This is a genomic window from Paenibacillus etheri (genome assembly GCF_001012825.1).
GTDB classification, from domain to species: domain Bacteria; phylum Bacillota; class Bacilli; order Paenibacillales; family Paenibacillaceae; genus Paenibacillus_AQ; species Paenibacillus_AQ etheri.
Genome location: NZ_LCZJ02000019.1, coordinates 115,343 through 173,013, shown reverse-complemented (window position 1 = coordinate 173,013; position 57,671 = coordinate 115,343). Strand labels below are relative to the sequence as shown.

Sequence of the window (57,671 nt, the reverse complement as noted above, 5' to 3'; positions counted from 1 at the left end):
GTATCCTATCGTACGTACTGCTAGCAAATTCTCACCGATTGTTCCATTGATTCTCGGAAATATCTGCGTTGCTTTTAGTCTTCTCTTAGTAGGTTTAGCAGACGGTGTAGCCCTTCTTATGTTCAGTGTGGTTCTGTTTACGATAGGGGAAGTTCTGCTCTTTACGATGATGGATATGTTAATTGATCGGATCGCGAAGCCAGAAATGAAGGGTACCTACTTTGGAACGATTGGCTTTAACAATTTGGGAAGTGTAATCGCGCCTATCTTTGGCGGTGTATTGCTAGATCATTATGGAGCTCAGAATGGCCTTACGATCTTCCTGCCACTCGCTTTAACCACGGCTATAGGTCTTCCTTTTCTAATCGTAGCGCATAAGAGGCTTACTGCCAGAGAGAAGTTATCTCTTGGCGTAGATACTAATGCATAAATGGCTAATTCATTAAATCTATGGGGCATTTTGGCGCAATCTGATTAAAGTTAACATATTAATTATTATGTAAACTATCCGAATAAATTAACCTATTCACGTGAAGAGCGGGGCCGTTTCATTGCAGAACTTGCAATCGAGACGGTCCCTTTTTCATAAAAGATTATGCTAAATATATATTCCCTGTAGCAAATTTACCTGTTCTTTCACATATTGTCTCAATTTCAAAGGTTCCACAATCTCGGCTTGTCCAAGTATCCCCCATACATTCGTACATGCACTATCATAGCTATACATATTTACAGTAAGAGTTATTAGATCTCCTTCCTCTACCCTATTCATGATCTCCACCCCGTGTAGGAAAGCCTCTCTACTCTTTTCCGTTCTAATCAATACCGGGTAGATCTCTTCCTCTTTACAAGCTTGCTTAAATTCCCTCTCCTGCTGCTTCCAGTGCCTTTCTAATGAAAAGTTCTGAGGGATAGCATACTCTTCGTCTATGAGCTGTGTAGAGGCGATTCGCTCACATTTAAACGTGCGGATTTGCTCAGCTTCTTCACAGTAGGCAATAAGATACCACTCTTCCTTTTTCACAACTAGACCATAGGGCTGTAATTTCCTAGTCGAAATGACTCCGTTAATCTTGTGGTACTCAATCCATAGTTTATGAGATCGCCAAACGGCAGTTCGAATCGATTCCAGACAAGGAATCTCTAAGCGTTCTGTCCACCAAGGCGTATCATCAAAATAAAAACGTCTTTGAGCCTTCTCGATATCCGTCTTATAGGAAGCGGGTAATGTTTTTTCTAATTTTAGCAGGGTTGTCTTTAGCTTTAATCCGGAATGAGTATGACTACCAGTAGTGATCCCCATTCCCGTTAGATATAGATTGATTACATCTTCCCCATGAAGCTGATTTAGGTGAACTGTGTAACCCTCCATTAAGGAGATGCCACCATTCGGTCCCGGCGTGGATAACAGAGGTATTCCTGCTTCAGCTAATACATCAATGTCTCTATAGATAGAACGTACGGAAGTTTCCAAGGCTTGAGCTAGGTCATTGGCCTTCATCTTTCCTCTTGATTCCACTAATAATAAAATTGCAATCAAACGATGCAAGCGCATGGGGAGCCTCCAAGTTTTTCATTTTTTATAGTATACATCATAATTCTTGCCAAGCTGTTGTCAACAATAGAAGGTTATGATTAGTTCATTACATTAAAGGAGCTGATACACATGAATATAGGCGTATTGGGAACTGGGTTCGGAGCTTATCATGCGCAGTTATGGACGACCATGGATCGCGTAGACAAAGTAATTATCTTTGGTCGGAACGAGGCTAAGCTGCAGGAGCTAAAACAATCTTTAGGCGTTGAGATAACAACTAATATTGACGATATTATGCTTGATTCCACCATCGATGTGATTGATATCTGCTTGCCCTCTTTTTTACATAGGCAGTATGCTGTCGACGCGCTTAAGAATGGAAAACATGTATTCTGTGAGACACCGGTTTGCTACAACTTAGAAGATGCTCTGGCGATGAAGGAAGCTGAACAATTGTATGATTCACGAGTTCTCGTCAACCAGTTTATTAAATTCGATCCTGCGTACAAATATCTATATGAAGCGACCCATAATAAGAAATACGGAAAGCTCTTATCTCTTACCTTAAAAAGAGAAACGCCTCCCTTATGGGGTGACCTCGGTCTACACGCCATCGCTACAAATCTGATGATTCACGAATTGGATTTTGTGACTTGGATGCTGGGGCCTATGGAGCCGCACTCGGTTTGGGGAACTGATGGTGGTAAAAGTACTCAAGCCTTAGTTCGTACAATTTTTCAACAACCTAATGTATCAGCAGAGATCGTTGTTTCTTCACAAATGCCGGTTTCTTATCCTTTTACGGTAGGTTATGAGGCTTATTTTGAACAAGGCAAGCTCGTCTATCAAGAAAGTGACAACATGAATGGATCTGTCGAAAGCTCAATAATTGAATACACCTCTTCAGGTAAACAAGAAGTTTTGTTAGATCCAGCTAATCCCTATGAAAAAAGTATGGAGCATGCACTTCAATGCTTAGAGGATGGTAGTTCATCAATAATCGAGTTAGATCATGCCATACAAGCTATAAAACTAGCTATTATAATTGAAAAAAAGCTTGTATAAATGGATCAAGAGCTGTTAAATCCTTTTTCAAGGGGTTAAATTGTAGGGGAAGGCGATGTATATAATTTATGTATAGTGGCTGGGGTGAGTATTGGATTTTGATTTATCTGTTGTGAATTTTTCATATGATGAAATTACATAAAAATGTGAGAATATGGTCCTTTATTATAAGCTATCCTTAGTTCTTGTTCATTAATAGCTGTTATTTCACTAGGATGCTGGAGAGGTTACAATGAAATTAGGTAGATTAATCAGCGGATAAACTAATCGTCCGGTGGCAATTCTCAACAGTGGTAATCCCCCTAGCAAATATTGTGGGGCTAGCCCCACTCACTGAACTTATGAAAATTGTTATTAGATATTCGGAATTGGTTAACATAATCATAATTATGTTAACCAATTCAAAAAATCCATTTTTCCGCCCTCTCTCACCGCTTCTTCAACGCAAGTGCAAAACGCTCTATTGCCTCTTGGGATAATCCATTTACACTCTTATTTTTCCCTTTTACCACTCGCAGAACCAATCGGTCTAATACAGTCATCTTCTCTTCATAAATCTCATCTCCGAACACTTCTTTTGTAATTGATTGGTTATACAGCTTCTCTGGAAAAGAAGATTTCAATTCCTGTGTGGCTTCCTCCCCCTTCGCTCCTGCACAAATAAACAATCCAACGCGCTTTTTATCTAGTTCATTTATATATTTTGAAGTAAACGCCGTCATTTGCTTCTGTATTTTCCCATAATAAATAGATCCACCTAAGATAACCGTATCATATCGTTCTAAGGTCGGCTCTTTGGCAAGCATTAAATTGACTACCTCAGTCTCATCGCCCAACTGATTTTTTAATAAATAAGCAGCTTTCTCCGTACATCCATATTTAGAAGTATAAATAATAATAGTCTTCATTCTAATCCCTCCTACGTTCTGATCTTCCTACTGTGTTAAAGGTTCACGTACATTCCTAGTTGCTATTGAAATCATCGAATCCAAATAACAAGAAATCAGTGCTTCCACCTGTTCTTCAGGCAAATCCTTTTCCACAATCAAACGCATAATTAAACCGAACGCAGCGCTCCATATCACTTGAGCAGTGAGCTCTAGCGAAGATTCCTTACGGAGTTCTTTCGATTCAAACCTAGATAGACATTGGCAGAGCATACCAATCGCTTTACGCTCCTGAGCAGCTCCCTTGAATAGAACAGCTGTGTAACTAAGGACAGCCGGTGTATCGTTCAACATTACATTACGGTACTCTACACTTGTGGAAAGAGTCATCCTGATCCATTGCTCAAGCGATTGTCTTAAAAGCGTCTCTGGTGGCAGTTCATGCTCTACCTTTCGTTGTACGGACTGAAGCCCGGCAACCATATCTGTATATTTCTGTTGCAAATATCTCACTACAATTTCATCTTTCCCCTGAAAATAATGATAAATAATTCCCGGAGAATACTCGATTTTCTCTGCAATTTTGCGTATGGACAGTTTTTCAATACCGTCTTTTGTAATCAACAAAGCCGCAGCCTCTAATATTTTCCTCTTCATTTCCTCACGTTCGAGCATTTGCCGTTGTTCTCTAGTCATCTTGACGTCTCCTTATAATTTGAACATCGTTTAATCATTGAACACTGTAAATATATTTTGTTATAAAATTATTTTCTATATAGTAAGTCACATGCAAATCCCCCAATCTTTAATGTCATATCCGGGCATAAAAAATCCGCCAGTTCATATAGACTGGCGGAACCCTTATTCATGAAGTTAAAGGATTACAGACAAAGAGTTTTAGTGATGATTACCAACAGGATAAACAAAACTAAAATAGCTCCTGTGGAAGTAAATCCACCATATCCCCCTGCGAATTCGCCCATTTTAACTCCTCCTTTGTAATTGAGTACATCATAAGATATGCTAAATCCCACTCTGTGCTTGGGTATAATGAACAAAAATAACCCAACAATCCCATTGTGGTTGTTGGGTTATTCGCATATTGTTAACATAACATTAATTATGTAAACATATTTCGTGGTAATCTTAACTACCGTAAGATAACCATTACTTTTTGATGACTACAATATCGTTATTTCTCGTTCAAATATTAATCCTATTAATATTTAATGTGTTAAAGTACTGGCTCGGATTGCCTTGTGGCGGATTAAAGCGCTCCTGAACTGCTCCCTTTGTGTAATCCCCAATCACTTTATGCCAGAAATTACGAGCAGGCGTATTTGCGCGAACTTGTGAAACCTTCCAATCGCCTGGGTACATATCAAACAATTTATGTGCTGCCCAGGTCCCCACTCCACTACGCCGGTATTTTTGCATCACAAAAAACTCAGTCATGTAAAATTGCCCCTCGGGATTACGCAGCAACCGTTCTACCAAAGCAAATCCAGCAATATGCTCGTCCACCTTGAACAAATACGCAAATTTATTGTCCCCACTACTCCAAAATGATTCTAATCCCGGATAAGCTGGGTATACGCCATCTTGGTCTACATCAATCTCCAAATAACGAGTGAAATCATATAAATAGTACTGCATTAGTTTGCTTATCGTCTGTTTCCGCTCTCTGGGAACCAGCTCCATTCCAAGTTCCATTTGGTGCACCTCTGCCATTTATGTTTACTTCACATCATATAACTTAGTGACTTCAGGAGCAAGTTCATCACTTGTAATTAGCTTTGATCAAAGCCCATAGGAGCACAAAACATGATAAGATAGAAGGAAGAAATTATATGCAAACTATGGAAAAGGTGAATCACATGAGCGTTCAAAAGAACGATGACCGTAAAAAATTAGATCTAAAGCTACCTCTCATGCCTTGGTTCGTTCAGCAGTTTATTGACTATAAGCGTCCTGATCTATCCCCATCCACCCTGCTGGAGTATATTCGGGATTATGAATCCTTTTTTGGTTGGCTACGTGCGGAAGGTCTCTCACAGGCCAGCTCCAATACAGAGATTACTCTGTTAGAATTAGAAACCCTGCATATGGATAGTATTGTTGGATACCGCCTGCATCTTACTACCCGGGCCGAGGGAACAAATACTCGTGTAACGGTGTCCCGTAAACTGTCCGCCTTGCGTTCCTTATTTCATTATTTGAGCCAAATTGCTGAGGACGAGAACTTCTATCCATTGCTTAAGCGAAATATTATGGCTAAGGTTGAAGTTAAACGAACACATAAGCCTAAGGATACTGCTGCGAAATTAAAGGGCAAGATTCTAGAAGATGAGGAATTGCTGGAATTTGTGGGGTACATTTTCGAAGGATATGGACGGGATGTTGAAGGAAACAAACAGGCCTTTTATTCCTTTCAATTAAATCGCGAACGCGATGCCTGTATTGCTAGCTTAATTCTAAATTCTGGTCTTCGTGTGTCCGAAGTAGTTAATCTAAACGTGGATGATCTGGATGTTAACAACAAGCTAATCTATGTCACCCGAAAAGGAAACAATGATGAAACCTTCAAAACTCCTGTTTATTTTCGAGAACAAGCTAAAGATGATTTAGCTCTTTATTTAAGCCTACGTCAATCCCGTTATAAAACGCCAAAGAGGGAAAAAGCATTGTTTATCGCTTTGCCCAATGGACGACAAGAAGGCAAACGAATGACCAAAAGAGCCATACAAGAAATGATTATTAAATACGCAAAACGCTTTGGTAAGCCCTATCTAACGGTACATAAGCTTCGCCACTCATTTGCAACAGACTATTATCTGCAAAACGATATTTATAAAACCAAAGAACAACTCGGGCATGCTTCCACCGAAACAACCGAGATCTATGCTCATCTCACGGACAAAACGATGTCCGAGGCGATTGAACGCCGTTTGGATAGTTAATTTTTTGCGAAAAGCCGGCCATTCCCCATCCGATACTTATGGAAAAGGTGTGGCCGGCTCTCTTTTTACATGGTTTAGAAAAGACTGATCAGATTAGCATTATGTTGAATTATTGGCTCTTCTATTGTGAATTTTTCATATGTTGAAATGTTATAAATAATATCGTTGATGTAATAGTTAATTAGCTATTTCCATCCTATTGTTAATGTAAAAAGTTCATTTCACTTTAATCCTATCCGCATATTTCTCCCGGAAGCTTAATAATAGTCACCTTAGCTCCCGCAGATAAGCCCCGTTCCTCTGGTGGAACAACAATCAGACAATCGCTATCCTTGATCGTGACCATCACGGAAGATTCGTCAATAGCTGCTGGAAAGGCATATAGGCTGCCGTCACGGATCTCTAATCGCGCTCGAACAAATCGGGTAAAGTCATTCACTCTGTTATAATCTGCACCGAGTGTAGCGCTCCATTCTGGTAAGAAAGGCTGTGACGCACACTGCATTAATCTGATAACCGGACGTGCGAACAATTGAAAACCAACGAAACAAGCACCTGGATTACCTGATAGAGCTAACAGCAGCTTACCACCTCTAACAGCAGCAGTGGTTACACTCCCCGGACGCATTGTCACTTTATTAAATAACATATCTCCACTCTGTTCACGTACCAAATCGCCCATGATATCATAATCTCCTACCGATACTCCACCTGTTGTGATTACAAAATCATAAGTGTCCAGCGCCATTTGTACTTTACTTCGAGCCAGCTCCAGATCGTCCACAATAGATCCCAGCATCACTGGCTCCCCACCTGCCTCTTTGACTAAAGCTTCTAGCATAGGTGAGTTGCTGTTTCGAATTTTGCCAGGCTGTAGTGGTTCATGTACCTCTAGCAGCTCTGTTCCTGTCGCAAAGACAGCGACCTTAGGCCGACGATAGACTTTCACGGTATGTATGCCAAACGCTGCCAGAACAGCTATATCTCCCGCAGAGATTAATCGTCCCGCTGGTAGCACTAGCTCACCAGGGCTTAACTCCAGCCCCATCGGTGTGATATTAGACTTAGCTTCCTGCTTCTTTAGAATACCAACGTAAGTCTTTCCTTCCTCCTCACGTGTCTCCGTTACTTCCAGCATAACTACAGTATCTGCCCCAGACGGCACTTGTGCTCCAGTCATTATCCTTGCTGCTGTTCCCGAAGTTATATCTACCGATGCCACAGCGCCACATGGAATATTGTCCACCATCTCTAACCATACGAATTGTCCATTTACACAGTGTTTGGTATCTGCTGCGATAATTGCATATCCATCCATGCTAGAACGGTTAAACGCGGGAAAAGGATGCGGAGCAATCACTTCCTCGGCCAAATAACGACCACAGCAATCATTCAATGAGATCTCCTGTGGCTCTAGCGGATTAGCATATTTTATGATTTTGGCTTGTGCCTCTTTTACTTGAAGCGCTTTGCGCTGAAATTTATGGTCCTTCATAGATGCCTCCGCTCTAAATCGTCATTTTTTTTGTAATTGGTACTATTTTAACATGAGACCTCATGAAGTGAAATTATAAGCACACAGGTTAAGACGTGGGCTAGATCGAACTATAAAAAAACAGTCACAGTGTACCGACGTCATGTCAGTGCCTTGTGACTGTTTTAGTGCGTATCGGAACGAGAAGCTTTGTTCATTAGGTTTCCTTGTCGGCTGAAGGGCCGTAAAAGCCTGGCACGGGAATATTAAGAAGCCGTAAGTATACTCCAAGCTGTGCTCGGTGGTGAACCATGTGACTTAATCCAAAGGTACGGAACGCAATCGCCCGTGGTTCGCGGAGGATGATATGGTCGCCGTGGCGCAAAGTCCAAGCCTCTCCTAACATATTCTCATCGCATTCGCCGATTAGTTTGTCTAGCTTCCCCACGTTCGCGTCGAATTCCTCGAGAAGGTCGGCGCGTTTTTCCAGCGCATCCCGCCGAAGCGGGACGGTCGAAATATCGAATTCCGGGTACTGAAATATCGCGATTTGCCAATTCAATAGATTGATCAGATGTGTTGCCAACCCGCCAAGCGTCATCGATTTCTCGTGCGGTCTCCATGCCATATGCTCCTCGGGTAAGCGTTCCAGAATGCGGCGCGTAGAGGCTAGTTCATTCGCTACGTCGCCGATGATCAGTTGTTTAACCATAAGCTTCTCTCCTCCCTTATGTGTCTAACATACTATAAATTCCAGTCGTTAGAAACCGTCCGTTGGACTAGTCCCTCCTCGGATTTCGGGAATCCAGTATACGGCGTAGTTCATTAAGCAGTTGCACAAAAAACTTTCATGAGCCATCGGCTCACATCCCAGAATGAAAATGTTATTCGCTCGTTGCCATCTATGTCTTAATCCAGCTATTTCTGTCTATTCTATGAATAGAGGGACAGAAGAAACACGAGGTCTTTAATGGTGGTATAACCCCGTACAAAAAACCGTCTACGGCTGGTCATGAGTACAACCCATTGTCGCCATCTTCGGATGAGCACGTGTAAAAAAATCCTTACTTTCTCAGCAGCCTACTCTGTCCCTCCACACTTTTTGGTTGGAGGGTTATTTTCATGGAAGCAATTTTAGAACACTGTTGTGGACTCGATGTCCACCGAGATACGGTCGTAGCTTGTCTCTTAACTGGTAATCTCCAAGATCGTCCCCACAAAGAAATTCGCACCTTTTCAACAATGTCCAAGGGCTTACATGAGCTTGGGGCCTGGCTTCAAACTGCTTCTTGCACTCACGTGGCTATGGAAAGCACGGGAGTTTATTGAAAACCTGTTTACCATGTACTCGAGGAATCTTGCGAGATCAGATTGGCCAACGCTCAACGTATCAAGAATGTTCCTGGACGCGGAATGGATCGCCAAACTCCTTCGTTCGGGTCTTATCGAGGGTAGTTTTGTTCCGCCTCAAGACATTCGAGAACTTCGAGATCTCACGCGTCATCGGAAGAAGTTGGTTCATCATATAACCGCGGAAAAAAATCGCATCCAGAAAGTTCTTGAATCCGCTGGCATCAAACTCGCTTCCGTGATCTCCGACGTGTTTGGCGTGACGGGACGTACCTTGCTTCGCCAACTTATAGACAACGGCAGACTGGATGAGGAATCCGTTCGTTCCCTCGTCAAGGGACAAATCAAAAATAAGGTTCCCCAACTCATGGATGCACTGCAAGGCAAACTTTCCTCTTCATCGCTTTCTTTTGGCTCAATCCTGGCAACATCTCACTCATCTTGAGTATTCCATTCAAGAATTCGATGAAGCCATAGACTCGCATTTAGCACCCTATCGTGTCGAGATCGATATTCTTCGAACTCTTCCTGGCGTAGATGTGACTGCTGCTTCTGCGATTTTAGCCGAGATTGGTGCAGACATGCTTCAGTTTCATTCCGAGCGCCATCTGGCTTCTTGGGCCGGCTTATCCCCAGGCAATTACGAAAGTGCTGAAAAAAAAAGTCCTCACGCATTCTCCACGGCAATCCCCACCTAAAATCCATCCTTGCCGAGTCCGCGTGGGCAGCATCCCGAACGAAAAAAACATATTTAGCTTCCAGGTATTGGAAGTTAGCTGCCCGTCGAGGTAAGAAAAAAGCCCTGATTGCAACGGCACACAAGATGCTCACCATGATTTATCACATGCTCCTTCGTCAGCAGCCTTATGTAGAACTTGGCGTAGATTACTTGGATCATCTGAATCAGCACGTTAGAGCTAGACGATTAGTCAAACAATTAGCATCTTTGGGCTACAATGTGCAACTTGACTCGGAGCCTGAAGTCTCTTAATCTTGTCGGCAGGTTTATAAAAACTTTTTTTTAACAAGTCCCGGGCATCCTATTGCCTTTTTCCATCCTCTCTCCATACTCTTGTTCGTCTGCATCTTTACATTTACGTAAAAAAAAGATGCGATCACAAGATCACATCTCCTACAATTCATTTCTAGGATGCTCTAATTACCTTCACATCACCAGGAATTACTTTTTCTCCTTCATAAAGCATGAACCGTCCATGTTGCCATTCCACACGCAGAAGTCGAGAATCATCTGACTGATATTGCCATACATGCTGCTCTCCACCATTCATAAAAGGGGTTTGGCCAGCAACAGCAACATATCCTTCATACTCTTCCTCCAGAAAAAATGTATAATTATCCAGTTCAAGTGTTGTTGGTACTTCAGCAGGATTATCTAAGCGCCCATCGATAGGTTTATACAAGCCATACTGTAGCTGTTCCCGCTCCTCAATATGCAAATAGGCAATTTGACTACCATCTCTTAATGTGAGTACTACCGCATTTCGCCCACGATTATGGGTCCTACCGGTTACCTCGTAGGTAACGAGTGATACTTCACAGATGTCTCCGGAAGACAAATTAAGCATACTTTTCTGAACTTCCTGAGGCACTGGTTTGGAGAAAAGATTACCTATACGTTTCCATATACTCAACTTGATCGTTCCCCCTACATAAATGCAGAAATAATTAAAGCTCCCGTAATTTGCAGTGAGCCTGATAATAAGCCGTACCCGATTTTGCCAAGCTGTGTCCCATGATCCAGATCCAGATTCCCCCATTTAGCTAAGAGAAGACGGACCGTTCTTTCTAATAAAAGCAAAAGAAAAAAAGATACAATCGAGATCAGCAAAGCATCTGGCAAACTGTTAGAAGCAGCTATCGATGACGATAAAATGAATGCCTGTGCCAATAGCTTCATTACAAAACGTGTAGTCACTGCCATATTTCCAGCCTTTAACTCTTCTAGATCATTGTATCGAGTGAAAAGTGAATCTACGAACATCAGCACAAACAGTAACACCGCGCCGCTCACCGTCCACACGACCATGGACACCAGGATATGGAAATCCATTCTATAGCCCCCGCTTATTCATTTTGCATGCCTGTCATAAGCATAGATAAAGCGAAGTGGAAACGATATTCCTGTCTCCCCTTCGCCTGTGAACATCAGCCGTGAAACGGCTAAGATCAAATGTTATTGCTTCTCGTATTGTTTCATCAGAGCAGCCAATTCATCTTCCACTGCTTGATCTTTGTTTAGCTTCTCGAATTCATCATCAAGTGATTTATTGCCCGAGCTCATCTCGTTGCTAGCTTCTGCTTGAGCTTCTGCTTGCAGCATTTTGTCTTCCATACGTTTCAGGCCAGCAGATGCGGAATCGGAGCTGAAACCGCTCATTGCCTTATTAATCTCAGTTTGAGCTTTGGCTGCATTATAACGAGCAACCAAGGTTTCGCGTTTGTTCTTCATTTGAGTAAGTTGTTTACGCATTTCGTCAAGTTTCCCACGAAGATTATCCGCAGATGCTTTATTCTGGTCGAAGCTAGCTTTGTATTCTACCAGTTTAGCTTCAGCAGACTTCTTCTCTTCCAGAGCACGGCGAGCGAGGTCAACATTACCAGCTTGAGCTGCAGCATGTGCCTGTTGCGTACGTTTGTTAACAAGCGCTTCCTGCTCTTCATACAGCTGTTTGAATTTCTTCTCAATAGCGATTTGAGCCGCTACCGCTTTTTCTGCATCTTCCAAATCTTCAGTCATATCACGAATGTACTGATCCGTCATTTTAATCGGGTCTTCTGCTTTGTCAATAATCGCATTCACGTTAGACATCGTTAAATCGCGCAATCTTTTAAATATAGACATGGTTTCATTCCTCCAAAAGATGATTTAAAAACTCACTTGATATCTTTTACGCAGAATTTCCAATCCCGTTTCAAATTTGTTGCACTAAATATTGATTTACTTTATTATTTACGATTTCTATGACCTCTTTAATGCCTTCTTTCGTAAGATCATCGTAATGAATGCCCATAACAACTGTAACAGTCCTATTTAGAGCCTCGGCTACCCTGACCGCAATATCTTCACTTATCGTATGCTCTTTATGATGAGGAACCGCAGAGGTTTGCACTTCCACCCGCTCTCCATTTAGATACGCAGTACTTGCCGCTCCAATATGTCGAACACCTCCACTTATTAAGAGTAAGAGATCACGTCCAACAGTTGTCGCCGTCAGCTCAATATCATCAGGGTTAATTTTGTTAGAAGTCAATAGTATCTCCTCACTACTCCACTTTATATAATGCCACGTATTTCATCCAAGGATTGAATATTTTCTTGCACCATGAATTGCTCAAGCTCTTCAACAAGCTGACTGCCTGCTCTTAAATTCATGAAATTGTAGGTTCCCACCTGGATTACCGAAGCACCTGCCATAATAAATTCAATAATATCAGTAGCTGTGGTAATGCCCCCCATTCCAATCACAGGAATAGATATATTCTGGGCAACTTGATGCACCATGCGCAATGCAACTGGCTTAATCGCTGGTCCGGATAGTCCGGCATACAAGTTATTAAATACATTACTTCTACGTCGTACGTCAATTTTCATACCGGAAATGGTGTTAATCAGCGAGACGGCATCTACTCCCTCTTCTTCACACATTTGCGCCATTTCAACGATATTCTCAGCACCTGGTGACAGCTTTACTGCAAGTGGTAGCTTAGTGGCATTTCTAACAGCCTGTACTACTTTTTGGGCTTCAGAAGTCTTGATCCCAAATGCGATTCCGCCCTCTTTTACATTAGGACAGGAAATATTCAATTCAATCATATCTACAGCGAGTTTACCCAAGCTTGATCTAAGATCTGCATCACGCTGGATCATTTCTGCACCAAGAACGTAATCCTCAAGGGTACCGCCCCCAAGATTCACCAAACGAGCGGTATCAAGCGTTTCCCAATAAGGGCATTCTTTTTCCAAAAACGCGGCTACACCTGGATTCTCCAATCCTACACTATTTAGCATACCAGAGGCTGTCTCGTAAACTCGAGTGCCAGGATTACCTGCTTTTGGATGTAGGGTGAGCCCTTTACCTGAGATTCCACCTAACAATGATACATCATACAGCTTTCCGTATTCACGACCAAAGCCAAAAGTGCCTGAAGCCATTACAATCGGATTCTTAAAATGAACGCCTGCAATCGTTGTGCTCATCTTAGTCATGGAAAATCACCTCCTCCGAAAGAAACACAGGGCCGTCTGCACAGGCCTTTCGCTGACCATCACGACAAGAAACACTGCAGACAAGACAAGCACCAATGCCGCAAGCCATTCGGTTCTCTAGAGAGAGGTAAACTTTTGTTTTGCTGCCTGACTCTTGAGCCGCTATGCCTCTAAGCTGTGCAGCTTTAAGCATTGGGTGCGGGCCGCAGACAAAAACATGATCATATTGACCAAAATCTGCACGATCCAAAATAAATCCGCCTACATCTACTGTAAGCTCGTCAGCCAAAGGGCGAAAGGCTTCTGTCCGGTAAGCTTCTCGGCTAAACCCTAAATAGATATCAGAACCAGGCAACTGCTTTGCACAATAATATAGCGGCGCTATTCCGATCCCACCACCAATAAGTGCAACCTTTCCCTCAACCAGCGGGAATCCCGTACCAAAGGGTCCTTCAAGCTCCACTGAATCACCAGGAGTCAACCGTGAAAATATCTCAGTGCCTTCCCCCACTACATGATATAAAAATTCAATACTATCTTCGTTTACTTCATGTATACTTAACGGTCTGGAAAGGATCGGATAAGCATCCCATGCCCGTAACATGTAGAATTGACCCATTTTACCGCCACTATTCGTTTCAACCTTAAGGTGGTACACTCCGTCAGTTAGCCGCTCGTTACTTAAAACCATCCCCACGTTATCAAGCTCCTTCAAATTTAATCTTTATTAAGATTGCCTTAGAAGGAACTTAAAATCTGTGACAAACTTCACATTCACAGCGAACTATCCTTTTTTCCAGATCCCACGTTCATAAGGTTTGGGTACGTTACGCACGCCTCCAAGCGCTTCTTCCGCATGTAAAGCCCAATAGGGATCGCTTAACATCCCACGGCCAACGGCTACTAGTTCTGCCCGTTCTTCTGCGACGATGGACTGTGCTTCAGTAAAGGATTCAAGCCGCCCCACTGCAATTATAGGCACCTGTAATCCACTGCGGATAAACTCAGCCAGATCCACTTGATAAGCAGGTCCTGCTTTAGCACCTCCATTTGAACCTATAGGACCTTCCCCACCGGAAGAAACATGGAACATATCTACTCCAGCATTCTTATACCGTCGGCAAATATCTAGGGCATAATTAGCATCATATCCACCCTCTACATATTCCTTTGCAGATATTCTCATAATCAATGGCATGTCCACAGGAACCACTTCTCGGACTGCTTTAACTACCTGCTCTCCGAACAACGAAGGATCTTGTCCATATTCATCAGCTCTGATATTCGTCAATGGTGAATGAAACTGGTGAATTAAATAACCATGTGCACCATGAATTTCGACCGTATCAAATCCTGCCTCCACAGCTCTGCGCGCCCCTTCACGGAAGGCCTCAATTAATTCTGAAATCCCTTCCTTAGAAAGAGCCTGTGGCGTTTTCGAATTAGCATCAAAAGGAATTGCTGATGGAGCCACTGGCGGCTCTGCATCCACTGCTTTCCGTCCAGCATGTCCTAATTGAATAGCGATTTTTGATCCATACGCATGTACACCATCCGTGATTCTACGATAAGCTTCAATTTGCGAATCACTCCAGATTCCAATATCTCGATTAGTGATTCTACCCTCTGGATGTACGCCAGTCATTTCCACAATAATAAATCCTGTACCGCCTATAGCACGGCTTACATAATGAACATAATGCCAATCATTAGGGTTGCCATCCTCTTTATCCACCGAATACTGGCACATAGGTGGCATGACAATACGATTCTTCAGCGATAACCCCTTCAATTCATACGGTGCAAACAAATCAGTCATCCCTGTCTCCATCCTTCCGTAATCTATAATTGGCTCGGGAATCCCCCGTTCTATTAGTATACACGCATTAGTTTCCTCAAGAAATCCTAACTAAAACTGTATTGTTAACAGCATAAATCTACCCATCTATGGAGATAACAATTAAGAATATGGCGGTGATCAGGTAGTAAAGGAGGCAGATGGGGATGTATTTTCAACGGAGAGGTCAGAAACTGCTAGTAATATTAGGAACAATCATAACTATGCTATTCCCAACCTATTCTTCAGAGGTTGCGTCAGCGCCTGTACAGAGTCAGAAGACTCCGCAAGATCTAACCCTAAGTGTACCCGCTTCAGACGAAGATACGGCAATTTCAGCAGGTGGCGCTGCTACAAATAGTTCGACACTTAACAATAATAAGAACGCTAAAGGTCTGACATTAAGTCAGCTATTACACAAATACCCAGAGACTTTTAAGACTAGTGGACCTCGGAATAAAGTCATAGCTCTTACTTTTGATGATGTTCCTGACCCAAGATTTACCCCCCAATTGCTTAACATCCTGAAAAAACACAATGTCAAAGCTACCTTCTTTGTAGTGGGAAGCAGAGCAAAAAAACATCCGGATTTGGTGAAAAGAATGATTAGAGAAGGACATGCGATTGGAAATCACTCGTATAACCATCCTCAATTTGTGAAGCTGGAGATGAATGATTTTCGATTACAAATCATTAAGACCGAAAATATTATACAAACCTTGGCCGGATATAAACCCCGTCTAATTCGCCCACCCTATGGGGATATCAGTGAACAGCAGCTAAAATGGGCGAAAAGCCATGGATATACGCTCGTGAATTGGAATGTGGACTCATTGGACTGGAAGGGACTTTCCAAAAACCAAGTTAGAAATAACATTCTAGCCCATATTGGAAGAGGCGCGATTATTCTTCAACATGGTGGTGGCGGTCCAGGTAGTCATCTACAAGGAACGATTCAGGCTTTACCTGAAGTGATCACTATTATGTGCAAGCGGGGCTATACATTCGTTACCGTTCCTCAATTACTACAAGTATCCAAAAGTAAATAAAATATCCCCACAAATATATATTTTCTGATATTAAAAAACGGAGGTAGCCGCTAAGGACTCCCTCCGTTTCCTGTTTAACCTTATTTTGGAACTTTTCATATCTCTTAGGTATCTTTATATCTCTCTTTATTTTTATCTATCTATTTAACAATGTATAATTGAACATATTGATAACCAAATGATGATACAAAGCTTTGGCTACCAGGGATAAAGATATCGATACGATTGCCCTTTATAGCACCGCCAACATCCGTTGCCGTAGCTAAGAAAGCCTCTTTAGGCAGTCCATCATGTGAATGACCTGTGACCAATACTTTGGTACCAAGAGGAATCACATTCGGATCAACAGCAATAGTACCTAGCTTGAGTGGATTTCCCAAATAATCTACTGCACCCCATCCACCGTTCTCACTGCTGGCAGAAGAATAAGCTGAAGCTTTGACTTGAATCGTTTTGTCATAATTAAAGGACTTACCCCATGCTTCAACTGTTTTGGACTCTGAGCTTACATTCAGACTTGGTGTAATCACTGGTGATTTGTCAGTAGTAGTTACGGACTCAGCCTGCATTTTACTAGGGATTGTAATTTCAAGACCTTCGTAAATATTAAGTGATGCAACGTTTGGATTTGCTTTCATTAATTCATTCATACCTACATTGTATTGCTTGGCTAGAGTATAAAAAGTGTTGCCATCCTTAGCGATATGAACGCTGTCTGCATGAGCAGGAACGGCATGCAATAATGCACTAATTCCCATAATTGCAGCAAGGGCTTTAATTGTTCTAAATTTGTTCTTCATAATTGCCTCCTCATTAGATGGGCGTGAACGGTATGACTTCCGTATACGCTCGTGTAAATTTTAAGTACTTATGTACATCCATTGTGTGATGTCTTGGTGTGTTGAAGTCTTTTGTAAAACTGACAGGACTTAATATATCACAATTTTGTAACCAGTGCTTATGTAATTGTTACCATTATGAAATATCAAGTTTCAATATTGTCATTTTTGTGGATGTTGGTTAACATATTTTTCATTATGTTAACTACCTTAAAGGATTCTTGCACCATTTTTTTAAATTATCATATAAAATTCCTGAAGATTTTACATAGCGTTAACATTTCATGCTTTATCCAATAGTAGAATGATAGAATATGATAAATAGATTAGATATAGACAACGAATCATATTTGGAGGTCTCATGAATACAGAAGAAAATAAAAATAACCAAAGCAGTCCAGCCACTGCTTACCTCAATAGAGATTTGAGCTGGATCGAATTTAACAGACGCGTGCTGAAAGAAGCACAAGATCCTGATAATCCGCTAATGGAACGTGCTAGATTCCTGGCTATCGTCTCAAGCAATCTTGATGAATTCATAAGCGTTCGCGTGGCAGGAATTCAAGATCAAATCCGGGCAGGCTATACAAAAAAAGATTTCACTGGCTACACCCCTTCCGGGCTATACAAACGTCTTATCAAGCGAGTGACCAAAATCGTTGCAGATCAATACCGGATTTTCCGTGATATTTCACGGAGTTTGCATAAAGAAGGTATCGTTTTTGTGGATTATGAGGATCTCACTCATGCACAGGAACAGTCCATAGAACAATATTACCGGGATATCATCTATCCTGTACTTACGCCAATGGCTGTAGATCAGAGTCGTCCGTTTCCGCTCGTTCATAGCCAATTTATCTATTTAGCAGTAGTTCTTACTCGTAAGAACGGCCTTGAAGAAGAGCCTTTTTTTGCTATTCTGCAAATTCCGTCTAATCTGCCTAGATGTATCCCGCTACCACACCGATCCAACAGTAAGAAACGGCAGTTCGTCTTTATAGAGGATGTTATCCGTCATCACATACAAACTTTATTTAGCGGTTACGAGCCCGTTGCCGTTAGTGAATTTCGTTTGACCCGCAACTCTGATCTCACGATCGACGAAGAAGGGGCCGAGGATCTTCTAGAAGAGATTGAAAAGGAGCTGCGTAAGCGTCGTCGCGGTGTTCCAGCAAGACTTGAAGTACAAAAAGGAATTCATCCGTATGCCTTGGAACAGCTGCAAGCTGAGTTTGAACTGGAAGATTTCGTATTCGAAATTGAAGGCCCGCTTGATCTAAGTTTCCTTCGTAATTTCGCTGGCAGTATTAAAGGCTTTGGTTACTTGAACTATCCAAGCATTGAGCCCGTCTATCCTGCTGAATTTGAAGAAAACGAGGATTTCTTTGAAGTATTGCGTGAACGGGATGTCCTGGTCTACCACCCTTACGAATCCTTTGATGCAATGACTGACTTTATCATTCAAGCCTCTGAGGACGAACAAGTAATGGCCATTAAGATGACTTTATACCGGGTTAGCGGAAACTCTCTACTGATCACCGCACTGGCTAATGCTGCTGAATCCGGAAAACAGGTAACGGTGGTTGTTGAATTAAAAGCCAGATTTGATGAGGAACGTAACATCGCTTGGGCTCGCCAACTTGAAAAATCCGGATGTCATGTCGTTTATGGTCTAGTTGGACTCAAAACACATGCCAAAGTTACCCTGATTGTCCGTCAGGAAGGTCATGAATTACGTCGCTATGTGCATGTAGGCACAGGAAACTACAATGACAGTACAGCCAAAGTCTATACGGATCTCAGTTTATTTACCGCTCAAAGCGACATCGGACTTGATGCTTCTGAGCTGTTTAATCAAATGACTGGCTATTCCGCTGACTTTGACTGGAATTCCTTCATTGTAGCTCCAACGAACATGAGCCTTTCCTTACAAAAGCTGATGAAGCGTGAAGCGGAGCATGCTGAAGCAGGCAGACCTGCACGTATCATTGCCAAGATGAATTCTCTCTCTAATCAGCAAGTCATTGACGATTTATATGGTGCCGCACAGGCCGGTGTATCTATCGATTTAATCGTTCGGGGGGTTTGTTGTCTTCGTCCGGGGATTGAAGGCTTAAGCGAAAACATTACGGTTCGCAGTATTGTCGACCGCTTTTTGGAGCATTCAAGAATTTACTATTTTGAAAATGGTGGGAAGCCTGAAGTGTATTTGTCCAGTGCAGACTGGATGACTAGAAACTTAACCCGCCGGATAGAGCTGATGTGTCCAGTCAGAGACAGCAATATTCGGAGACAGATTGTTAAGATTCTTGAACTTTCCCTTAAAGATAATGTGAAGGCCAGCTTCTTACAGCCTAATGGATATTACGAGCAACCAGACGACAAAAAGGCCCCTTTCCGGAGCCAGTTCGCAGCAATGGATGTTACACGTTGGAAGGGAACCCGAGTTTTACCTTCACCGCCCAAGCATTCTTGAATGCTTTTATGGCGTTCTCAATGTCCTCTAGACCAATCAGAAGTGCTGAAGCGCCCTCTAGGTCCAGATTAAGGATATTGCCGTGCAAATTAGCTTTCAAGCCGCTTATAATCCCGATCTCGGTGCTATCCAGTGCAATGCTTAGCTGAACAAGCGATCCGAGCTTATGAATCCACTCTTCGTCGGAAGGCAGTAAGATGTCCTTATACATCTGGGACAATTTCTGCTTCCGGCTTTTTGTGCTGTACGAGGCAATCATCGCGCATAGGATAAGCTGGCGGTGTGTTAGTCCACGAATCGGTGAATTCATCAGCCAATACAGGGTATGTCGTTTGGATTGATAATAGTTAATGTTTGAACCCGTTCGATGTAGCATTATGGATACGTAAATCAACATCTCATGTTCAGCTTTATTCTCCTCATCCTTGAACGCGTCAAACAGACCTAGCGCAAGCTTATTGATATGATCTAAATACCGTTTGGAGGTACGAATATCAAACCGGATGATCGTATTTAAACTGTATTCAAGCGCACTGTCACGTACCGGTTGCTCCGGTTTCAGTAAATCATGAAGCATACCTTCCCTGAGCCCTTCCCCGCTGATTACAGCCTGGCTAGCCCCAATATACTGAAAGACCGTATGGAAAATAATCAACCCGGATACGATGATATCTGCTCGACTCTTAGACAACCCATCTAAATCTTTACGTTTATCATAAGGCAATAAAGGTAATGTGTTCATAAAATGCTCAATCGTCTCACTCGCCATGGTATAACCATGAGAGTTAGGTAATGAGTACGCTCTCGTCTTTTGATCCAGCTTGCCTAAAGAACGAACCGTCCCTCCCAGACCAAACAACGGAAGACCCGCTGTTGTGTTAAGCCAATCATGCTCTACCAATCTCCCCAAAACAAAGGTCTCCAGTTTCTGAATCTGCTCTCCATTCCAGTTACCACCTTGACTAAACATAAGATTGGTATTCACCGCTCCGAACGGAAAGGAAATGCTATGTTGATAACGACGCCCGCGAAAAAGTGTTATTTCCGTACTCCCGCCACCAATATCAATGACATAACCATCCTCAACATTAAATGCGTTTATTACACCCAAGAAACCAAAGTAAGCTTCCTGATGACCACTGATAACCTCAATTGGTATGGTAGAAGCTTCTGACAAAAAGGCAATAATTTCACTGGAGTTAGCAGCATTTCTGATTGCCGCTGTAGCACCCGCACGAATAGTTTCTACTTCAAAAGCATTGCAGATCTCCTTAAACTGGCGCAAGACTGGAATAATGGTCTCCATATCCTTCTGCTCCAGCCGACCTTCCTTCGTAATCTTCTCACTAAGACGTGCAGAGTACTTACACTCCTTGATGATCTTATAGCCTCCCTCCGGCGTTGTATCATAGATTACAAGACGTATGGAGTTAGAACCAATATCGATAATGCCTATCCGGCGCAGATCATCTCTCATTATGTATGTACTCCTTTTCAAGTTGATTGACCATCTATTATACATGGTTAACATAAATAAATGAACTCAATCCATTATATCCCCTAATTACGCAACTGTTTAAAAAAATAAAGCGGCACCCGGATAACTTGCCCGAGCGCTGCTACAACCTAACTGATTATAACACTTTACTTAAAAAATCCTGAGTACGTACATGTTGAGGATTTCCGAATACTTGTGCAGGTGTACCCTGCTCTACAATCACGCCGCCATCCATGAATAGAATACGGTCGCCAACTTCACGGGCAAAGCCCATCTCATGCGTAACAATAACCATTGTCATCCCGTCTTCTGCAAGCTTCTTCATAACCTCCAGCACCTCGCCGACCATCTCTGGGTCTAGCGCTGAGGTTGGCTCGTCAAAAAGCATCACATGGGGCTGCATCGCCAGCGCACGGGCAATCGCAATCCGCTGCTTCTGTCCTCCCGACAGCTGAGCCGGATAAGCGTCCTTCTTATCTTCTAGTCCTACAGTCTTGAGTAGTTCCATTGCAAATTTATCAGCTTCAGCCTGCTGCTGCTTTTTCACCTTAATTGGTGCGAGGGTAATATTTTGCAGAACAGTTTTATGAGGAAAGAGGTTAAACTGCTGAAATACCATCCCCATCTTCTCACGTGTAATATTAATATCGTGTTTTTTGGAGGTAATAGATTGACCTTCAAAAGTGATTTCTCCACCTGTTGGCTGCTCTAGTAGATTCAAACAGCGTAGGAAGGTACTTTTACCAGATCCACTCGGCCCGATAACGACAACGACCTCACCCTTATGAATTTCCAAGTCAATCCCCTTGAGAATTTCCAGCTTCCCATAATTTTTTTGCAAGTTCTTAACGGCGATCATCGGTATTCAGCCTCCTTTCCAATCTACCAAGGATCTTGGATAGCGTAAATGTCAGCACAAAGTACATAAATGCGATAATTACCAGTGGTGTCATACCATCGTAAGAAATCGTTGTAACCGTACGTGCTTGGAACATCAAATCCGTAACGCCGATAAATGAAATAATCGATGATTCCTTGATAATAGTAATGAATTCATTTCCAATTGCCGGAAGAACACTCTTCAGTGCCTGAGGGAGAATAATATGACGCATAGTCATCCCTTGTTTCATTCCAAGCGAACGAGCTGCCTCCATTTGTCCACGATCTACACCTTGTATTCCAGCTCGGAAAATCTCTGCAAGGTAAGCAGAACTGTTAATGGATAAAGTGATTGCCCCCGACTGAATCGGTGTAAACTCAATACCAAACGTAGCTAATCCATAATGGATCAGAAACAGTTGTACAAGCATAGGTGTACCACGAAGGAATTCTACCCAGGCTGTTGCCAAGAAGCGAAGCACACCCCATTTGGACATACGTAGCAAGGAAATGATAATCCCTAGAATAAAACCAAAGAAGACACCCAGAACGGCAAGCAGCAAAGTATACTGCAAACCGGTTAAGAAAAAATCACGATAATCATAAGCCATTTTAAATAAAGTAATGTCCATAACCTATCCTCCCATCTCCAAAAAAATAGAAAATAGCTTATTGTCGCTATTTTCTGTATACACATACAATTTACTTTAGCAGACTTTAAAAATATCCGTTATTTCTTTACTTCGTGCTATCTGCAAGCTCACTAGCTGCCGCTACGTACTCGTCAATTTTACCTTCTGAGTTTAAACGTGTTAGTGTACTGTTCACTTGATCCAGAAGCTCTTTGTTGCCTTTTTTAATACCAATAGCATATCCGTCATCTTCAACTTCTGGCTTAGCATCAGTAATTACAAGACCAGGTATATTCTTAACGAATGATTTGGCGACAGGTCCTTCAATAATAGCAGTATCTACACGATTGGATTGCAATTGTAGAACGATTTCGGAGATTTTACCAAGCGAAGTGATTTTCGCTCCCTCGATCCCTTTAGCGATTTCTTCTTGAATGGATCCAGTCTGCACACCAATTTTGGTACCTTTCACAGCATCCATAGTGGCGTATTTATCTTTATCCGCTTCGCGTACAACAATCGCTTGCTCAGCTTTGTAATAAATATCTGAGAGATCAACAGCTTTTTTACGTTCTTCCGTTGGGCTAAGTCCAGAAATTACAATATCTACTCTTCCGCTGGATAATTCATTTAGTAGTGAATCGAATGGCAAATCCTTAATCACAAGCTCAGCACCCATATCAGCAGCAATTTCCTTAGCAATATCGATATCGAAGCCCACGATAGTATCTTTTCCGTCTACTACTTTATGGAATTCGTACGGAGGGAAATCAGCACTTGTTCCCATAGTAAGCGTCTTAGTAGCCCCGCCGTTAGTTGCATTTCCAGTTGCAGCGGTGTCATCATTTTTATTTTGACCGCAGCCTGACAACAGGCCTACTGCTAATATCATACCTAAACTAAGTTTACCCCATTTGTTCATTTCTATATCTCCCCTATTCATATGAAAAAAATCTAAGTAGTCCCTTTGACCGACTTATTATAAATCAAAACGCATGAATATGCAAAGGCATAATTGTGACAATAACTTCCTTTTATTGGGTTTCAAAGCAAAGAATTCATTCTTCTGAAACACATTATTCAAAATTTATTCAAATTTAATTAATTTTATACATTTTTACTATTCCCTAACTTAACCAGATCATGCGGCAATTTGCCCCTAATTTTTTCATCAAAAAAAGAAGTGCACCTGAAGTATGAATCACACTTCAGCGCACTCCCTTATTAACCCGTTTCAGAATCTAATGAACCCTTATTCCGTAATTTCATTATAAATATCAATGTACTGCTGAGCCGATACATTCCAGCTATAATCACCTGCGAATGCGTTTTTAGTAATCTTTTTCCAATGTTCTGGCTGCTTGTATAATGAGATCGCCCGGCGAAGCGTAAACATCATATCGTGGGCGTTGTAGTTACTGAACGTAAAACCGTTACCTTCACCGGATTCTTCATTGTAAGCTTGAACAGTGTCATTTAGGCCACCGGTTTCCCGCACTACAGGTATACTGCCGTAGCGTAAAGCGAGAAGCTGACTGATCCCACAAGGTTCAAACTTGGAAGGCATGAGAAAGATATCGCTAGCGGCATATATTTTGCGTGAGAGTGCATCATTAAACAAGATTTGAGAAGATAGCTTAGTCGGATAACGCCAAGCCGCCTCCTTAAACCATCGCTCATAGGACTCATCCCCCGTTCCAAGCAGAACAAATTGAATGTCATCCTTATACAGCAGCTCATCCAATACACGCGTAAGCAAATCTAAACCTTTGGAATCCACAAGACGGGTAACCATAGCCACCATTGGAATATTAGCATCCACAGGTAGTCCTAATTCCTCCTGCAAGGCTAATTTGTTCTCTGTTTTCTTCGCCAGATTAGAACGATAACGGGTAACAAGACTTGTATCTGTTGCAGGATTATAACTTTTCGTATCTATTCCATTCACAATACCACTCAAAACATCCGCTCGTGCATTCAATAATCCATCCAGCCCGTAGCCATAATAAGGTGTCCGAATTTCTTCCGAGTAGGTTGGACTAACGGTGGTGACACGATCACTGTATACAATGCCACCTTTTAAGAAATTCACATTCCCGTAATACTCCACGCCTCCAAAATAACTGCTGTCCAGACCCAATAGCTCCCCAAGCACCTCATAAGGAAATACACCCTGATACAACAGGTTATGTATGGTAAATACACTTCGTATTTCGCTGTAAAATGGATTATGTCGATAATGTCCCTGAAGCAGCATTGGGATTACAGCCGCATGCCAATCATGGCAATGCAAGACGTCAGGCTGAAAATCAATAGCTGGCAGACACTCCAGTACCGCACGATTATAGAACGCGAAACGCTCTCCATCGTCCATGTATCCGTAGATTCCGTCCCGTCCAAAATAATACTCATTGTCGATAAAGTAAATGGGGATCCCGTCATACACCATATGTTCGATCCCGCAGTATTGATTGCGCCAGCCGATTGGCACATACACTTCTGTTAAATGCTCCATTTTTAAAGTAAACTTTTCTGGAATCCCACGATATTTAGGCAAAATCACTCGTACATCCACCCCGGCACCCTTCAGCGCTTTAGGTAATGCTCCAATGACATCGGCCAGACCACCCGTTTTAATAAATGGATGAGCTTCAGCTGCGGCAAATAAAACTTTCATGATTATTTCCCCCTTTAAAGTGTACGGATTCTCTATACGTTCTTTAATCTATGACTCATTTGTCTCTTTACTCTTACCCACTCGTGACGTTTTCTTAAACACCAGGAAGCTAAGAGGCGGTAAGGTTAGCTCAATACTGTTCACCTGATTATGCCATTCCAGCTTTTTGCTCTTCTGAGGCGCGTTGTGTATACCTGAACCTCCGAACGCTACATCTTCCGAGCTAAAGATTTCTTCATAAGTCCCTTGGCGTGGAACGCCTATACGATAATGTTGACGCTGGGCAGGTTGAAAATTGATGATAAACAGCAAGGTGTCTCCAGGCTTTTTACCTCTTCGCATATATGAAATTACGCTTTGTTCATTGTCATCTGCATCAATCCATTGATAACCCTCTTGAGAATGATCAAGCTCCCACAAGGCTTTCTCCGAGCGATACAGTTTATTAAGTGCAGCAGTGTAGGCTAACATTCCGCGATGGCTGTCATAGTCTAGCAGTAGCCAATCCAGCTGCTCCTGATCCTTCCATTCGATAAATTGACCAAATTCTCCTCCCATAAACAGGAGTTTCTTTCCGGGATGGGAAATTTGATAACCGAGTAGCTGCCTAAGTCCTGCGAACTTTTGTTCATAAGAACCCGGCATTTTGTCCAGTAACGACTTCTTGCCATGTACAACCTCATCATGAGATAACGGTAATGCATAATTTTCGGCATAAGCATAGCATATTGGAAATGTTAATAAATTATGATGATGAGGGCGCCCCCAGAAATCATGTTCTATGTAGCCCAATGTGTCATTCATCCATCCCATATTCCATTTGTAGTTGAAACCGAGGCCACCTTCATGTGCTGGCGCTGTAACTCCCGGCCAAGCACTGGATTCTTCTGCCATCATCAATGCCTTAGGGAAATACTGAAATATCGCTTTATTCAGGTTCTGAATAAACTTAATGGCCTCTAAATTCTCTAGACCACCATTCACATTACGTCGATATTGATGAGCCTGTTTTTCAAAATCGAGACGAAGCATGCTGGTAACCGCATCTACACGCATCCCGTCAATATGATAATACTCAAACCAAAAGAGTGCATTAGAGATGAGAAACGAAGAAATCTCCGGTTTGCTGAAATCAAACGAAAGAGTTCCCCAGCCTGGTTTTTCCGCCAACATTGGATCTGCATATTCATATAGGGGCGTTCCATCAAACATGCGTAGACCATGTGCGTCCTTGGCAAAATGCGCCGGAACCCAATCTAGAATCACACCGATGCCTGCCTGATGCAGGTGGTCGATCAAATACATCAACTCATGGGGTTCACCATAACGGCTAGTTGCCGCAAAATACCCTGTCCCTTGATAGCCCCATGACAAATCGTATGGATGCTCAGCAAGCGGCATAAACTCTACATGGGTGTAGTTCATTTCCACCAAATACGGAATTAAGAGCTCGCTCATTTCCTGATAGGTGTAGAACTCTCCATCTTCTTTTTGACGCCAGGTTCCAAAATGCATCTCATAAATGTTCATTAGCTGTTGATATGGAGATTTACTCTTGCGACGCCACACAGCATCTCCCCAACGATAACCACTGAGATCCGTAACAACGGATGCCGTCGCCGGGCGAACCTCAGCTTTGAAGGCAAATGGATCCGCTTTTAGGAAGCTGGAGCCATCACTGGCAACAATCCTGTATTTGTAAAAAGTTCCCTGCTTTATTCCCGGAAAAAAACGACTCCAAAATCCTGATTCGGGTATCTTATATAACGAGTCCATGTCCTGTGTTCCATCCCAGCCATTATGATCACCAGCTAGTCCTACATATGTCGCATGAGGAGCCCACACGGTAAAGCGCACGCCCGTAACGCCTTCTTCAGCGGCAGTGTGCGCACCCAGCATAGAATAGCTGCGATAATTGGTGCCCTCATGGAACAAATAAATATCAGCAGCTGATGGAAGGGTATCGATTGTTGCTATTTCAGCCAATTCTACACCACCTTTTTTGAATGCTTGTATCTATTACATTAACCGAATATTACCATTTTGAAAATGATTTGATGTGAAAACAAAAGATTTTCTGATAAAGAAATATTAATTGTAATTTTTCTTTTTACACGGCAATATACTTCACCTATGTCGTTTCAAGTGCTTGTCGAAAGTTTATATAACAAGCATTGACAAAATAATGGGAGGGATAACAAATGATTAACAAAAAAGATTGTATCGCCATGCTCTTGGCAGGAGGGGAAGGCCGCAGACTGGCTCCCTTGACTTCCAGTATGGCTAAGCCTGCAGTCCCTTTCGGTGGACAGTATAAAATTATTGATTTTCCGTTAAGTAATTGTGTAAACTCTAAAATTGACACAGTAGGTGTTCTGACTCAATATGAAGCTGAATCCTTGCATGAACACATCGGTGAAGGTGAACCTTGGGGCTTACATAGTCAAAAGGATAAAGGTGTAACCCTGCTTCCTTCCGGTGTTGAAGGCAGAGACAGCTATACAGGAACTGCTGATGCGATTTATAAGAACTTTGAATATATCGACAGCCGCAATCCAGAGCATGTACTCATTCTGTCCGGTGATCATATTTACCATATGGATTACCGTAAAATGCTGGATTATCATGTAGGTAAGGCTGCAAAAGCCACCATCTCCGTAATGGAGGTGCCATGGGATGAAGCCAGTCGTTTTGGAGTGATGAACGTAAACGAAGATCTGAAAATATCTGAGTTTGCGGAAAAACCAAAAGTACCTAAAAGTAATTTAGCTTCTATGGGTATATATCTGTTTGAGTGGGCTTATCTGAAGGAGCACTTGTTGCGGGATGCAGCTAATCCGAATTCCAGTCATGACTTTGGTAAAGACGTTATACCAACGATGCTTGATCAGAATGATGATTTATTCGCTTACCGCTTCAAAGGATACTGGAGAGATGTTGGTACTGTGGGTAGTCTCTGGGAAGCTCATATGGATCTTCTGCAAAAAAACAATGGTATGAAGCTCGACAAAGCCCATTGGCCAATGTATAGCCGGAGTCGCCGGACTAAACCAGCTGTTCATAAACCACGTGTTCAGATTCCATCAACGGACTCTCTCGTAAATGAATTCTGCGCGCAAGAAGGCAGCTTACAACGTTCTGTCATCTTCAATGGTGTGGAAATTGGCAAAATGAGCCAGATCAAACAAAGTGTTATTATGCCTGGTGTTCGCATTGGACGTGGAGTTCAGATCGAAAATGCCATTATTGGTGAAGGTGCCATTATTAAGGATGGGGCTATCATCAAGGGAAGTATTAATAATATTGTAGTCGTTGGGCCATATGAGACTGTAGCGCCTAAGCCAGCGGTTCGAAACCAACCCTCCCGTCTGTTTCAGGATGTTTATGAGAAGACAGGACGTCTACGGGAAGTTCTCCCTTCATAAAAACCATTATATAGATAAATACTTTATCAAGCAAAAACGCCTTCGGCGTCCAAAATGGACGGTAAGCGTTTATGCGAGAAATATAAGGATAATGTATAGTGTGAAACTTATATATTCTTATATTTATAAAAAGGGGCTGTTGTCCTGGTCGATCATGACCAGAGCAACAGCCCCTTCGGTTGTTAGAAGTTAATCTTATGAATTTTGGAGTGCTGTCCATTCTCTATCTAAAATGCTCATCTCCACACAATCTACATATTGCTTCCCAAACAGCGCTGATTCGCGTTGAACACCTTCCCGCTTAAACCCCACGGCTTCGTAGGTTTTCAGGGCAACAGTGTTGAAAGCGAAAGCTCCCAAGGAAAGACGATGCATACCTAAGCTTTCAAATCCGATCCGGAGCATTTCATTCATCATCCTTGTTCCAAAACCTCTACCCTGATAATCAGGATCTACTATTACCCTGCCAATACGTGCAGATCGATTTGACCGGTCTATGGTTGAAAAACTAATGTGTCCCACGACCTGTTGAGTAGCTTCGTGCACCGCACAGAAGATAAGGCGATCGGAATTCGCTGGATGATTAGCCCCATCTAAATACTTAGTAAGCTGGTCATCGTCAAGAGGAAAAATAAGTGAAGGTCCTGCCCACTGCTTCAAATACTCAGGTGAGGTACTCCATCGTTTCAAGTGTTCAAAATCCGATTCGGAAATAAATCTAAGAATCAGACGATCGAAATCAGGTTGCTTCTCAAAATGCTCATACAGGTTCACTAACCGACCATTTCCCATATCGTTAGTGCCCATGTAATGAAAACCCATGCTTTGATAATAACGATTGAGTTTAATGTTGTGTGCGACGGTATCAAATCTAAGTCCTCTGCAGCCAAGTTCTTTGGCTCGCTGTACAGCATATTTAAGCATACGCTGACCAAGTCCTTGACTGCGGTGTGAACCTGCCACAGCCAGCCTATGCAAATAAGCATAAGACTCATCATTTTTGCTTCCCCAATATTGAGGATCGCTGAATTGTAACGTGAACATTCCAACTACAGCTTCATCGTCAATTGCAAGATAAACATGCCTGTCGGTGAAATAGCCTGTGATATCCTTCTCGTTAAATTGGCCCGGGGTCCATTGCTTAATCCCATTTCGCTCCATCCAATTTGCTGCTTCCCGCAGCAACCTCAAGATATCACCTGTCCGATCGGGTTCTCCGCGAACGATCCTAATTGAGTTCCCCAAGACTTCCATTTCCATACCTCCTAGACATCTGATTCAGGTAAGGTAGCTTGATTCTGTGCTACTTGATCTGAATTGACCTCAGGCAGCTTCTCAGTAAGAGGCAAGATGACGGTAACTTCCGTTCCTTTTCCAAGCTCACTTACCATATCAAGTGTCCCATTATGAAGTTCTACAATCTGCTGTGAGATCGCTAGCCCCAAGCCTGTTCCTCCATTGAGTGCATCCACTTGAAAGAAACGGTCTTTAACCCTGGAGATATGTGCATCACTAATACCTATTCCACTATCACGCACCATAATAGCGGTCTCTATAGCTGACAGTCTCTTCGCAGACAATTCTATGCTGGAATCCTCATGGGAGAATTTAACTGCATTGTCTACCAGATTCAAGAATACTTGCTTTAGACGATTGGCATCCCCTTTAACAAAAATCCCATCTTCACATTCAAGAAGCAAGTGAATCCGTTTCTTCTCTGCCTTGGCCCAAATATTTAGTATGGTCTCCTGAAGTAATACTTTCACGTCAACAATCCCAATGGACAGCTTCATTTGGTTCTGCTGCAGCTTTGAAAAGTCGAGAATCTCCTCTACTAGACCAATCAAACGTTCACTTTCTTTGGAAATAATGCTGACTCCAAGCTTCGTCTCCTCCGGATCATAGCCACCAGAGACCAAGGTTTCACTCCAGCCCTTGATACTTGTAAGGGGAGTCCGAAGCTCATGTGAAATGGACGAGATGAAATCATCCTTAATCTGATTACTGCGCACAATTTCCTGAGCCATATAATTCAGCGTTGAAGCCAAGTCACCAATCTCAAATTTGTAATTCCCCTTAATCCGCACATTAAATCTACCCTTAGCCATCTGGGCTGAAACCGCCGTAATGTTATTGAGCGGCTTTACGATGGAATTGGCAAGTCCGAAGCTGAACACGATAACAACAGCCATGACAGCTGCACCTATACCAATGGACAGTAATGTAAGATTAAGCAAATCATTGTTAATACCTTCTAGTGAAGTAAGATATCTTAGAATATACGTATCACGTCCGTGAACCTGCAGCATCTTGGACACAGCCATAACACTCTCGTTCGTACCACTTTGGCGCCCTACCCAACGGCCAATACTGCCCCCTACCGCTTCAGGGACATCACTAGTTGTAATGGTACGGTCTGGCTGAAAGCCAGTCGAACTGGTGATCATATCCCCATTCAGGGTCAATACTTCTAGCTCGGTTTTATCCAGCGTAAATCTCTCTAGTAGCACTTGCAGGTTCGAGTTGTTATCGCCATCTAGCTCGTATTTATGAAAAAACGACTCTGCCGTGGTAATGTGATTTTGTATCTTGCTATATACACTGTCATAATAATACGTTCTGATGGCAAGCAGGAAGATAACTTCTACGAGGAGAAGCGCCAAAAAAACTACAAGAATGTAGTGTAGAACAATTTGTCTGCGCATCCCCTTCTTAATCATTGTACTTGGCCTTTCCATCTATATCCGTGTCCCCATACCGTTTGCAAAAATTCTGGTTCTGACGGATTATTCTCTATCTTTTGACGCAGACGACGAATATTCACATCCACAATCTTGGGATCACCCATATACTCCTTGCCCCACACATGATCCAGCAGAAGATCGCGGCTGAGCGGCGTATTTTCTTTTTCGAGAAAGTATTGGATCAATGAAAACTCCGTTGGCGTCAGTTCAATGGCTTCATTATCACGTTTAAAATGTTTAGAAATAAGGTCCAAAGTAAATGGTCCTGAAACGAAAGAAACCTTCGCTGACTGTTCACGATGAACGTTCACTCGCCGCAGCAACGATTGAATTCGAGCAATCAGTTCTGTCGGGCTGAATGGCTTGCTAACATGGTCATCCGCTCCTACAGATAAGGCATACACTTTATCTTGCTCTTGAACCTTGGCTGTCAGAAAAATGATACCCAAACGTTCATTGGTTTCTCTGACCCGTCTACATACTTCAAATCCATCAATACCTGGAACCATTACATCCAATAGAGCGATATCAATATCAGGTATCGTGGTTAACTTGTGAAGAGCTTCATACCCATCCGCAGCCTCTATCACTTCGAACCCATTACGCTTCAAGTTAATGACAATAAAACTACGAATAGACTCCTCATCTTCCAGTATCAGTACTTTACTCATCTATTCCCTTCCTTTCTATAGGGGAAGCAATTTTATTGCTTCCTTCCTTTGTTGTACTTTGTTCTAACTTACCACGGTAGGCGATGACCTTGTCTGCATCACGTGCAAGCAGATCCCAACCGTCATTCTTCACACGGTCCCATTCAGAAGGAGAAAAGAAGGAAACCTCAGCAACCGTCTCTCCGGTATCTGACATGATGAACTTAAGGTTCTCGTCCAGAACCGATTTCGTATCAACCGTCACCTTCCCATGCCATTCCGGAGAAAAATTAATATTGAATCGATCCGATGGATCATGATATAGCTGGGTTGCGAAGGTCAGACCGTCTTTCCCATCCCATTTATAATAGGAGGTAAAGTATGGAATTTCAGTGGGGTCGAAATACTCCCATCCTTTAGGCGCCTCAAGCAATCCAATTTCAATTATGCCATCATGATCAATATCTTCGCTTGCAATCCGGCGATCTTTGTAAGTCCGCGCATCGCCTGGTAATACCACACGCAGCTTGTTATTCTCCATAACGACAATAGAGGTATAGGCAGATTGGGAATCCACTGCAGCATCCAATACGATTCCTTCTTTATCCTTTGAGATTTTCCCTGCAACAATATTGTAATAATTATTAAAATAAGGGTCGATATTATCAAGCTTATCGAGTACCTTAAAGCCTTCATTGTACTGATAGATCGAAATGGTTGCAAATTCATTTCTTTTAAAATAAACAACGGTTATGTCTTCAATTCCATCCCCATTAAGATCATCAATCATATATTTTGTATAAGGATGTGAAAGTACTTCTTCTAATGATCCGCTAGAATAGCTATAGACGACAAGACCTTTTTCTTCACCTTGTGAATAGCCGGTAACAATTTCAAGCTTCCCATCACCCGTCATATCCTTCAAATCAACCGACTCCAGTACAGATCCGTCGCCATCGAATACAAGCTTCTTGACCCAAGTGTCGCCCTGTTTCTCCAGTATCATCCCGTGAATTATTACGGCTTCTCCTGGCGTCTTATAGAACACTAGCGTCTCCATAACTCCATCCTTGTTGAGATCCTCGGTAAAGATAGTGCTATCATCGTCATTGGTCGGACGAATCAACGTGGAACCTGCTGGCATAAGTGAATTAATAGCAGCCATAAGTGTTGCTTTATCAGCAGACAATTGTGGAGATTTCATCTTAGAAACAGGATCACTGATGAAAGTACAACCCGACAGTACGGATAACGTCAGCGTTGCGGCAACAAGGCACCTAAGACTTCTAATATTCAACTTCATCACTCTTTCCCTTATCCGTGTCCATATTTAAAGATTTGCACGCTCTTGGAACGTTAATCTACGCCCCTTTATATCATGCTTAATTCTGCCATCTTCTAGTACCCAAAGACGTGTAGCAAAACGTTCCGCTAATTCAATCGGTAATACTGTTACAACCGTAAGACCGGTCTCTTTACACAGCTTCCGCAAGGTTTCCAAGACACTCTCCGCGGATTTGGGATCTAATCCCGTAACGGGCTCATCCGCTAAAATCACTTTAGCACCGTGAGTCAACGCTCTAGCAATCGCTACACGCTGCCTTTCTCCACCACTAAGTTGGCTTGTCTTCATCTTCGCCTTATCCAGGAGGCCAAGGGCATCCAATTCATCCATTGCACCCATATAATCATCTGAACGTACCATCCCAGTGACCATCCGCCATAACGGCGTTTGTGCGGACTGGCCGATCAGTACATTTTTCAATGCAGTACGGTTAGGATTGAGCTCTGCATTCTGCTCCAGGTAAGCCCACTCGCGGCGGATTTTTCTTTTACCTGTAAAGGCACTCGCCATTATATCTGTACCGTCCACTCTAAAATTCCCTCTATCCCACTTTTCACGCAACGCTAAACAACGCAGCAAAGTGGTCTTACCACTACCGCTAGCTCCAAGTATTGCAACGAACTCACCCGGTTCTAATTGAAACCCTATATCCTGTAGAACTGGATTTTTGTCTTCCCCAACTGCCTTGGCTAAGTGTTCAACTGTGATCATAGTTCAGCCTCTCCCTGTCTTTATCTATAATCTATAGTGTACTCTGAAAGCCAGATGAATTTCCATGCGAGCACTCGTTCTTATCTTACCTCAAATTTTTTGCCGTGGCGAGAAAAATAACCCAAGCAATCCGAAGGTGATATATAAAGCACCCATTAAGCCGAAAATCCCCCCGCCCCAGCCGGCTTGAATGAGCAAACCGCCGATACCTGGACCTATAATACTACCTATACTAAAGTGAAAAGAAGCAACCACATTTGCAGCAGGCAGTAAATGTCGTGGTAAAATATCCGCAGCTAGACTAAGCCCTAAAGAGAAAAAGGAACCTACAAGTCCACCAGCAATCATCAACAGCACCATAGTCACCTTGAAATGGTCACCTGCTAGTGGCAGCAAAGCGAAAGCAATTCCGCCTCCAATCCCAGTAAGAATCAATACCTTCTTTCGACCAAATCGGTCGCTCCAAAGTCCAAGTGGGAATTGTAACAACAGTCCCCCTATGCCTGCAAAAGGCAATAAGGCTGCAATTTGATCTGTGCTGTATCCGATCCGGAGGCCATACACTGGAAAATTACTGTTTAAGCTTGCTTCCATGAAACCGTATAGGAGTGCAGGAATCAAGGCGAACCATGCTAGACTGTAACAACGCCCAAACCGGCGTACCTGACTTTCTCCACTCTCAACTTTATCTGGACGGGAATCCGGAAGCATTGTAACTGCAAGTATTAGGACCAGCAAAAAAAGAAAAGCTAGAACAATAAAAGGTGTTGCTTGACCAAAGCGCAGCAGACTTATTCCAAGTGGCCCCAAGCTAAATCCCAGACCATAGGACATCCCATAGAGGGAAAGATTTCGTCCGCGATGCTGGGCAGGCGTCATTAGCAATACCCATAGCTGGGCGGCGTAATTGATAGCTGCATCTCCAACACCTACAAGTAGACGTAACACAAACCATATTTTGATTCCAGAAAAAAAGGGGAATAAGAGCAAACTTACTAAGACAAGGCTTATCCCGCCAGCAATCAATTTTTTGAATCCAATCGCTCCGAGAACTCTTTCAGCAATCAAGGTCATTCCGAATGATCCTATGTATAGAGCTGCTGCATTTAGTCCATTAAGCGAAGAGGAAACTCCTTTCTGCTCCAATAGAATGGATAATACGGGAAGCAGCATCCCTTGGCTGAGTCCAGCCGCTATAGTAGCGGTAATTAGAATCATGAAATTCATTTTGCTGTTACTTCGAATAGATAACTTTGGCCGGTCTGACACAGATGTATCCCCCTATGATTAATAACGCTAATTTGTTCTAACGCCAATTGGCAAACACCGAACATTATAGTGGACAACCCTCTTCAAAACAAGAGATAATATGAAGATGTTACGGATTTCCTGGGGGTGCATGAGACATGGAGTACGAATTAAAGATCGACGTATCGCCGGTTTATGAACTGCTGGACAGTTTTATGTTATATGTAACTAGAAAATGGATCTCCAATTTGGACATTGGTCCCCACTGGATAAATGATGTGGAAGATCGTATTTCTCCTCATAAGGTAACAGCTTTAATGCAAGCGGCCGAGTGGCCTTTTACGGATTATGATGTGCTGTACGCCTGGGTTTACATTCGAGGACCTGCAACTTCAGTGCAGCTTTTCTTCGATGATCTGGATTCAGCTTCCATAGAAGAATGTTATCAGCAGATCGCACCGCTCATTCAGGAGTTTACGATTGAAGAGGCTTTGCGGATCCGGAACAGCTATATTCCACTCTTGCGACTCTGGTACGAACAATACTTCCGCCATGTGGAGCACAAAATTTTACCGCTATTAATTGAAGATGCTTCTGAGAAAAAAATGCTTGAAAGCAAAATGGACCCCATTTCTTTAATTGAATACGCATCTGGCGGTGTAGTTTTCGAGGAGATCACGGATCTAAAAACGATTGTATTACTACCAACTGTTCATAATCGTCCAATTAATACCTACTGCTTCTACAAAACCATGGTGATCGTACAGTATCCTGTAGATGTACCTTTAGAAGACGAAAATGAACCACCTATGGTACTTTTGCGCATGACCAAGGCACTTTCCGACCCCACCAGACTTCGATTGCTTCGCTATGTCGCACATGAACCCAAGTCGCTGTGGGAGATGCAATCCGATCTTAATCAATCCAGAGAAATGCTGATGCATCACCTTATGATTCTACGAGTAGCCGGCCTACTCCGCATCCATCTTAGAGGTGAACAAGACGAACGTTTCAGTATTCGTCCTGATGGCGCCTCAGAGCTTCAAATGTTCCTAGAGTCTTATATTTATCTATAGAACACTATACAGATACAGATCCAAGGAGTGAGAGATATGAAATACATGACACAACAGGTGATTTTTGATCTAGATGATACACTGGTTCACTGCAACAAATATTTCGATCTGATTTTAGGCCAATATTTTGAGCTGATGACAGATTGGTTTGATGAATTTGGCCCAAGCACCAGTGAATTACGCACCAAACAAATAGAAATTGACGTGCACACGGTCAACACAAGTGGTCTTGCTAGCGATAATTTTCCTAAATCCCTAATCGCTACCTACCATTATTTTTGCGCCAAATATAATCGCCCGACGGACCGTTTTCAAGAGCAGCAATTACACAAGCTTGGCCTAAGCGTCTACGACCAAGAAATCGAAGCTTACCCTGGCATGGTTGAAACGCTCGATACGCTGAAGCAGGATGGTCACCATTTATTCCTGTATACAGGTGGAGACGATACGATCCAACAACGTAAGATTGAGCAAATGAAGCTGGATGCTTACTTTGATGACCGGATCTATATTCGTCAACATAAGAATGTTGAGGCTCTTGAGAATATTTTGACAACACATGGCTTTGACCGTAAACGTACCTGGATGATTGGTAACTCTTTACGTACAGATGTCCTTCCTGCAGTAACCGCAGGTATTAACAGTATCTATCTGAAGCAACAGAATGAATGGAGCTATAACCTTATTGAACTGGAGCAAGAAATGCAACAAGCAGTGAAGACCATTTCCTCCATCCATGAGGTGCCTCCTGTTATTCGTACTGCTACGCTGCACAAAAGCTAAGTGCAATGTAACCTAAGACATTGTTACAAATGACATATCTACTATACCTCTGGGATGATTATACTATTTTTGTACAATTCCCATATGAGGTAGGAGATGAGATATGAACAAGAAAGTGAAGTCTAACCATTCCCGAACTAACAAATCAATGCTTCCCATGCTCTTAGGCGTAGTTGTAGTAATCCTTGTCGCTGTTATTGTCTTCATTCTAAATGACAAGACGGACAGTACAGAAGGACTACCTAACTACACCGATGTGAAGGGAAGCATTGTTGTTGATGGGCTGAAATACGAAAAGCAACCTCATCTTGGTAGTCCTGATGCCAAAATCAAAGTCATCGAATTTGCAGATTTCAAATGTCCTGCCTGCAAAAATTGGTCGGAGAAATATTCGGATACTTTTGTTAAGGACTACGTGGATACCGGAAAAGTTGAACTCTTCTTCATGAACTTCGCCTTCTTGGATCGAGATTCCTATCTTGCTGCAAGTGCAGGTGAAGCCATTTATAAGCAAAGCAACGAGAAGTTCTGGGAATATCTCCATAAGCTGTACGCCAATCAAGGCGATGAGAGTAACATATGGGCCACACAGAAGTTCATTCTGAATTTCGTCAAGAATAACATCGACGGCATTGATTACGCACAATTCGAGACAGATCTCAAGAATCACACCTACATGTTCGACGTCAAAGAAGACTTCAAGATCGCCGGGTCGTACGGGGTTAACGGTACACCTAAATTTATGGTAAACGGAACCCTTCTTCCTGACTCCTCCTATGAAGGGCTGACTACAGCAATTGAAGCGCAGCTGGCTAAAGCCGCTGAATAATTGTAAAGCATTATTAAAAAAGGTGTCTCTGCCACGTAACCAACATGGCTAAAGACACCTATTTGCCGTACATACAATCTTTCCGATCGATTATGATTCTACTGTTAATTGGCCCGTATCCATATTCTGAAGCACTAGCTTGCCTTCCAGAGACGTACCATCTTCGCTGGTAAGCTTTAGCTTGCCCGTTCGACCTTTTTCAATCAACGCCTTCACTTGCGCATCTGTCAGTGTACGCCCATGGTTCTCTTTCCAGATCACGAATTTGCAGCCTTCCTTGTAATGAGAGCAGCCATAGCCTTTTTTTCCCATAAAAATCATTCCACCGCAGCCAGGACGCGGACAGCTTCCGATGACCTTAGGACCTGAATTGGCGGATTCCTCTTCACTACCTGCCTTGCGCTTTCTCGGCGCCGCAGGTTTGTCGCTGGTTTTACGAGATGTACTTCCAGCGCTTCGTCCTTTAGCACCTGTATTGACAGAAGGCGTCTCCCCTTCAAAAGAAGTTTTGGACGCCCGAGATTGTACTCGCACTTTATCCACGATCATACAAGCGAATCTTTTTACATTCTCCATAAACTGCCCGTCCGACGCCGTTCCTCTGGATATTTCGTTCAAACGACGTTCCCATTGTCCGGTCATTTCCGGTGAAGTCAACAGCTCAATACCCGCTCCACGAATCAGCTCAATGGCTGTTCGTCCTTTTTGTGTGATAGCAATTTTTTTGCCCTGCATTTCAATGTATCCGACATTCTTCAGCCGTTCTATGGTTGCTGCGCGGGTAGCCGGAGTTCCAAGCCCTGAATCCTTCATGGCATCGCGGAGCTCTTCGTCCTCAATCTGCTTGCCGGCACTTTCCATCGCTCGAAGCAGCGTACCCTCTGTGTAATGCTTGGGTGGCTGTGTATCTTTCTCTTTAACATTAGCCTCACTACAAACCACTTCTTCTGCCGGGGCAATAGAAAATGGTTCATTCACTTCGATCTCTTCGTCCTCTTCTTCATCCTTGTTCTTACCCTTGGAAGACTTCGCTTTATCCTTCTTCTGGTCCGCGTAAATGACCTTCCAGCCGAGGCTTAACAATTCCTTGACTGTGGTTTTGAACTTTTCCTCTTCTACCTCGGTCATCACGGTATGCACTTTATATTCCGCTGCCGGATAGAACTGAGACAAAAAGCGCCGTACGATTAAATCATACAGCTTTCCCTCATCTGCACTAAGTCCTGATGCTTTACGATATGTAGGCAAAATCGCGTGGTGATCCTCAACCTTCGAGGGGTTGCAGATGAATTTATTCCCTTTATGAACGAGATTACGATTCGCACCCTTCACCCACTCATCATAAGCCGTCCCTTGCAGCGCAGATAACGTCTTATGCATCTCAGGAATATTCTGTTCGGTAACATAGTTGGAGTTCGTCCGCGGATAAGAGATCACCTTATGCTTTTCATATAACGCTTGAGCAATATCGAGAGTCTTTTTTGCGGAAAAAGCGTACTTTCCATTCGCTTCCCGCTGCAGTAGCGTCAAATCATACAGCTTATTCGGATACTCTTTCGTTTCCTTAACCTCGTAAGACTCTATCCGGCCCGGTTTTCCTTTGACCTTGGCAGCTAGCGCCTCCGCCTTATCCCCGTCAGTCAGCCGATCCCCCTGCCACATGCCTTTATAGGTCATTTCATTCTGAGTAAAATGTCCCTCCACCTCAAAAAACTTAAGGGAAGAGAACGCCTCAATCGTCTTCTGACGGTCATAAATCAGGGCGAGCACGGGAGTTTGAACTCTACCCACGGACAGCAGCACATTATGTTTTGTAGTAAATGCACGTGAACCATTCATGCCGATGAGCCAATCTGCTTCACTACGTGCTTTTGCCGCTTTGGTTAAGTTCTCGTACTCCGATCCATCCTTCAGCTCCTGAAATCCTTTGCGAATGGTCTCTGGCGTCAAATCTGAGATCCACAAACGTTTCACAGGATGCTCCAGCTTCAAATGCCGCTGAATAAGTGAAAAAATATGCTGACCTTCTCGCCCCGCATCGCATGAATTCACTAGAAGATCACTTCGTTTCGCAAGATCTCCGATTACCTTCAGCTGATCGATCGTCCGCGCATTAGGAACCAGTTTGAACTGGTCTGGAATAATGGGGAGATCATTAATGTTCCACTTTTTGTATTTAACATCATAAGCATCCGGCTCGGCCAAACCGATTAGATGCCCTATTGCCCATGTAATAATGTACTGCTCCCCTTCAAGATAGGAACGGTAATTTTTGGCCTTCGGTTCTATTGCGGCGGCGATATTCCGCCCCATATCCGGTTTCTCCGCAATAATGAGTGTCTTCAAAAACAATCGCTCCTTACCTTTTCGTTCTTAAGTCCAAAATGCGTCCAGTATTCTATTATAACATTAACCTCGGTTTTTTTTAATGGATTGGTTAGTAGGCTTTGGAAAAATTCAGACTTCCCTTAGTCTTTTCTATGAATTAGAATAGTTTGGTAAACGAGTTTTATATATCGGAGGAATCAATACGTGTCTGAGAATCATAAATTTACAGAACCTTTTACGGACAGAAATGGCCACTATCTAAAAGCAGAATGTGAGAACTGCTTTGGTTTGTGCTGTGCCGCACTCCCTTTTTCAGCTTCAGTTGATTTTGGTATGGATAAAGCTGCTGGCCAGCCGTGTCATAACCTACAATCAGACTTTCGCTGTGGTGTACACTCAGATTTAAGAACGCTTGGATTTCGCGGGTGTACTGTATATGATTGTTTTGGCGCTGGGCAGAAGCTCTCTCAGGTAACTTATACTGGTGAGGACTGGCGGAAGAATCCAAAAACTGCGAAGCAAATGTTCGAGGTATTTCCGGCCATGTGGCATTTACACGAATTGCTATGGTACTTAAATGAATCATTGAACTTAGATATAACCTATTCAATACATGTTGAGCTGCAAACAGCACTCGATGAGACGGTACAACACACTTTGCTCAGTCCTGATTCTTTATTGAAAGTGAATGTTGACGCTCATCGAGCAAAAATAAATCTGTTGCTGCTGCAAGTCAGTGAGCTTGTACGTACTGAAGCCCGTCGCAAACTAAAAAAATCTTCGAGAACTTTCAGCCGAGGTGCTGATCTTATTGGTGCTAACCTCAAAGGGGCTGATCTCAGGGGTGCCAACTTGAGAGGTGCTTATCTGATTGCCGCAGACCTTAGAGGCGCTGATCTTAGAGGTGCTGATCTCATTGGTGCAGATTTCCGTGATACTGACCTTAGAGGCGCTGATCTTTCAGAGAGCATTTTTCTAACTCAGGGTCAGATTAATGCTGCTAAAGGCGATGATCTCACAAAATTACCGCCAGCACTTTCCCGCCCTGATCAATGGCTTTCGGTTTGAGTTATAGAAATTTAATTCAGCTGCGAGAAGAATTCTTGGATATGAGAAACCGCTTCGAATATTTCTAAGGTCTCTTTACCCGCTGAGGTTCTTTCTAGATATTCCACCCTACCTTGTGCTGCTTCCTTACCGACCACAAGCGTTACGGGTATACCAATCAAGCTTGAATCCTTAAATTTAACGCCAGCACGTTCATCCCTATCGTCCAGCAGCGTCTCAATACCGAGCTTAGTAAGTTGATTATAAAGCTCCTCTGCAACTGCCAGTTGCCCCGAGTCCTTAACGGACATCATCAAAATATGAACCTGATAAGGTGCCAATGCAACTGGCCACATTATTCCTTGATCATCATGATTCTGTTCTACAATCGCGGATAATAGACGTGAGATCCCAATTCCGTAACAACCCATGATCATAGGCTGACTCTTGCCAGAACGATCTAAAAAGGAAGCTTCAAGCTTCTCGCTGTATTTGGTACCTAGTTTAAAGACATGCCCAACTTCTATTCCTTGTTCAAAATGCAATATGCCATCCTCACAGTGTGGACAACCTTCTCCTTCTGCTACATTACGAAAATCCCCTACATGTTCAAGCTCAAAATCTCTGCCAGGTACGACATTACGGTAGTGATAATCTTTTTCTCCTGCTCCCGTCGTACCTTGTATCATCTCAGCCACTGCGGCATCAACCAGTACAGTTATTTGAAGACCCACTGGACCCACAAACCCGCTCTCTACGCCCGTTAAGGATTTCACAGCATCATAGTCAGCAAGCCCGATCTCCGCCGCACCGATATATTTACTCACTTTTATCTCATTGACTTCATGATCTCCTCGAACCACTACAGCAAAGAATTGTCCGCTACCTTCATAGATCAATGTTTTCATAATCTGCTCTGGCTGAATCTCCAGCTCCTGCTCTAGTTGATTAATAGTTCGAAGATTAGGGGTGTGGAATTTCTCTAATACAGGTAGCTCGAGGTTCAATTCTTTCTTAATAGGCTGTATGGCTTCTGCCTGCTCCAGATTGGCCGCATAATCGCAAGAGGAACATACTGCAATCGTATCCTCCCCGATATCAGCCAGTGCCATAAATTCATGGCTCCCGCCTTCCCCACCAATTGCTCCAGAATCGGCTTGAACAGCTCTGAAATTCAGACCACATCGCTTAAAAATCTGGTGATAAGCATCAAACATTTGAAGGTATGATTTGTCAAGTCCTTCTAAGCTTATGTCAAAAGAGTACGCATCCTTCATCAAGAACTCTCTACCTCTTAGCAATCCAGAACGTGGTCGCCGTTCATCCCGAAACTTAGTCTGAATCTGATAAACGGTAACAGGTAGCTTACGATAGGAGCTGATCTCATTCCGTACAAGTGAGGTTACTACTTCTTCATGTGTTGGACCGAGTATGAATTCCCGCTCATGACGATCCTTAAAAGTCATCAACTCCTTGCCATAGACATCATATCGTTCTGATTCTTTCCATAGTTCTGCAGGCTGCATAGATGGCATTAAAATCTCCTGCGTTCCGGAATGATCCATTTCTTCTCTCACAATCGTTTCTATCTTCCGCAGAACCCGCCGACCAAGTGGTAAATAGGTATACACTCCGGCAGCTAATTGACGGATATACCCCGCACGCAGCAATAACTGATGACTGATTGTCTCCGCCTCCGAAGGCACCTCACGCAGTGTTGTTAATAATAAATTGCTTTGTCGCATCTTAACGCCTCCCCAGAAATTATCTCTCTAAATGCAAAAAGACACATTCGTCAGGGACGAATGTGTCGTGATACCACCCTTATTCAACTGCCAGCTCAACATACAATCCATTCTGATTTGGCAATTCTCAAATCGGATAACGGTCGATTCCGGTAGCAGGTTAGTAGATACTATCGCTACAGCTACCAAGGCAGGATACCACTCACACGTGTTTGAGGAACCTTTCACCCGGTGGGTTCCCTCTCTGTTCTAACGCTTCTTGAATCGTAGATCCTTGGTCAATGCTTTTATCATGTGATAATGTATTTAATTTATATGATACTGATATCTACGTCAAGCATCGCTTTATTAAAAAACCGTTTCTCCAGCAGATAAACTACTGGAGAAACGGCTTCTTAAGCAATTATTATCCTAATGACCTAAACAAGAACGGTTGACCCCATCAGGTATTTATCCACTTCACGTGCTGCTTCGCGACCTTCGTTAATGGCCCAAACAACCAAGCTTTGACCACGGCGCATATCGCCAGCAGCAAACACTTTATCTACGTTCGTATTGAATTTACCATAACGTGCTTTCACATTTGAACGACGGTCTGTCTCAAGATCAAGCTCCTGAATAATATCTTGTTCTGGGCCATCAAAACCAATGGCAATCAGAGCAATTTGAGCAGGGTATATAGCTTCGGTGCCTGGAACCGGTTGGTAGATCTTACGACCTGTCTCATCCACGATCCGGCGGATCTGTACGGTGTGAAGTTCTTTCAAGTTCCCCTCTTCATCACCAACAAATTTAGTGGTCATGATAGAGAACTCACGCGGATCATCCCCAAAAATCGCTTTAGCTTCTTCTTGCGCATAATCCAGAGTGTATACATTCGGGAATTGTGGCCAAGGATTAGCTATCGGATCACGTTGCAATGGGGCTTTTTCATGTGTACCAAATTGAGTGATACTGCTGCAGCCATGACGAAGCGCAGTGGCAACACAGTCAGAACCCGTATCCCCACCGCCCAAGACGATCACGTCTTTACCTTCAGCGGATACATAGTTGCCATCCTCAAGATTGGAATTCAAATAGCTCTTAATCGTACCATTTAAATAGTCCATGGCATACATAACACCCTTAAGCTCACTACCTTCAACGTTAAAGCGACGTGCTTTAGTAGCTCCACCACAAAGAACGACCGCATCATACTCATCAACAAGCTGTTGCGCAGGAATATCTTTGCCAATCTCTGTATTCACTACAAAATTGATACCTTCTGCGGCTAATAAATCGACACGACGTTGCACAACTCTCTTATCGAGTTTCATAGTGGGAATGCCATATGTGAGCAGCCCGCCAATGCGGTCACTGCGTTCAAATACAGTTACATTATGTCCAGCCTTATTAAGTTGTGCAGCTGCTGCGAGTCCAGCAGGCCCAGAGCCTACGATTGCAATCTTCTTGCCTGTACGTTTCTCTGGAGGATTAGGTACAACCCAGCCTTCTTCAAAACCCTTATCAATAATAGCTAGCTCAATGGTCTTAATGGTTACCGGCTGTCCAATTAGCCCTACTGTGCAAGAGCCTTCGCAAGGAGCCGGACAAATACTTCCAGTGAATTCAGGAAAATTATTCGTCTTATGCAGACGTTCCAATGCTTCTTTCCAGAGTCCGCGGTACACCAAATTATTCCACTCTGGAATTAGATTGTGAACTGGACAACCCGAGGTTCCTCCAGCCATATCAATTCCTGTATGGCAATAAGGAGTTCCGCAATCCATGCAGCGCGCTCCTTGTGTCTGAAGCTCGTCCTCGGATAAATGATGGTGGAACTCCTCCCAGTCTTTTACCCGCTGCTCAGGATCCCGATCACCTGGGAGCTGCCGCTTATACTCCATAAAACCTGTAGGTGTAGACATGATTACGTTTCCCCCATCCGTTCTCTTCGTGTTGAAGTATAGTACATTGTAGCATATTGCGGCTTCAAATGGTCGTGAGCAGCGCAATGAAGTACCTGCACATTCTATACCTGTAGATTATCATTTCTAATTTTAATTATAGTAGCACTCATTACTTTTGCACAGTAATGGATTAATCTACTGATTTTTTGTACTATTTCACATGTTATGTCAGAGAAAACGTTTTATTGCTATTCCGTACGTTCATAAACAAGAAAACGGTAATCATACGGATTCTTTTCATCACGAATTCCCTTCTTGTTGGAAACCTCTTTCCACACACTCCAGTCAATATCAGGAAACCGGGTATTCCCTTCAAAATCCTGTTCAATTTGCGTTAACATCAACTTGTCAGCATATGGCAACATCAGCTTGTAGATTTCCGCACCACCGATTACCATCAGCTCATCGTCTTTCCTACCCTCACTGAGAGCTTCCTCAAGCGTGTGTACAACCTCTGCACCTTCAGGAGCATAATCAGTACCTCTTGTCATAATTAAGCTTGTTCTGCCTTTTAGAGGCTTCCCTCCGAGCGAATCCCACGTTTTGCGGCCCATAAGCATTCTCTTCCCCAGTGTTTCTGCTTTGAAATAAGCGAAATCTAGCGGTAAATGCCAAGGCATATCATTGTCTTTTCCAATAACATGATTGGTGCCCATCGCCCATATTAAGCTGATACTCATGAAACACGCTCCTTCCTACATATAAAGATCAAAAAATCTTGATTTATAACAATTAAATTATACTGCGATCGGCGCTTTTATCGAAGGATGCGGATTGTACCCTTCAATGACAAGGTCTTCCAGCTCGATATCAAAAAGTGATTTCTTATTTGAATTAATAACCAATGTAGGCAATGGTCTTAAGTCTCTTGATAATTGCTCCTTTACTTGCTCAACATGGTTTGAATAAATATGTGCATCACTAATGCTATATACAAACTCGCCTACTTCTAGACCACACTCATGTGCTATTAAATGTGTAAGTAATGAGTAAGACGGGATATTGAAGTTAGCTCCAAGAAAAGAGTCAGCACTGCGTTGCAGCAAGTGACAGCTTAATTTACCATTTGCAACGTAGAACTGGAACATAACGTGGCATGGAGGTAACGCTGCTTTACTCCCTTTTGCCCCAGCATTTATAACATCTTCCGGGTTCCATGCACTTACAATTAAGCGACGAGAATCAGGATTCGTTTTGATCTGATGAATAACATCTTGTAATTGGTCAATGGATTCACCAGTAGAAGATGTCCAATTTCGCCATTGCTTACCGTAAATATTCCCTAGGTCGCCATGTTTCACTGCGAACTCATCATCTTCTAGGACACGATCACAAAATGCTTTCATCTCTGCTTGATAAACTTGATTGAAATCTTCATCAGCTAAACAACGATTTCCGAAATCTGTCATATCTGGACCCGTATATTCGTCTGACTCAACCCATCTTTTGAATGCCCATTCATCCCAGATATGGTTATTATTTTTCAATAAATAACGGATGTTTGTGTCGCCTTTAATAAACCATAATAATTCACTTGCGATTAAACGGAACGGAGTCCGTTTTGTTGTAAATAACGGGAAGCCTTTTGATAAATCAAATCGCATTTGATAACCAAATACACTCATTGTACCTGTTCCAGTGCGATCTTCTTTTTTCACGCCATTATCTAAAATATATTGTAGAAAATTCAAATAGGTTTGTTCTAACTCATTCGTCAATTTACTGCACCTCCGTAATATTTCACCTCATATATTATATCTGAAAAATTCGATTTTTGTAGAAGGTAAGATATTTTTTAAATATATTTAATAATGGCTACACATTCAATCAGCAGTCAAGTTTCAGATAATGGATTCAGATCAGTCAACTGCACCACTACTCTGATATCTTTAACTCTACTCTAACCCCATATGCACGTAGGGAAGCTTGTCCACCCACTGGGAAAGTAATCATAGGTGATGTATGTCCAAAGTCCACGTCTGCAACTACTGGAATGTCCGATAACTCTTCTTTCGAAGTTATGATTTTGATCAACAGATCCTTAGTCATGCGTGATCCTTGTTGGAACCTCCCAATAACCAATCCTTTGACATGCTGAAAATCTGGTTGATGGATCAGCGATTGTAAATCCCTATCAAAGGTTACAGGCGATGACTCATAATCATCCTCTAGAAATAATATCGAATTTTTTAAACTTGGCATATACTCCGTTCCCTGCAAAAGATTTAAAGTACAAAGGTTGCCTCCGACAATTGTTCCCTTCGCTTCACCATCATTGATAATGAACGGGCCCTCATTTCTGATAAACACACGGTTCTCCTGATCTAAATACCACTCATCATCACTCCAATGCTTCGATGCCCTCACCACTATTTCATTGTTGTCCATCATCAGCTTGCGGAATTGTTCGATCGTATATTCATTGTCGTGGAGCATCGCAAAGGTAGAAAAATGCGGACCGGAATATGTGACTAATCCTGTTTTAGCATAGATTGCATTACTTAAAGCAGTAATATCCGAATACCCGCATAATCGTTTAGGATGTTCTGCAATAATGGAATAGTCAATATAACGTAGCAGTTGATTGCTATTAAAGCCACCAATGGTCGTAAGGATCCCTTTAACGTTCGGATCTAAAAAAGCTTCGTGCAAATCCTCTATTCTAGATTCGATCGATGAGGAAACAAAATCATCCTTCTCAAAGGAATTTACGGAGAATGATATTCGAAACCCTAACTTTTGAAGCTGTTCTTTGGCAACTTTTCTTTGTTCTGCTGCGATTAATGACAGACTTCTGGCAGGTGAGATGATACGTAATTCATCACCAGGCTTTAATTTATTTGGGATCATCATTTATCCTCCCTACAATAGATTCATTCAACTTGTTTCATCTCCTCCCATTATATCTCTTTTCAAAAAAATGGAAAACTCAAAAAGGCGAAACGCAAATGCGTTCCGCCTTTCTGTGCCTGCTAGAGCAATTTGGTAGAGAAATTATTTCATTACGTGAATTGGGTGACCTTCAACCAATTCAGCAGCTTCCATGACGATTTCGCCAAGGGTTGGATGCGCATGAATTGTCAAAGCGATATCTTCAAGTGTTGCGCCCATTTCAATAGCCAAACCAAGTTCAGCGATCAAGTTGGAAGCTTCGATACCAACGATTTGTGCACCAAGCACAAGATTGTTCTCGGAGTTAGCAACAATTTTGATGAAGCCTTCTGGGCTGTTCAAAGATACAGCGCGACCATTCCCTGCGAATGGGAACTTACCAGCTTTCACTTTGTAGCCTTTGTCTTTCGCTTCTTTCTCAGTCAAACCTACGCTAGAGCACTCAGGATCTGTGAACACAACAGCTGGGATGACTTTGTAGTCAACAACAGATGTAAGTCCTGCAATCGCTTCTGCAGCAATCTTACCTTCGTAAGAAGCCTTGTGAGCCAAAGCCAAACCTGGAACAACGTCACCAATAGCGAAGATATTAGGGATGCTAGTGCGTCCTTGGTGATCGACTTTGATCAATCCGCGATCGTCGAGCTCAAGACCGATCAGGTCCAAACCAAGTTCACCGTCAGTGTTAGGACGACGGCCTACAGTCACAAGCAAGTAATCCGCAGTAACTTCTTTGGATTCGCCACCGACAGAATATTTCACGGTAACTTCCTTGTCGTTCTGTACAGCACTTTCAGCTTTAGCGTTAGTTACGATTTCGATGCCAGTTTTGGCCATGTTTTTCGCAACAAGACGAGTCATATCTTTATCGAAGCCTGGAAGTACAGTATCCAAACCTTCGATGATTGTTACTTTAGTACCGAATTTAGAATACATTTGACCAAGCTCAGCGCCGATGTATCCACCACCGATTACGATCATGCTCTTCGGAATTTCTGGAAGCTCAAGAGCTTCAGTCGAAGACAGAATGCGTCCACCGAATGGGAATGGCTTAAGCTCAATCGGACGGGAACCTGTAGCAATGATACAGTGCTTGAAGCGGTAACGTGGGGATTCATGATCATTGAACACACGTGCTTCTGTGTCGCTGATAAACATGCATTCGCCGTTAAATACTTCAATTTTGTTGCCCTTCATCAAGCTAGTCACGCCGCTAGTCATTTTCTTAACTACGCCGTTTTTGAACTCTTGAGTTTTGGCAAAATCCACTTTAACGTTCTCAGCAGTAACACCGAAAACTTCACCATGCTTAGCAGATTCGAACTGATGTGCAGCAGCAATCAGTGCTTTAGAAGGAATACATCCACGGTTCAAACATACACCGCCGAGTTCCGATTTATCCACGATGAGGACTTTTTGGCCGAGCTGGGCGGCACGAATTGCCGCCACATACCCACCAGGACCTGCACCAATGACCAATGTGTCAATATCTAGAGAAGCGTCTCCTACTACCATAATTATACCTCCATAACCAGCAGCTCAGGATTATTGAGCAGCGATTTAATGTAGTTCATAAAGTTTTGAGCAGTCGCACCATCGATAATACGGTGGTCAAAGCTGAGTGATAACGCCATTACAGGAGCAACTACGATTTCACCATTCTTCACAACTGCTTTTTCACTGATACGGCCAGTTCCGAGGATAGCCACTTCAGGGAAGTTAATGATTGGAGTAAAGAACATACCGCCAGCAGAACCAATGTTACTGATGGAGATCGTGCTGCCCTTCATTTCGTTAGCAGACAATTTACCGTCACGACCACGAACTGCAAGGTCAGTGATGCTGCTAGCGATCATCCAGATGCTCTTACGGTCAGCGTCTTTGATAACTGGAACGATCAAGCCGTTTGGTGTATCAGTAGCGATACCGATATTATAGTATTTCTTGTAAACAATTTCGCCTGCTTCTTCATCAATCATAGCGTTGAGCGCTGGGAATTGACGGGAAGCTGCAACCAATGCTTTAACGATGAACGGAAGGTAAGTAACCTTAACGCCTTTTTTCTCAGCGATTGGTTTCATACGTGTACGAAATGCTACCAGTTCAGTAACATCTACTTCGTCCATAATTGTAACGTGTGGTGCAGTGTAAGCCGATTTAACCATTGCATTGGCGATCGCTTTACGAATGCCCTTGTATGGTACACGTTCTTCTTCAAGACTAATATTACCGCTCGCTGCTGGTGCTGCTTTAGCTTCAGCTTTAGCAGCCTTCGGAGCTTCAGAAGCTACCGCTGCTGGTGCTGCCGCAGGTGTTGAACCACCTTTCAAGAACGCTTCAACATCTTCACGAGTGATTTTGCCACCTTTTCCAGTTCCGTTCACTTTAGAAATATCCACTTTTTGCTCACGAGCAAATTTGCGAACGCTTGGTGTAGCCAATACATCACGGTCAGGCGCTGGAGCTGCATTAACAGAACCGCCTTGTTTAGCATCAGAAGGGCTAGTTGCTGCTGGGGAAGAAGTGGTATTCGCACTTCCTTTTGCTGCATCTGCTTCTGCGGAAGCATGACCTTCTTGTTCAGGAACGTCACCTTCTGCAGCAATGATAGCTACAACATCGCCAACACGGCATACTTGACCATCTTTAGTCAGAACTTCCAACACAGTACCGTTCACTGGACAAGGAACTTCAACTACTGCCTTGTCATTTTGAACTTCCATGATGATATCATCATCGGTTACTTTGTCACCAGCTTTGATATGCATTTTGATGATTTCACCTTCATGCAGACCTTCACCCAGTTCTGGGAACCGATATTCAAAGTTCGCTGATTTAGCATTCGAAGATGCTGGTGCGGCTGGAGCTGGAGTTGGAGCCTGAGCTTCTTCAGCAGCATGACCTTCTTGCTCAGGTACGTCACCTTCAGCTTCGATAATAGCTACAACTTCGCCAACACGGCAAACTTGGCCATCTTTAGTCAAAACTTCCAACACAGTACCGTTCACCGGACAAGGCACCTCAACTACCGCCTTATCATTTTGAACTTCCATTACGATATCATCATCCGTTACCTTGTCACCGGCTTTGATATGCATTTTGATGATTTCACCTTCATGCAAACCTTCACCTAGTTCAGGGAATCGGTATTCAAACTTTGCCACTTTGAAAACCTCCTTGTGAAATTGGGACTGACCTTATGGTTAGAATTCAGAAGAAGAAACGACGTTGTCATCCATAAAGGATGACAACCGTTTCTCATTGATAAATATTTTAGAAATCCAAAACTTTCTTCACGCCTGCAATAATACGCGCAGGGTTTGGAAGCCATGTATCTTCAATTTGTGCGAATGGATATATTGTGTCTGGACCTGCGATACGAAGCACAGGTGCTTCCAAGTGCAGCAATGCTTTTTCGTTAATTTGTGCAATCACCTCAGCAGCAACACCGGAGCTCTTTTGAGCTTCTTGTACTACGATAGCACGGTTAGTCTTCTTCACAGACGCTACAATAGTGTCGATGTCGATTGGACTTACAGTACGAAGGTCAATAATTTCAACGTTAATGCCTTCTTTTTCGAGTTGCTCGGCTGCTTTGGTAGCTGTATGTACCATCAGCCCGTAAGTAATGATAGATACATCAGCACCTTCACGTACTACGTTAGCTTTGCCAAGTTCAACAGTGTATTCACCTTCTGGCACTTCAGCACGGAATGCATGGTAAAGGTTCAAATGCTCCATGAAGAATACAGGGTCATTGTCGCGGATAGACGCGATAAGAAGTCCCTTAGCATCATATGGGTTTGAAGGAATTACTACTTTAATACCCGGGCTTTGTGCAATCAAACCTTCGAGTGAATCTGTATGAAGCTCAGCAGCCTTAACTCCGCCACCAAAAGGAGTACGGAATACGACTGGAGCATTATATTTACCGCCAGAACGCCAGCGCAGACGTGCCGCTTGAACAACGATCTGATCCAGTGCTTCAAAGATAAAACCAACGAATTGAATTTCTGCAATTGGGCGGAAGCCTTGTACACCAAGACCAAATGCCAGACCACCGATAGCGGACTCAGCTAGTGGAGTATCAAAAACACGATCTTCGCCAAATTCCTTTTGCAGCCCTTCCGTTACACGGAAAACGCCACCTACATTACCAACATCCTCTCCGAAGATAAGAACGTTAGGGTCACGATTCAGTTCAACGCGCATCGCGTCGCGGATCGCTTCTTTCATATTCATTTGTGCCATTGCCTGATATCCCCCTTATTCAAAATCGGCTTTTTGCTCTTCCAGATGTTTAGGTGTTACTTCGAACATGCTGTCGATCAAGCCAGGTATTGTCATTTTTTCGGTTTGTTCAGCTTTTTTAATCTGCTCGTTAACAGTAGCTTTCGCTTCGTCTTTCACGCGCAGCGTATCTTCTTCAGTCCAAAGACCTTTCTTCTCCAAATACTTGGCAAGACGGTTGATTGGATCCTTTTCACTCCATTGTCCTTCTTCTTCTTTCGAACGATATTTACTTGCATCGTCAGAAAGGGAGTGTGGACGGAAACGGTAAGTTACAGCTTCGATCAATGTAGCACCTTCGCCATTACGTGCACGCTCAGCAGCGTCACGAACAGCACTAATTACTGCAAAGATGTCCATGCCGTCAACTTTAATTCCCGGGATACCAGCTGCAACCGCTTTGTGAGCGATCGATTTGGAAGCTGTTTGTTTAGCGAATGGAGTTGTAATCGCGTAACCGTTGTTTTGAACAAAGAAGATAACAGGCAATTTAAAGCGACCAGCAAAGTTCAAGCCTTCATAGAAGTCGCCTTCAGAAGAACCGCCATCACCAGTGTAAGTAATTGCAACACTCTTTTGTTTCTTCAATTTAAAGCCCATTGCAATTCCTGTAGCGTGCAGGATTTGCGCGCCGATGATAATTTGTGGCATCAATACATTAACGCCATCAGGAATAGCTCCACCATGTTGGTGTCCACGGGAATATAAGAATGCTTGGTACAATGGAAGTCCGTGCCATACTAGCTGCGGAATATCACGGTAGCCTGGGCATAAGAAGTCTTCTTTCTCCAAAGCGTACTCGCTACCAATCATAGTAGCTTCTTGACCTGATACCGGTGCGTAGAAACCAAGACGGCCTTGACGGCCAAGATTTACTGCACGATCATCCCAAGTACGGGTAAATACCATACGATACATAATTTCTTTCAGTTGATCGTCGGTTAAATCAGGCATTTTATCCTTGTTGATAATTTCTCCATCCGGGGAAAGTACCGTTAGAGCCTCGACGTCCTCTGTATACACTTCATAAGGAACTTTACTCATTATCTTCACCTCAATAAAAAAATTTGAATATCAGCTGCCTCTGTTATAATATTATTATACACCTGTTTGGTTACTTTCGTCAAAGAAATACTTATGAAATTTATATTCCTTTAAATTTTGTATGTATAACAGGTGATATATTTTTATATAACAGTTTAAAGTTTTTGAAACAAGTAAATGATTATTCACACAGTTACTCAGCTATTTATTTTAGAGCAAACCCGTGTGCTTTGCAAAAGTCGACAAGAAAGGTGACGTGGCAACTATGAGCGATTCTGTTTTTCTGAAACGCACAATTGAAAAAGAAACGCTTTGGAGTGAACATCTGCAGGAGGAACGTAAATTACGCATCTATCTCCCTCCCGGCTACAACGAAGTCTTGAGCTACCCAGTAGTGTATTGCCAAGACGGAGAAGAATTCTTTAACTTTGGCCGCATCGCTACACTTGCTGGACGTCTTATTATAGAAGAAGACGTGGAGCCCTTCATCATTGTTGGTGTCGAAGTAGACGTCGCTGTTCGGACTCAAGAATATGCGCCTTTTGGCAGCAGATTCAAGCAGTACTTATCTTGCTTTTCCGAAGAGATTATTCCCTTCATTGAACAAAAATATCCTGTACGCCGTACTCCGGACGAACGAATCCTAGCCGGTGACTCTCTTGGGGGCAGTGTATCGCTCCATCTTGCACTTGCTTATCCTGCGATCTTTACACGCATCATCAGCCTTTCCGGTGCATTCTATCCTGAATCCCGCGACATGCTGGCTAAAGAAGAGGATCTATCCTGGCTCAACATTAATATGGTCGTTGGCCTTCAGGAAACAGACTACAAAACGGATACTGGCATTTATGATTTTGTTCAGATGAATCGAGAAACAAAAACTTTGCTTGAATCACGCGGAGCAACCGTATCCTACCGAGAGAAAGACGGACGTCATCTCTGGGGCTTCTGGCAGAAAGAGTTACCAGAGTCTCTCCTCTATTTCTTAAACGAATAATGACCTATTGATAGAAGCAAATAGTGAACATCTAAAGAACAGTATGTAGATTACTTGATTGCGCTTACAGTTTAATCATGCAAATTTCCTCGATTCACTATATGAATCATACTGAGAAAGCTGTAATCCAAATGGGTTACAGCTTTTCTCTTATCATTCTTTCCAGCAAAATGTCACAGCCCGAGTTGATCAAATCATACACCTGTTCAAAATTACCTGTAAAATACGGATCCGGCACTTCGCGCAAGTCCTCCTCAGGTAATAAATCCATGAAGAACATTAGCTTGGCGTCTTTCCCGCCTGGAAGCTTTCGAACATTCTCTCCATTAGACTTGTCCATGCAGACGATATAATCAAATTTTTGAAAATCTTCACTGCTAACTAAACGCGCCATCATATTCTCATAGCTAATGCCGTTATGATCAAGGATACGTCTTGTTCCTTCATGCGGCTCTTTTCCTATATGCCAATCACCGGTTCCCGCAGAGTCTACAAGAATCTTGTCTGATAATTCTCGTTCATTAATCTTGTGCCGAAGAACAGCCTCTGCCATCGGTGATCGACAAATATTACCTAGACATACAAACAGTACTCTTACGATTTCGTTCACCTCCCTGTTATTAAAGCTAATAATACTCAAAAGATCGCACACTATCATTTTAGCGTTGTCGAGGTCAATTGTGCAACCTTTCGATCTGCATTATACTGGACAGGATACTCAACAAGAGGTTTAAGAGGAGGAATGGATGTTATGTCATCCAAACGAGTCGTTATTTTTGCAGGCGGAGAACTTTCTCCAGAATATTTCGATCTATTAGATGAAGATGATTTTATTATCGGTGCGGATCATGGAGCGCTATTTCTCATTTCACACGGATATACACCAGATATAGCAGTAGGTGATTTTGATTCCGTTTCGCTTGAAGCACTTCAAGATATTGAATCCAAAAGCAAGAAGACTATCACCTGTGATGCCGTGAACAAAGATTTGACAGATAGCGAGATGGCTCTAGACATTGCAATGGATCAGCAACCCGATTCTATTCTACTATTAGGTGTTACGGGTACTCGAATGGACCACTCCCTGGCTAGCATTCAAATGATGACTAGAGCCCTACAACGTCAAATCAACTGCTACGTCATGGACACTCATAATTATATAACCCTTACTGGATCCCAGGCTGTTATCAACGATTTAGGCTACACCTACGTTTCTTTGCTACCTTTAACCCCGGAAGTATCGGGTATTACCCTAGAAGGTTTTCAATATCCATTGACTGACGCATCGCTGAAGCTTGGACAATCTCTTGGGGTAAGCAATAAACTGATCTCATCCTCAGGAACAGTTACCATTCGAAGTGGATTGTTGCTGATTATTCAGAGTAAAGATTGATTACATATTTATAACGTAAAAATCTGCTTATTTATATTTTAGAAACATCATTGTAACTTTTAGCTCAAATTTAAATACGCCGTGAAAATCCTTTTGTATCAAGGGTTTTCCGGCTTTTTTTATATCCTATTATATTAAATTATTAATTTTTTGTAACTTTTAATGAATTTTTAATAAAACGCTTCCAACCCATACCCAGCCTCACTTTATTGCACCTCTTCCATTTTTTATGTAATAGATAACCTGCTATACTACGAATCAGGCAAGCAAGACAGACAAACACAACAACAAAGACTAACACCCTGGAGGTAATACAACATGAATAAACAACAATGGATTAAAAAAGCGATTGTTATAGGAATGGTTACTACAATGGGCCTAGGTACAATGATGGCAACAGGCGTAGGCGCAACAAAAGTTGAAGCAGCTTCCGTGTCTAAAGGTCAAAGCGTAGTGAATCTCGGAAAGAAATATATGGGAGTGCCTTACAAGTTCGGTGCATCCACATCTACTACAAAAGTTTTTGACTGCTCTTCTTTTACAAAATACATCTTTAAACAATATAACGTGACACTGCCTCGTACGGCTGCAGAACAATCCAAAAAAGGAAAAGCCGTATCTAAAGCGAATCTTCGTGTAGGCGATCTTGTATTCTTCTCCAGCGGTAGCAGAGCAACTGGTAAAAATGTAACTCACGTTGCTGTATATGCCGGCAATGGTAAAATTCTGCACACTTACGGTAAGCCAGGTGTTACGATTTCCAATCTTAACTCCGGTACTTGGAAAAAAACATATTTAAAGGCTCGCCGCGTACTGTAAACAACGACTCTGTAGTAGAGTTCTAACTATAATAGAGAATTAGTCTCAGGATGTGGTGCCGCCTTCGGGCGCCCTCATTACATATCCTGTTCCGCGAACAGTGTGAATCAACTTGTTCCGGTGACCTTTATCAACTTTCAAACGAATATGTCTGATGTAAACATCTACTACATTGGTATCTGCGTGAAATTGGTAACCCCATACTTCCTTAAGTATCTCGATGCGAGAGCATATCATACCTTGGTTCGCAGCGAGATAATACAATAGATCAAATTCTTTGGGTGTCATCTTTAACTCGATCCCGTCGCGCCTTACAAATCTGCGGCTGGGATCGAGCATTAAACCATCGACTCTCAGTATTTGATTTAAATTTCTACGCCGTCCAGTAAGGGTTAACAGATTTAGAATTCTGTGCTTAAATTCACCGGTATGTAAAGGCTTTGTCATATATTCATTACCCCCGGCTGAGAACGCCGAAACTGCCTCAGTTCCAGAATCAGCTTGTTCACCGGAAATCACCATTACCGGTAGTATCATCCCCTCAGCTCTTACAGCGGAAATTATATCCCAGCCTTCCCAAGTCCCCACCTCGCATAACTCAGCAAGCAGCAGTACCGGTTCTACTTTTGATATGGATAAGCGGAGATCCTCGGGATCTTCGCTTTTTGTTGCTTCAAGTCCAATATCTTGTAGCACACTTTCTATAACGACACGATCTTCTTCTCTACTCCTGCTATCAGCTATATACCATATTATTTGCTCGATCACAAAGTTCCCCCATATCCATATGACTTTCACCAGCATCACTGCGGTACTTATAGATTTCCCGGAAAACAAAAAGACCATTCCTAAGAAATGGTCCGAACACCTATTTGCAGCTTCTTTATCCAAAATATCGATGATAAAAGCTTCGAGCAGCAGCAATATCCTTTGTCCCATGAATCAACGCTCTACCATCAGCAAAAATA

Annotated in this window: 53 protein-coding genes and 1 pseudogene (2 of these 54 running past the window's edge); 14 read left to right on the top strand and 40 right to left on the bottom strand. The window is 42.8% G+C overall.

Annotated elements, in window-relative coordinates:
* Window positions 1–430: the final stretch of an MDR family MFS transporter gene (locus UQ64_RS10405; protein ID WP_060623411.1), read on the top strand. 806 nt of this gene lie to the left of the window's left edge; 430 of the gene's 1,236 nt are visible here — the last part of the coding sequence; its start codon lies beyond the left edge, outside the window; it ends in the stop codon at window positions 428–430.
* Between the two features lie 168 nt (window positions 431–598).
* Here UQ64_RS10405 and UQ64_RS10400 read toward each other — a convergent pair whose 3' ends face one another.
* Window positions 599–1,555 carry a helix-turn-helix transcriptional regulator gene (locus UQ64_RS10400; RefSeq protein ID WP_060623410.1) on the bottom strand — a complete coding sequence of 319 codons (957 nt, stop codon included), beginning with the start codon at window positions 1,553–1,555 and terminating at the stop codon, window positions 599–601.
* 111 nt (window positions 1,556–1,666) lie between these two features.
* Between UQ64_RS10400 and UQ64_RS10395 the strand changes: the two genes are divergently transcribed.
* The gene (locus tag UQ64_RS10395; RefSeq protein ID WP_060623409.1) at window positions 1,667–2,602 is read left to right on the top strand and encodes a Gfo/Idh/MocA family protein; all 936 of its coding nucleotides are present in this window, start codon (window positions 1,667–1,669) and stop codon (window positions 2,600–2,602) included.
* Between the two features lie 428 nt (window positions 2,603–3,030).
* On the opposite strand, the gene UQ64_RS10390 is transcribed toward UQ64_RS10395, so the two are convergent.
* From UQ64_RS10390 to UQ64_RS10380, 4 genes are all read right to left on the bottom strand, one after another.
* Window positions 3,031–3,510 carry a flavodoxin domain-containing protein gene (locus tag UQ64_RS10390; RefSeq protein ID WP_060623408.1) on the bottom strand — a complete coding sequence of 160 codons (480 nt, stop codon included), beginning with the start codon at window positions 3,508–3,510 and terminating at the stop codon, window positions 3,031–3,033.
* 27 nt (window positions 3,511–3,537) lie between these two features.
* Window positions 3,538–4,185, bottom strand: a complete 648-nt coding sequence (locus tag UQ64_RS10385; RefSeq protein WP_060623407.1) for a TetR/AcrR family transcriptional regulator — start codon at window positions 4,183–4,185, stop codon at window positions 3,538–3,540.
* Between the two features lie 185 nt (window positions 4,186–4,370).
* Window positions 4,371–4,472 (bottom strand): sporulation protein YjcZ, encoded by a 102-nt coding sequence (locus UQ64_RS31600; protein ID WP_197069683.1) that lies wholly within the window; start codon window positions 4,470–4,472, stop codon window positions 4,371–4,373.
* A 220-nt stretch (window positions 4,473–4,692) separates the two neighbouring features.
* On the bottom strand, window positions 4,693–5,202 hold the full coding sequence (locus UQ64_RS10380; RefSeq protein WP_082651061.1) for a GNAT family N-acetyltransferase: 510 nt from the start codon (window positions 5,200–5,202) through the stop codon (window positions 4,693–4,695).
* A 164-nt stretch (window positions 5,203–5,366) separates the two neighbouring features.
* Here UQ64_RS10380 and xerS point away from each other — a divergent pair, with 164 nt between their 5' ends.
* Window positions 5,367–6,449, top strand: coding sequence for a tyrosine recombinase XerS (gene xerS / locus UQ64_RS10375; protein ID WP_060623783.1), 1,083 nt, complete (start codon window positions 5,367–5,369; stop codon window positions 6,447–6,449).
* Window positions 6,450–6,681: 232 nt separating this feature from the next.
* Here the strand turns inward: xerS and UQ64_RS10370 are convergent, their stop codons facing one another.
* Both UQ64_RS10370 and UQ64_RS10365 read right to left on the bottom strand, forming a co-directional pair.
* The gene (locus UQ64_RS10370; RefSeq protein WP_060623405.1) at window positions 6,682–7,944 is read right to left on the bottom strand and encodes a molybdopterin molybdotransferase MoeA; all 1,263 of its coding nucleotides are present in this window, start codon (window positions 7,942–7,944) and stop codon (window positions 6,682–6,684) included.
* A 196-nt stretch (window positions 7,945–8,140) separates the two neighbouring features.
* Window positions 8,141–8,635, bottom strand: coding sequence for a DinB family protein (locus tag UQ64_RS10365; RefSeq protein ID WP_060623404.1), 495 nt, complete (start codon window positions 8,633–8,635; stop codon window positions 8,141–8,143).
* 410 nt (window positions 8,636–9,045) lie between these two features.
* On the opposite strand from UQ64_RS10365, the pseudogene UQ64_RS10360 reads away from it, so the two are divergent.
* Window positions 9,046–10,264: pseudogene (locus UQ64_RS10360) on the top strand (IS110 family RNA-guided transposase).
* A 154-nt stretch (window positions 10,265–10,418) separates the two neighbouring features.
* Here the strand turns inward: UQ64_RS10360 and UQ64_RS10355 are convergent.
* The 7 genes from UQ64_RS10355 to UQ64_RS10325 form a co-directional block, all read right to left on the bottom strand.
* Window positions 10,419–10,925 carry a DUF4178 domain-containing protein gene (locus tag UQ64_RS10355; protein WP_060623403.1) on the bottom strand — a complete coding sequence of 169 codons (507 nt, stop codon included), beginning with the start codon at window positions 10,923–10,925 and terminating at the stop codon, window positions 10,419–10,421.
* 14 nt (window positions 10,926–10,939) lie between these two features.
* Window positions 10,940–11,344 carry a DUF350 domain-containing protein gene (locus UQ64_RS10350; RefSeq protein WP_060623402.1) on the bottom strand — a complete coding sequence of 135 codons (405 nt, stop codon included), beginning with the start codon at window positions 11,342–11,344 and terminating at the stop codon, window positions 10,940–10,942.
* A gap of 123 nt (window positions 11,345–11,467) precedes the next feature.
* Window positions 11,468–12,136 carry a PspA/IM30 family protein gene (locus UQ64_RS10345; protein WP_060623401.1) on the bottom strand — a complete coding sequence of 223 codons (669 nt, stop codon included), beginning with the start codon at window positions 12,134–12,136 and terminating at the stop codon, window positions 11,468–11,470.
* 70 nt (window positions 12,137–12,206) lie between these two features.
* Window positions 12,207–12,545 (bottom strand): prenylated flavin chaperone LpdD, encoded by a 339-nt coding sequence (gene lpdD / locus UQ64_RS10340; RefSeq protein WP_082651060.1) that lies wholly within the window; start codon window positions 12,543–12,545, stop codon window positions 12,207–12,209.
* Between the two features lie 23 nt (window positions 12,546–12,568).
* Window positions 12,569–13,501 carry a dihydroorotate dehydrogenase gene (locus tag UQ64_RS10335; protein WP_060623400.1) on the bottom strand — a complete coding sequence of 311 codons (933 nt, stop codon included), beginning with the start codon at window positions 13,499–13,501 and terminating at the stop codon, window positions 12,569–12,571.
* Window positions 13,494–14,198 (bottom strand): dihydroorotate dehydrogenase electron transfer subunit, encoded by a 705-nt coding sequence (locus tag UQ64_RS10330; protein ID WP_156417505.1) that lies wholly within the window; start codon window positions 14,196–14,198, stop codon window positions 13,494–13,496. Before UQ64_RS10330 ends, UQ64_RS10335 begins: the two co-directional genes overlap by 8 nt.
* Window positions 14,199–14,285: 87 nt before the next feature.
* Window positions 14,286–15,320 (bottom strand): NADH:flavin oxidoreductase/NADH oxidase, encoded by a 1,035-nt coding sequence (locus UQ64_RS10325; RefSeq protein ID WP_060623399.1) that lies wholly within the window; start codon window positions 15,318–15,320, stop codon window positions 14,286–14,288.
* Window positions 15,321–15,505: 185 nt separating this feature from the next.
* On the opposite strand from UQ64_RS10325, the gene UQ64_RS10320 reads away from it, so the two are divergent.
* Window positions 15,506–16,387, top strand: a complete 882-nt coding sequence (locus UQ64_RS10320) for a polysaccharide deacetylase family protein (protein WP_060623398.1) — start codon at window positions 15,506–15,508, stop codon at window positions 16,385–16,387.
* Window positions 16,388–16,527: 140 nt separating this feature from the next.
* Here UQ64_RS10320 and UQ64_RS10315 read toward each other — a convergent pair whose 3' ends face one another.
* Complete coding sequence (locus tag UQ64_RS10315; RefSeq protein ID WP_060623397.1) at window positions 16,528–17,187, bottom strand: 3D domain-containing protein; 660 nt, start codon at window positions 17,185–17,187, stop codon at window positions 16,528–16,530.
* 400 nt (window positions 17,188–17,587) lie between these two features.
* On the opposite strand from UQ64_RS10315, the gene ppk1 reads away from it, so the two are divergent.
* Window positions 17,588–19,702, top strand: a complete 2,115-nt coding sequence (ppk1, locus tag UQ64_RS10310) for a polyphosphate kinase 1 (protein WP_060623396.1) — start codon at window positions 17,588–17,590, stop codon at window positions 19,700–19,702.
* Here ppk1 and UQ64_RS10305 read toward each other — a convergent pair.
* The 6 genes from UQ64_RS10305 to glgB form a co-directional block, all read right to left on the bottom strand.
* On the bottom strand, window positions 19,650–21,179 hold the full coding sequence (locus UQ64_RS10305; protein WP_060623395.1) for a Ppx/GppA phosphatase family protein: 1,530 nt from the start codon (window positions 21,177–21,179) through the stop codon (window positions 19,650–19,652). The genes ppk1 and UQ64_RS10305 overlap by 53 nt on opposite strands.
* Before the next feature lie 157 nt (window positions 21,180–21,336).
* A complete protein-coding gene (locus UQ64_RS10300; protein WP_060623394.1) occupies window positions 21,337–22,059 on the bottom strand; it encodes an amino acid ABC transporter ATP-binding protein in 723 nt (240 codons plus the stop codon).
* Window positions 22,046–22,711: an amino acid ABC transporter permease gene (locus tag UQ64_RS10295; RefSeq protein ID WP_060623393.1), complete on the bottom strand. Its 666-nt coding sequence runs from the start codon at window positions 22,709–22,711 to the stop codon at window positions 22,046–22,048. Before UQ64_RS10295 ends, UQ64_RS10300 begins: the two co-directional genes overlap by 14 nt.
* Before the next feature lie 106 nt (window positions 22,712–22,817).
* Window positions 22,818–23,633: a transporter substrate-binding domain-containing protein gene (locus UQ64_RS10290; protein ID WP_060623392.1), complete on the bottom strand. Its 816-nt coding sequence runs from the start codon at window positions 23,631–23,633 to the stop codon at window positions 22,818–22,820.
* Window positions 23,634–23,963: 330 nt separating this feature from the next.
* Window positions 23,964–25,388, bottom strand: coding sequence for a glycogen synthase GlgA (gene glgA, locus UQ64_RS10285; RefSeq protein WP_060623391.1), 1,425 nt, complete (start codon window positions 25,386–25,388; stop codon window positions 23,964–23,966).
* Window positions 25,389–25,436: 48 nt separating this feature from the next.
* Window positions 25,437–27,374 carry a 1,4-alpha-glucan branching protein GlgB gene (gene glgB, locus UQ64_RS10280; RefSeq protein ID WP_082651058.1) on the bottom strand — a complete coding sequence of 646 codons (1,938 nt, stop codon included), beginning with the start codon at window positions 27,372–27,374 and terminating at the stop codon, window positions 25,437–25,439.
* A gap of 218 nt (window positions 27,375–27,592) precedes the next feature.
* On the opposite strand from glgB, the gene UQ64_RS10275 reads away from it, so the two are divergent.
* Window positions 27,593–28,813, top strand: a complete 1,221-nt coding sequence (locus UQ64_RS10275; RefSeq protein ID WP_060623779.1) for a glucose-1-phosphate adenylyltransferase — start codon at window positions 27,593–27,595, stop codon at window positions 28,811–28,813.
* Window positions 28,814–29,008: 195 nt separating this feature from the next.
* On the opposite strand, the gene UQ64_RS10270 is transcribed toward UQ64_RS10275, so the two are convergent.
* The 6 genes from UQ64_RS10270 to UQ64_RS10245 all read right to left on the bottom strand — a co-directional run bounded on the left by UQ64_RS10270 (window position 29,009) and on the right by UQ64_RS10245 (window position 35,508).
* Complete coding sequence (locus UQ64_RS10270) at window positions 29,009–30,067, bottom strand: GNAT family N-acetyltransferase (protein ID WP_060623390.1); 1,059 nt, start codon at window positions 30,065–30,067, stop codon at window positions 29,009–29,011.
* A gap of 11 nt (window positions 30,068–30,078) precedes the next feature.
* A complete protein-coding gene (locus UQ64_RS10265) occupies window positions 30,079–31,533 on the bottom strand; it encodes a sensor histidine kinase (RefSeq protein WP_209445779.1) in 1,455 nt (484 codons plus the stop codon).
* The gene (locus UQ64_RS10260; RefSeq protein ID WP_060623388.1) at window positions 31,530–32,228 is read right to left on the bottom strand and encodes a response regulator transcription factor; all 699 of its coding nucleotides are present in this window, start codon (window positions 32,226–32,228) and stop codon (window positions 31,530–31,532) included. The genes UQ64_RS10265 and UQ64_RS10260 overlap by 4 nt, the downstream gene beginning before the upstream one ends.
* A complete protein-coding gene (locus UQ64_RS10255; protein WP_082651056.1) occupies window positions 32,221–33,510 on the bottom strand; it encodes a hypothetical protein in 1,290 nt (429 codons plus the stop codon). Before UQ64_RS10255 ends, UQ64_RS10260 begins: the two co-directional genes overlap by 8 nt.
* A 27-nt stretch (window positions 33,511–33,537) precedes the next feature.
* Complete coding sequence (locus UQ64_RS10250) at window positions 33,538–34,263, bottom strand: phosphonate ABC transporter ATP-binding protein (RefSeq protein ID WP_060623387.1); 726 nt, start codon at window positions 34,261–34,263, stop codon at window positions 33,538–33,540.
* A gap of 90 nt (window positions 34,264–34,353) precedes the next feature.
* Window positions 34,354–35,508: an MFS transporter gene (locus tag UQ64_RS10245; protein ID WP_060623778.1), complete on the bottom strand. Its 1,155-nt coding sequence runs from the start codon at window positions 35,506–35,508 to the stop codon at window positions 34,354–34,356.
* 161 nt (window positions 35,509–35,669) lie between these two features.
* Between UQ64_RS10245 and UQ64_RS10240 the strand changes: the two genes are divergently transcribed.
* The 3 genes from UQ64_RS10240 (at window position 35,670) to UQ64_RS10230 (ending at window position 38,199) form a co-directional block, all read left to right on the top strand.
* Entirely contained in the window at window positions 35,670–36,587 is a 918-nt protein-coding gene (locus UQ64_RS10240; RefSeq protein WP_060623386.1) for an ArsR/SmtB family transcription factor, read from the top strand.
* A gap of 36 nt (window positions 36,588–36,623) precedes the next feature.
* The gene (locus tag UQ64_RS10235) at window positions 36,624–37,370 is read left to right on the top strand and encodes an HAD family hydrolase (protein WP_060623385.1); all 747 of its coding nucleotides are present in this window, start codon (window positions 36,624–36,626) and stop codon (window positions 37,368–37,370) included.
* A gap of 103 nt (window positions 37,371–37,473) precedes the next feature.
* On the top strand, window positions 37,474–38,199 hold the full coding sequence (locus tag UQ64_RS10230) for a DsbA family protein (protein ID WP_060623384.1): 726 nt from the start codon (window positions 37,474–37,476) through the stop codon (window positions 38,197–38,199).
* A 90-nt stretch (window positions 38,200–38,289) separates the two neighbouring features.
* Here UQ64_RS10230 and UQ64_RS10225 read toward each other — a convergent pair whose 3' ends face one another.
* Window positions 38,290–40,545: a type IA DNA topoisomerase gene (locus UQ64_RS10225; RefSeq protein ID WP_060623383.1), complete on the bottom strand. Its 2,256-nt coding sequence runs from the start codon at window positions 40,543–40,545 to the stop codon at window positions 38,290–38,292.
* Between the two features lie 186 nt (window positions 40,546–40,731).
* Here UQ64_RS10225 and UQ64_RS10220 point away from each other — a divergent pair, with 186 nt between their 5' ends.
* Entirely contained in the window at window positions 40,732–41,595 is an 864-nt protein-coding gene (locus UQ64_RS10220; protein ID WP_060623382.1) for a pentapeptide repeat-containing protein, read from the top strand.
* A gap of 11 nt (window positions 41,596–41,606) precedes the next feature.
* Here UQ64_RS10220 and UQ64_RS10215 read toward each other — a convergent pair whose 3' ends face one another.
* From UQ64_RS10215 to pdhA, 9 genes are all read right to left on the bottom strand, one after another.
* A complete protein-coding gene (locus UQ64_RS10215; RefSeq protein ID WP_060623381.1) occupies window positions 41,607–43,319 on the bottom strand; it encodes a proline--tRNA ligase in 1,713 nt (570 codons plus the stop codon).
* Between the two features lie 419 nt (window positions 43,320–43,738).
* Complete coding sequence (locus UQ64_RS10210) at window positions 43,739–45,226, bottom strand: glutamate synthase subunit beta (protein WP_060623380.1); 1,488 nt, start codon at window positions 45,224–45,226, stop codon at window positions 43,739–43,741.
* Window positions 45,227–45,456: 230 nt separating this feature from the next.
* Window positions 45,457–45,948 (bottom strand): dihydrofolate reductase, encoded by a 492-nt coding sequence (locus UQ64_RS10205; RefSeq protein ID WP_060623379.1) that lies wholly within the window; start codon window positions 45,946–45,948, stop codon window positions 45,457–45,459.
* Window positions 45,949–46,005: 57 nt separating this feature from the next.
* Window positions 46,006–46,986, bottom strand: a complete 981-nt coding sequence (locus UQ64_RS10200) for a thymidylate synthase (RefSeq protein ID WP_060623378.1) — start codon at window positions 46,984–46,986, stop codon at window positions 46,006–46,008.
* A gap of 157 nt (window positions 46,987–47,143) precedes the next feature.
* A complete protein-coding gene (locus tag UQ64_RS10195; RefSeq protein WP_060623377.1) occupies window positions 47,144–48,118 on the bottom strand; it encodes a S66 family peptidase in 975 nt (324 codons plus the stop codon).
* Between the two features lie 144 nt (window positions 48,119–48,262).
* A complete protein-coding gene (gene lpdA / locus UQ64_RS10190; protein WP_042128286.1) occupies window positions 48,263–49,675 on the bottom strand; it encodes a dihydrolipoyl dehydrogenase in 1,413 nt (470 codons plus the stop codon).
* A gap of 2 nt (window positions 49,676–49,677) precedes the next feature.
* A complete protein-coding gene (locus UQ64_RS10185) occupies window positions 49,678–51,324 on the bottom strand; it encodes a 2-oxo acid dehydrogenase subunit E2 (protein ID WP_060623376.1) in 1,647 nt (548 codons plus the stop codon).
* A gap of 109 nt (window positions 51,325–51,433) precedes the next feature.
* Window positions 51,434–52,411 carry an alpha-ketoacid dehydrogenase subunit beta gene (locus UQ64_RS10180; protein WP_060623375.1) on the bottom strand — a complete coding sequence of 326 codons (978 nt, stop codon included), beginning with the start codon at window positions 52,409–52,411 and terminating at the stop codon, window positions 51,434–51,436.
* A 15-nt stretch (window positions 52,412–52,426) separates the two neighbouring features.
* Window positions 52,427–53,494: a pyruvate dehydrogenase (acetyl-transferring) E1 component subunit alpha gene (gene pdhA, locus UQ64_RS10175; protein ID WP_042188812.1), complete on the bottom strand. Its 1,068-nt coding sequence runs from the start codon at window positions 53,492–53,494 to the stop codon at window positions 52,427–52,429.
* 265 nt (window positions 53,495–53,759) lie between these two features.
* Here pdhA and UQ64_RS10170 point away from each other — a divergent pair, with 265 nt between their 5' ends.
* Window positions 53,760–54,491 (top strand): alpha/beta hydrolase, encoded by a 732-nt coding sequence (locus tag UQ64_RS10170; protein ID WP_060623374.1) that lies wholly within the window; start codon window positions 53,760–53,762, stop codon window positions 54,489–54,491.
* 136 nt (window positions 54,492–54,627) lie between these two features.
* Here the strand turns inward: UQ64_RS10170 and UQ64_RS10165 are convergent, their stop codons facing one another.
* Entirely contained in the window at window positions 54,628–55,092 is a 465-nt protein-coding gene (locus UQ64_RS10165) for a low molecular weight protein-tyrosine-phosphatase (protein ID WP_060623777.1), read from the bottom strand.
* Between the two features lie 150 nt (window positions 55,093–55,242).
* Here UQ64_RS10165 and UQ64_RS10160 point away from each other — a divergent pair, with 150 nt between their 5' ends.
* Together UQ64_RS10160 and UQ64_RS10155 are read left to right on the top strand one after the other, a co-directional pair.
* Entirely contained in the window at window positions 55,243–55,884 is a 642-nt protein-coding gene (locus tag UQ64_RS10160; protein ID WP_060623373.1) for a thiamine diphosphokinase, read from the top strand.
* A gap of 318 nt (window positions 55,885–56,202) precedes the next feature.
* The gene (locus tag UQ64_RS10155; protein ID WP_060623372.1) at window positions 56,203–56,703 is read left to right on the top strand and encodes a C40 family peptidase; all 501 of its coding nucleotides are present in this window, start codon (window positions 56,203–56,205) and stop codon (window positions 56,701–56,703) included.
* 45 nt (window positions 56,704–56,748) lie between these two features.
* Here UQ64_RS10155 and UQ64_RS10150 read toward each other — a convergent pair whose 3' ends face one another.
* Together UQ64_RS10150 and UQ64_RS10145 are read right to left on the bottom strand one after the other, a co-directional pair.
* Window positions 56,749–57,471, bottom strand: a complete 723-nt coding sequence (locus UQ64_RS10150; protein ID WP_209445746.1) for a response regulator — start codon at window positions 57,469–57,471, stop codon at window positions 56,749–56,751.
* A 115-nt stretch (window positions 57,472–57,586) separates the two neighbouring features.
* Window positions 57,587–57,671: the end of a ThiF family adenylyltransferase gene (locus UQ64_RS10145; protein WP_060623370.1), read on the bottom strand. 956 nt of this gene lie beyond the right edge of the window; 85 of the gene's 1,041 nt are visible here — the last part of the coding sequence; its start codon lies beyond the right edge, outside the window — the gene reads right to left on this strand; the stop codon is at window positions 57,587–57,589.

Excerpts from the sequence above, each read along its gene's own strand:
- UQ64_RS10400 (WP_060623410.1), bottom strand. The coding sequence starts at position 1,555 with ATGCGCTTGCATCGTTTGATTGCAATTTTATTATTAGTGGAATCAAGA.
- UQ64_RS10395 (WP_060623409.1), top strand. The coding sequence starts at position 1,667 with ATGAATATAGGCGTATTGGGAACTGGGTTCGGAGCTTATCATGCGCAG.
- UQ64_RS10390 (WP_060623408.1), bottom strand. The coding sequence starts at position 3,510 with ATGAAGACTATTATTATTTATACTTCTAAATATGGATGTACGGAGAAA.
- UQ64_RS10385 (WP_060623407.1), bottom strand. The coding sequence starts at position 4,185 with ATGACTAGAGAACAACGGCAAATGCTCGAACGTGAGGAAATGAAGAGG.
- UQ64_RS31600 (WP_197069683.1), bottom strand. The coding sequence starts at position 4,472 with ATGGGCGAATTCGCAGGGGGATATGGTGGATTTACTTCCACAGGAGCT.
- UQ64_RS10380 (WP_082651061.1), bottom strand. The coding sequence starts at position 5,202 with ATGGAACTTGGAATGGAGCTGGTTCCCAGAGAGCGGAAACAGACGATA.
- xerS (WP_060623783.1), top strand. The coding sequence starts at position 5,367 with ATGAGCGTTCAAAAGAACGATGACCGTAAAAAATTAGATCTAAAGCTA.
- UQ64_RS10370 (WP_060623405.1), bottom strand. The coding sequence starts at position 7,944 with ATGAAGGACCATAAATTTCAGCGCAAAGCGCTTCAAGTAAAAGAGGCA.
- UQ64_RS10365 (WP_060623404.1), bottom strand. The coding sequence starts at position 8,635 with ATGGTTAAACAACTGATCATCGGCGACGTAGCGAATGAACTAGCCTCT.
- UQ64_RS10350 (WP_060623402.1), bottom strand. The coding sequence starts at position 11,344 with ATGGATTTCCATATCCTGGTGTCCATGGTCGTGTGGACGGTGAGCGGC.
- UQ64_RS10345 (WP_060623401.1), bottom strand. The coding sequence starts at position 12,136 with ATGTCTATATTTAAAAGATTGCGCGATTTAACGATGTCTAACGTGAAT.
- UQ64_RS10335 (WP_060623400.1), bottom strand. The coding sequence starts at position 13,501 with ATGACTAAGATGAGCACAACGATTGCAGGCGTTCATTTTAAGAATCCG.
- UQ64_RS10325 (WP_060623399.1), bottom strand. The coding sequence starts at position 15,320 with ATGACTGATTTGTTTGCACCGTATGAATTGAAGGGGTTATCGCTGAAG.
- UQ64_RS10320 (WP_060623398.1), top strand. The coding sequence starts at position 15,506 with ATGTATTTTCAACGGAGAGGTCAGAAACTGCTAGTAATATTAGGAACA.
- UQ64_RS10315 (WP_060623397.1), bottom strand. The coding sequence starts at position 17,187 with ATGAAGAACAAATTTAGAACAATTAAAGCCCTTGCTGCAATTATGGGA.
- ppk1 (WP_060623396.1), top strand. The coding sequence starts at position 17,588 with ATGAATACAGAAGAAAATAAAAATAACCAAAGCAGTCCAGCCACTGCT.
- UQ64_RS10305 (WP_060623395.1), bottom strand. The coding sequence starts at position 21,179 with ATGAGAGATGATCTGCGCCGGATAGGCATTATCGATATTGGTTCTAAC.
- UQ64_RS10300 (WP_060623394.1), bottom strand. The coding sequence starts at position 22,059 with ATGATCGCCGTTAAGAACTTGCAAAAAAATTATGGGAAGCTGGAAATT.
- UQ64_RS10295 (WP_060623393.1), bottom strand. The coding sequence starts at position 22,711 with ATGGACATTACTTTATTTAAAATGGCTTATGATTATCGTGATTTTTTC.
- UQ64_RS10290 (WP_060623392.1), bottom strand. The coding sequence starts at position 23,633 with ATGAACAAATGGGGTAAACTTAGTTTAGGTATGATATTAGCAGTAGGC.
- glgA (WP_060623391.1), bottom strand. The coding sequence starts at position 25,388 with ATGAAAGTTTTATTTGCCGCAGCTGAAGCTCATCCATTTATTAAAACG.
- UQ64_RS10270 (WP_060623390.1), bottom strand. The coding sequence starts at position 30,067 with ATGGAAGTCTTGGGGAACTCAATTAGGATCGTTCGCGGAGAACCCGAT.
- UQ64_RS10265 (WP_209445779.1), bottom strand. The coding sequence starts at position 31,533 with ATGATTAAGAAGGGGATGCGCAGACAAATTGTTCTACACTACATTCTT.
- UQ64_RS10260 (WP_060623388.1), bottom strand. The coding sequence starts at position 32,228 with ATGAGTAAAGTACTGATACTGGAAGATGAGGAGTCTATTCGTAGTTTT.
- UQ64_RS10255 (WP_082651056.1), bottom strand. The coding sequence starts at position 33,510 with ATGAAGTTGAATATTAGAAGTCTTAGGTGCCTTGTTGCCGCAACGCTG.
- UQ64_RS10250 (WP_060623387.1), bottom strand. The coding sequence starts at position 34,263 with ATGATCACAGTTGAACACTTAGCCAAGGCAGTTGGGGAAGACAAAAAT.
- UQ64_RS10240 (WP_060623386.1), top strand. The coding sequence starts at position 35,670 with ATGGAGTACGAATTAAAGATCGACGTATCGCCGGTTTATGAACTGCTG.
- UQ64_RS10235 (WP_060623385.1), top strand. The coding sequence starts at position 36,624 with ATGAAATACATGACACAACAGGTGATTTTTGATCTAGATGATACACTG.
- UQ64_RS10230 (WP_060623384.1), top strand. The coding sequence starts at position 37,474 with ATGAACAAGAAAGTGAAGTCTAACCATTCCCGAACTAACAAATCAATG.
- UQ64_RS10215 (WP_060623381.1), bottom strand. The coding sequence starts at position 43,319 with ATGCGACAAAGCAATTTATTATTAACAACACTGCGTGAGGTGCCTTCG.
- UQ64_RS10210 (WP_060623380.1), bottom strand. The coding sequence starts at position 45,226 with ATGTCTACACCTACAGGTTTTATGGAGTATAAGCGGCAGCTCCCAGGT.
- UQ64_RS10205 (WP_060623379.1), bottom strand. The coding sequence starts at position 45,948 with ATGAGTATCAGCTTAATATGGGCGATGGGCACCAATCATGTTATTGGA.
- UQ64_RS10195 (WP_060623377.1), bottom strand. The coding sequence starts at position 48,118 with ATGATCCCAAATAAATTAAAGCCTGGTGATGAATTACGTATCATCTCA.
- lpdA (WP_042128286.1), bottom strand. The coding sequence starts at position 49,675 with ATGGTAGTAGGAGACGCTTCTCTAGATATTGACACATTGGTCATTGGT.
- UQ64_RS10180 (WP_060623375.1), bottom strand. The coding sequence starts at position 52,411 with ATGGCACAAATGAATATGAAAGAAGCGATCCGCGACGCGATGCGCGTT.
- pdhA (WP_042188812.1), bottom strand. The coding sequence starts at position 53,494 with ATGAGTAAAGTTCCTTATGAAGTGTATACAGAGGACGTCGAGGCTCTA.
- UQ64_RS10170 (WP_060623374.1), top strand. The coding sequence starts at position 53,760 with ATGAGCGATTCTGTTTTTCTGAAACGCACAATTGAAAAAGAAACGCTT.
- UQ64_RS10160 (WP_060623373.1), top strand. The coding sequence starts at position 55,243 with ATGTCATCCAAACGAGTCGTTATTTTTGCAGGCGGAGAACTTTCTCCA.
- UQ64_RS10155 (WP_060623372.1), top strand. The coding sequence starts at position 56,203 with ATGAATAAACAACAATGGATTAAAAAAGCGATTGTTATAGGAATGGTT.